General features: G+C 70.3%; 66 protein-coding genes and 3 pseudogenes (1 of these 69 running past the window's edge). 36 read left to right on the forward strand and 33 right to left on the reverse strand.

All coding sequences use genetic code 11. The features are described from left to right. Positions 1-370: 370 nt before the first annotated feature. Both E0504_RS50765 and E0504_RS37610 read right to left on the reverse strand, forming a co-directional pair. Positions 371-511, reverse strand: coding sequence for a hypothetical protein (locus E0504_RS50765; protein ID WP_165938735.1), 141 nt, complete (start codon positions 509-511; stop codon positions 371-373). A 54-nt stretch (positions 512-565) separates the two neighbouring features. Then, positions 566-1,429 carry an NAD(P)H-binding protein gene (locus E0504_RS37610; protein WP_112106516.1) on the reverse strand — a complete coding sequence of 288 codons (864 nt, stop codon included), beginning with the start codon at positions 1,427-1,429 and terminating at the stop codon, positions 566-568. Between the two features lie 81 nt (positions 1,430-1,510). On the opposite strand from E0504_RS37610, the gene E0504_RS37615 reads away from it, so the two are divergent. Then, positions 1,511-2,341: a helix-turn-helix domain-containing protein gene (locus E0504_RS37615; RefSeq protein ID WP_165938736.1), complete on the forward strand. Its 831-nt coding sequence runs from the start codon at positions 1,511-1,513 to the stop codon at positions 2,339-2,341. A gap of 112 nt (positions 2,342-2,453) precedes the next feature. Here E0504_RS37615 and E0504_RS53665 read toward each other — a convergent pair. From E0504_RS53665 to E0504_RS50770, 4 genes and pseudogenes are all read right to left on the reverse strand, one after another. Continuing rightward, positions 2,454-2,549 (reverse strand): annotated as a pseudogene (locus E0504_RS53665) (Fe-S cluster assembly protein HesB); the annotation flags it as partial. A gap of 218 nt (positions 2,550-2,767) precedes the next feature. Next, positions 2,768-3,421: an NAD(P)-binding domain-containing protein gene (locus E0504_RS37620; protein ID WP_255565701.1), complete on the reverse strand. Its 654-nt coding sequence runs from the start codon at positions 3,419-3,421 to the stop codon at positions 2,768-2,770. A gap of 27 nt (positions 3,422-3,448) precedes the next feature. Next, on the reverse strand, positions 3,449-3,793 hold the full coding sequence (locus tag E0504_RS37625) for a helix-turn-helix domain-containing protein (protein WP_112106454.1): 345 nt from the start codon (positions 3,791-3,793) through the stop codon (positions 3,449-3,451). 27 nt (positions 3,794-3,820) lie between these two features. Beyond that, entirely contained in the window at positions 3,821-3,982 is a 162-nt protein-coding gene (locus E0504_RS50770) for a hypothetical protein (protein ID WP_165938737.1), read from the reverse strand. A 303-nt stretch (positions 3,983-4,285) separates the two neighbouring features. Between E0504_RS50770 and E0504_RS37630 the strand changes: the two genes are divergently transcribed. The 4 genes from E0504_RS37630 to E0504_RS51515 all read left to right on the forward strand — a co-directional run bounded on the left by E0504_RS37630 (position 4,286) and on the right by E0504_RS51515 (position 7,100). Next, positions 4,286-5,962, forward strand: a complete 1,677-nt coding sequence (locus E0504_RS37630; protein WP_131626802.1) for a plasmid pRiA4b ORF-3 family protein — start codon at positions 4,286-4,288, stop codon at positions 5,960-5,962. A gap of 102 nt (positions 5,963-6,064) precedes the next feature. Continuing rightward, on the forward strand, positions 6,065-6,388 hold the full coding sequence (locus tag E0504_RS37635; RefSeq protein WP_112106456.1) for a PadR family transcriptional regulator: 324 nt from the start codon (positions 6,065-6,067) through the stop codon (positions 6,386-6,388). Further along, a complete protein-coding gene (locus tag E0504_RS37640; RefSeq protein WP_131626803.1) occupies positions 6,385-6,744 on the forward strand; it encodes a hypothetical protein in 360 nt (119 codons plus the stop codon). The genes E0504_RS37635 and E0504_RS37640 overlap by 4 nt, the downstream gene beginning before the upstream one ends. Beyond that, complete coding sequence (locus E0504_RS51515; protein ID WP_200835290.1) at positions 6,741-7,100, forward strand: hypothetical protein; 360 nt, start codon at positions 6,741-6,743, stop codon at positions 7,098-7,100. Before E0504_RS37640 ends, E0504_RS51515 begins: the two co-directional genes overlap by 4 nt. Positions 7,101-7,120: 20 nt before the next feature. Here E0504_RS51515 and E0504_RS50775 read toward each other — a convergent pair whose 3' ends face one another. Continuing rightward, positions 7,121-7,258 (reverse strand): hypothetical protein, encoded by a 138-nt coding sequence (locus E0504_RS50775; protein ID WP_165938734.1) that lies wholly within the window; start codon positions 7,256-7,258, stop codon positions 7,121-7,123. A gap of 505 nt (positions 7,259-7,763) precedes the next feature. Between E0504_RS50775 and E0504_RS37650 the strand changes: the two genes are divergently transcribed. Then, positions 7,764-8,372, forward strand: a complete 609-nt coding sequence (locus E0504_RS37650; RefSeq protein ID WP_112106458.1) for a helix-turn-helix domain-containing protein — start codon at positions 7,764-7,766, stop codon at positions 8,370-8,372. Next, positions 8,369-9,601, forward strand: a complete 1,233-nt coding sequence (locus E0504_RS37655) for a retropepsin-like aspartic protease (RefSeq protein ID WP_131626804.1) — start codon at positions 8,369-8,371, stop codon at positions 9,599-9,601. The genes E0504_RS37650 and E0504_RS37655 overlap by 4 nt, the downstream gene beginning before the upstream one ends. Positions 9,602-10,167: 566 nt before the next feature. Here E0504_RS37655 and E0504_RS37660 read toward each other — a convergent pair. The 3 genes from E0504_RS37660 to E0504_RS37665 form a co-directional block, all read right to left on the reverse strand. Next, a complete protein-coding gene (locus E0504_RS37660) occupies positions 10,168-10,626 on the reverse strand; it encodes an NYN domain-containing protein (protein WP_235014006.1) in 459 nt (152 codons plus the stop codon). 295 nt (positions 10,627-10,921) lie between these two features. Continuing rightward, positions 10,922-11,059 (reverse strand): hypothetical protein, encoded by a 138-nt coding sequence (locus E0504_RS50780; protein WP_165938738.1) that lies wholly within the window; start codon positions 11,057-11,059, stop codon positions 10,922-10,924. A 188-nt stretch (positions 11,060-11,247) separates the two neighbouring features. Further along, a complete protein-coding gene (locus E0504_RS37665) occupies positions 11,248-12,282 on the reverse strand; it encodes an aldo/keto reductase (protein ID WP_112106461.1) in 1,035 nt (344 codons plus the stop codon). A gap of 88 nt (positions 12,283-12,370) precedes the next feature. Between E0504_RS37665 and E0504_RS37670 the strand changes: the two genes are divergently transcribed. Then, entirely contained in the window at positions 12,371-12,979 is a 609-nt protein-coding gene (locus E0504_RS37670) for a TetR/AcrR family transcriptional regulator (RefSeq protein WP_112106462.1), read from the forward strand. 143 nt (positions 12,980-13,122) lie between these two features. On the opposite strand, the gene E0504_RS53670 is transcribed toward E0504_RS37670, so the two are convergent. Both E0504_RS53670 and E0504_RS37675 read right to left on the reverse strand, forming a co-directional pair. Beyond that, on the reverse strand, positions 13,123-13,251 hold the full coding sequence (locus E0504_RS53670; protein WP_306769295.1) for a hypothetical protein: 129 nt from the start codon (positions 13,249-13,251) through the stop codon (positions 13,123-13,125). A 283-nt stretch (positions 13,252-13,534) separates the two neighbouring features. Further along, on the reverse strand, positions 13,535-14,179 hold the full coding sequence (locus E0504_RS37675) for a dihydrofolate reductase family protein (RefSeq protein WP_131626805.1): 645 nt from the start codon (positions 14,177-14,179) through the stop codon (positions 13,535-13,537). A 204-nt stretch (positions 14,180-14,383) separates the two neighbouring features. Here E0504_RS37675 and E0504_RS37680 point away from each other — a divergent pair, with 204 nt between their 5' ends. The 3 genes from E0504_RS37680 to E0504_RS52630 all read left to right on the forward strand — a co-directional run bounded on the left by E0504_RS37680 (position 14,384) and on the right by E0504_RS52630 (position 16,474). Further along, complete coding sequence (locus E0504_RS37680; protein WP_112106519.1) at positions 14,384-14,752, forward strand: YciI family protein; 369 nt, start codon at positions 14,384-14,386, stop codon at positions 14,750-14,752. Then, positions 14,749-15,978 (forward strand): RNA polymerase sigma factor, encoded by a 1,230-nt coding sequence (locus tag E0504_RS37685; RefSeq protein WP_112106464.1) that lies wholly within the window; start codon positions 14,749-14,751, stop codon positions 15,976-15,978. Before E0504_RS37680 ends, E0504_RS37685 begins: the two co-directional genes overlap by 4 nt. Positions 15,979-16,309: 331 nt before the next feature. Next, positions 16,310-16,474, forward strand: coding sequence for a hypothetical protein (locus E0504_RS52630; protein ID WP_235014008.1), 165 nt, complete (start codon positions 16,310-16,312; stop codon positions 16,472-16,474). Positions 16,475-16,703: 229 nt separating this feature from the next. Here the strand turns inward: E0504_RS52630 and E0504_RS37695 are convergent, their stop codons facing one another. Then, on the reverse strand, positions 16,704-17,327 hold the full coding sequence (locus tag E0504_RS37695) for a CGNR zinc finger domain-containing protein (protein ID WP_112106465.1): 624 nt from the start codon (positions 17,325-17,327) through the stop codon (positions 16,704-16,706). A 115-nt stretch (positions 17,328-17,442) separates the two neighbouring features. Between E0504_RS37695 and E0504_RS54545 the strand changes: the two are divergent. The 5 genes and pseudogenes from E0504_RS54545 to E0504_RS37715 all read left to right on the forward strand — a co-directional run. After that, positions 17,443-17,799, forward strand: a pseudogene (locus E0504_RS54545) (epoxide hydrolase N-terminal domain-containing protein); the annotation flags it as partial. Continuing rightward, positions 17,717-18,556, forward strand: a complete 840-nt coding sequence (locus tag E0504_RS52635; RefSeq protein WP_373693978.1) for an alpha/beta fold hydrolase — start codon at positions 17,717-17,719, stop codon at positions 18,554-18,556. The pseudogene E0504_RS54545 and the gene E0504_RS52635, both read left to right, overlap by 83 nt. 231 nt (positions 18,557-18,787) lie before the next feature. Then, complete coding sequence (locus E0504_RS37705) at positions 18,788-19,048, forward strand: toxin-antitoxin system HicB family antitoxin (RefSeq protein ID WP_071059735.1); 261 nt, start codon at positions 18,788-18,790, stop codon at positions 19,046-19,048. Then, entirely contained in the window at positions 19,045-19,356 is a 312-nt protein-coding gene (locus E0504_RS37710; protein WP_112106466.1) for a MazF family transcriptional regulator, read from the forward strand. The genes E0504_RS37705 and E0504_RS37710 overlap by 4 nt, the downstream gene beginning before the upstream one ends. A gap of 129 nt (positions 19,357-19,485) precedes the next feature. Beyond that, on the forward strand, positions 19,486-20,376 hold the full coding sequence (locus E0504_RS37715) for a MerR family transcriptional regulator (RefSeq protein WP_071059737.1): 891 nt from the start codon (positions 19,486-19,488) through the stop codon (positions 20,374-20,376). 60 nt (positions 20,377-20,436) lie between these two features. Here E0504_RS37715 and E0504_RS37720 read toward each other — a convergent pair whose 3' ends face one another. Beyond that, the gene (locus tag E0504_RS37720) at positions 20,437-21,204 is read right to left on the reverse strand and encodes an SDR family oxidoreductase (protein WP_112106467.1); all 768 of its coding nucleotides are present in this window, start codon (positions 21,202-21,204) and stop codon (positions 20,437-20,439) included. Between the two features lie 88 nt (positions 21,205-21,292). On the opposite strand from E0504_RS37720, the gene E0504_RS37725 reads away from it, so the two are divergent. Next, a complete protein-coding gene (locus E0504_RS37725) occupies positions 21,293-21,916 on the forward strand; it encodes a TetR/AcrR family transcriptional regulator (RefSeq protein WP_112106468.1) in 624 nt (207 codons plus the stop codon). A 139-nt stretch (positions 21,917-22,055) separates the two neighbouring features. Here the strand turns inward: E0504_RS37725 and E0504_RS37730 are convergent, their stop codons facing one another. Beyond that, positions 22,056-22,397, reverse strand: coding sequence for a dienelactone hydrolase family protein (locus E0504_RS37730; protein ID WP_306769296.1), 342 nt, complete (start codon positions 22,395-22,397; stop codon positions 22,056-22,058). Here E0504_RS37730 and E0504_RS37735 point away from each other — a divergent pair. From E0504_RS37735 to E0504_RS37750, 4 genes and pseudogenes are all read left to right on the forward strand, one after another. Continuing rightward, a complete protein-coding gene (locus tag E0504_RS37735) occupies positions 22,316-24,220 on the forward strand; it encodes a recombinase family protein (RefSeq protein WP_243657798.1) in 1,905 nt (634 codons plus the stop codon). The two genes, E0504_RS37730 and E0504_RS37735, sit on opposite strands and share 82 nt — an antisense overlap. An 18-nt stretch (positions 24,221-24,238) precedes the next feature. After that, a pseudogene (locus E0504_RS53675) lies at positions 24,239-24,619 on the forward strand (transposase); the annotation flags it as partial. A 153-nt stretch (positions 24,620-24,772) separates the two neighbouring features. Next, positions 24,773-24,988, forward strand: a complete 216-nt coding sequence (locus E0504_RS50785; protein ID WP_160144279.1) for a hypothetical protein — start codon at positions 24,773-24,775, stop codon at positions 24,986-24,988. A gap of 10 nt (positions 24,989-24,998) precedes the next feature. Beyond that, positions 24,999-26,399, forward strand: a complete 1,401-nt coding sequence (locus E0504_RS37750; protein ID WP_165938740.1) for a phenylacetate--CoA ligase family protein — start codon at positions 24,999-25,001, stop codon at positions 26,397-26,399. 197 nt (positions 26,400-26,596) lie between these two features. On the opposite strand, the gene E0504_RS37755 is transcribed toward E0504_RS37750, so the two are convergent. Beyond that, the gene (locus E0504_RS37755; protein ID WP_112106469.1) at positions 26,597-27,184 is read right to left on the reverse strand and encodes a DJ-1/PfpI family protein; all 588 of its coding nucleotides are present in this window, start codon (positions 27,182-27,184) and stop codon (positions 26,597-26,599) included. A gap of 831 nt (positions 27,185-28,015) precedes the next feature. Continuing rightward, positions 28,016-28,690 carry a hypothetical protein gene (locus E0504_RS37760; RefSeq protein WP_146776707.1) on the reverse strand — a complete coding sequence of 225 codons (675 nt, stop codon included), beginning with the start codon at positions 28,688-28,690 and terminating at the stop codon, positions 28,016-28,018. Positions 28,691-28,994: 304 nt separating this feature from the next. Between E0504_RS37760 and E0504_RS37765 the strand changes: the two genes are divergently transcribed. Continuing rightward, positions 28,995-29,732: a GNAT family N-acetyltransferase gene (locus E0504_RS37765; protein WP_243657799.1), complete on the forward strand. Its 738-nt coding sequence runs from the start codon at positions 28,995-28,997 to the stop codon at positions 29,730-29,732. A gap of 161 nt (positions 29,733-29,893) precedes the next feature. Here E0504_RS37765 and E0504_RS37775 read toward each other — a convergent pair whose 3' ends face one another. Further along, positions 29,894-30,118 carry a hypothetical protein gene (locus E0504_RS37775; RefSeq protein WP_131626808.1) on the reverse strand — a complete coding sequence of 75 codons (225 nt, stop codon included), beginning with the start codon at positions 30,116-30,118 and terminating at the stop codon, positions 29,894-29,896. Between the two features lie 17 nt (positions 30,119-30,135). Next, positions 30,136-31,074 (reverse strand): LysR family transcriptional regulator, encoded by a 939-nt coding sequence (locus E0504_RS37780; RefSeq protein WP_112106472.1) that lies wholly within the window; start codon positions 31,072-31,074, stop codon positions 30,136-30,138. Positions 31,075-31,135: 61 nt separating this feature from the next. Between E0504_RS37780 and E0504_RS37785 the strand changes: the two genes are divergently transcribed. From E0504_RS37785 to E0504_RS37795, 3 genes are all read left to right on the forward strand, one after another. Beyond that, a complete protein-coding gene (locus tag E0504_RS37785; RefSeq protein WP_112106473.1) occupies positions 31,136-31,999 on the forward strand; it encodes an SDR family NAD(P)-dependent oxidoreductase in 864 nt (287 codons plus the stop codon). A 412-nt stretch (positions 32,000-32,411) separates the two neighbouring features. Continuing rightward, positions 32,412-33,431 (forward strand): nuclease-related domain-containing protein, encoded by a 1,020-nt coding sequence (locus tag E0504_RS37790; RefSeq protein WP_112106474.1) that lies wholly within the window; start codon positions 32,412-32,414, stop codon positions 33,429-33,431. 72 nt (positions 33,432-33,503) lie between these two features. Beyond that, a complete protein-coding gene (locus E0504_RS37795; protein WP_112106475.1) occupies positions 33,504-34,847 on the forward strand; it encodes an effector-associated domain EAD1-containing protein in 1,344 nt (447 codons plus the stop codon). Between the two features lie 17 nt (positions 34,848-34,864). On the opposite strand, the gene E0504_RS37800 is transcribed toward E0504_RS37795, so the two are convergent. Then, positions 34,865-35,797 (reverse strand): LysR family transcriptional regulator, encoded by a 933-nt coding sequence (locus E0504_RS37800; protein WP_112106476.1) that lies wholly within the window; start codon positions 35,795-35,797, stop codon positions 34,865-34,867. A gap of 57 nt (positions 35,798-35,854) precedes the next feature. Between E0504_RS37800 and E0504_RS37805 the strand changes: the two genes are divergently transcribed. After that, a complete protein-coding gene (locus E0504_RS37805) occupies positions 35,855-36,706 on the forward strand; it encodes a siderophore-interacting protein (protein ID WP_112106477.1) in 852 nt (283 codons plus the stop codon). 189 nt (positions 36,707-36,895) lie between these two features. Here the strand turns inward: E0504_RS37805 and E0504_RS37810 are convergent, their stop codons facing one another. After that, positions 36,896-37,540, reverse strand: coding sequence for a TetR/AcrR family transcriptional regulator (locus tag E0504_RS37810; RefSeq protein WP_112106478.1), 645 nt, complete (start codon positions 37,538-37,540; stop codon positions 36,896-36,898). Between the two features lie 94 nt (positions 37,541-37,634). Between E0504_RS37810 and E0504_RS37815 the strand changes: the two genes are divergently transcribed. Beyond that, positions 37,635-38,528 (forward strand): NmrA/HSCARG family protein, encoded by an 894-nt coding sequence (locus E0504_RS37815; protein WP_112106479.1) that lies wholly within the window; start codon positions 37,635-37,637, stop codon positions 38,526-38,528. Positions 38,529-38,571: 43 nt separating this feature from the next. Here E0504_RS37815 and E0504_RS37820 read toward each other — a convergent pair whose 3' ends face one another. Beyond that, complete coding sequence (locus E0504_RS37820) at positions 38,572-38,964, reverse strand: helix-turn-helix domain-containing protein (protein ID WP_071059750.1); 393 nt, start codon at positions 38,962-38,964, stop codon at positions 38,572-38,574. Between the two features lie 130 nt (positions 38,965-39,094). Here E0504_RS37820 and E0504_RS37825 point away from each other — a divergent pair, with 130 nt between their 5' ends. Beyond that, positions 39,095-39,760 (forward strand): NADPH-dependent F420 reductase, encoded by a 666-nt coding sequence (locus tag E0504_RS37825; RefSeq protein WP_112106480.1) that lies wholly within the window; start codon positions 39,095-39,097, stop codon positions 39,758-39,760. A gap of 16 nt (positions 39,761-39,776) precedes the next feature. On the opposite strand, the gene E0504_RS37830 is transcribed toward E0504_RS37825, so the two are convergent. Then, positions 39,777-40,103 (reverse strand): antibiotic biosynthesis monooxygenase, encoded by a 327-nt coding sequence (locus E0504_RS37830; RefSeq protein ID WP_112106523.1) that lies wholly within the window; start codon positions 40,101-40,103, stop codon positions 39,777-39,779. A gap of 58 nt (positions 40,104-40,161) precedes the next feature. Further along, a complete protein-coding gene (locus E0504_RS37835) occupies positions 40,162-41,259 on the reverse strand; it encodes an epoxide hydrolase family protein (RefSeq protein ID WP_112106481.1) in 1,098 nt (365 codons plus the stop codon). A gap of 76 nt (positions 41,260-41,335) precedes the next feature. On the opposite strand from E0504_RS37835, the gene E0504_RS37840 reads away from it, so the two are divergent. Next, positions 41,336-41,809, forward strand: coding sequence for a MarR family winged helix-turn-helix transcriptional regulator (locus E0504_RS37840; RefSeq protein WP_368672074.1), 474 nt, complete (start codon positions 41,336-41,338; stop codon positions 41,807-41,809). Between the two features lie 63 nt (positions 41,810-41,872). On the opposite strand, the gene E0504_RS53680 is transcribed toward E0504_RS37840, so the two are convergent. Continuing rightward, positions 41,873-42,496, reverse strand: a complete 624-nt coding sequence (locus E0504_RS53680) for an alpha/beta fold hydrolase (RefSeq protein WP_112106483.1) — start codon at positions 42,494-42,496, stop codon at positions 41,873-41,875. A gap of 210 nt (positions 42,497-42,706) precedes the next feature. Here E0504_RS53680 and E0504_RS37850 point away from each other — a divergent pair, with 210 nt between their 5' ends. Together E0504_RS37850 and E0504_RS37855 are read left to right on the forward strand one after the other, a co-directional pair. After that, a complete protein-coding gene (locus tag E0504_RS37850; RefSeq protein ID WP_071059755.1) occupies positions 42,707-43,144 on the forward strand; it encodes a PPOX class F420-dependent oxidoreductase in 438 nt (145 codons plus the stop codon). 76 nt (positions 43,145-43,220) lie between these two features. Beyond that, the gene (locus E0504_RS37855; RefSeq protein ID WP_112106484.1) at positions 43,221-43,874 is read left to right on the forward strand and encodes a dihydrofolate reductase family protein; all 654 of its coding nucleotides are present in this window, start codon (positions 43,221-43,223) and stop codon (positions 43,872-43,874) included. 25 nt (positions 43,875-43,899) lie between these two features. Here the strand turns inward: E0504_RS37855 and E0504_RS37860 are convergent, their stop codons facing one another. Then, the gene (locus E0504_RS37860) at positions 43,900-44,685 is read right to left on the reverse strand and encodes a class I SAM-dependent methyltransferase (protein WP_373693979.1); all 786 of its coding nucleotides are present in this window, start codon (positions 44,683-44,685) and stop codon (positions 43,900-43,902) included. A gap of 155 nt (positions 44,686-44,840) precedes the next feature. On the opposite strand from E0504_RS37860, the gene E0504_RS37865 reads away from it, so the two are divergent. Then, the gene (locus tag E0504_RS37865) at positions 44,841-45,698 is read left to right on the forward strand and encodes a phytanoyl-CoA dioxygenase family protein (RefSeq protein ID WP_235014013.1); all 858 of its coding nucleotides are present in this window, start codon (positions 44,841-44,843) and stop codon (positions 45,696-45,698) included. Between the two features lie 50 nt (positions 45,699-45,748). Here the strand turns inward: E0504_RS37865 and E0504_RS37870 are convergent, their stop codons facing one another. Both E0504_RS37870 and E0504_RS37875 read right to left on the reverse strand, forming a co-directional pair. Beyond that, positions 45,749-46,090 carry a hypothetical protein gene (locus E0504_RS37870; protein ID WP_112106486.1) on the reverse strand — a complete coding sequence of 114 codons (342 nt, stop codon included), beginning with the start codon at positions 46,088-46,090 and terminating at the stop codon, positions 45,749-45,751. A gap of 118 nt (positions 46,091-46,208) precedes the next feature. After that, positions 46,209-46,475, reverse strand: coding sequence for a hypothetical protein (locus tag E0504_RS37875; protein ID WP_243657800.1), 267 nt, complete (start codon positions 46,473-46,475; stop codon positions 46,209-46,211). A gap of 586 nt (positions 46,476-47,061) precedes the next feature. Here E0504_RS37875 and E0504_RS37880 point away from each other — a divergent pair. The 3 genes from E0504_RS37880 to E0504_RS50790 all read left to right on the forward strand — a co-directional run bounded on the left by E0504_RS37880 (position 47,062) and on the right by E0504_RS50790 (position 48,834). After that, entirely contained in the window at positions 47,062-47,925 is an 864-nt protein-coding gene (locus tag E0504_RS37880) for a helix-turn-helix transcriptional regulator (protein WP_112106487.1), read from the forward strand. Then, complete coding sequence (locus E0504_RS37885) at positions 47,922-48,161, forward strand: DUF397 domain-containing protein (RefSeq protein ID WP_071059760.1); 240 nt, start codon at positions 47,922-47,924, stop codon at positions 48,159-48,161. Before E0504_RS37880 ends, E0504_RS37885 begins: the two co-directional genes overlap by 4 nt. A gap of 514 nt (positions 48,162-48,675) precedes the next feature. Further along, on the forward strand, positions 48,676-48,834 hold the full coding sequence (locus tag E0504_RS50790; protein ID WP_018500571.1) for a hypothetical protein: 159 nt from the start codon (positions 48,676-48,678) through the stop codon (positions 48,832-48,834). 33 nt (positions 48,835-48,867) lie between these two features. Here the strand turns inward: E0504_RS50790 and E0504_RS37890 are convergent, their stop codons facing one another. Together E0504_RS37890 and E0504_RS37895 are read right to left on the reverse strand one after the other, a co-directional pair. After that, on the reverse strand, positions 48,868-49,794 hold the full coding sequence (locus tag E0504_RS37890; protein WP_112106488.1) for an NAD(+)/NADH kinase: 927 nt from the start codon (positions 49,792-49,794) through the stop codon (positions 48,868-48,870). Continuing rightward, positions 49,791-50,855 carry an SPFH domain-containing protein gene (locus tag E0504_RS37895; RefSeq protein ID WP_071059762.1) on the reverse strand — a complete coding sequence of 355 codons (1,065 nt, stop codon included), beginning with the start codon at positions 50,853-50,855 and terminating at the stop codon, positions 49,791-49,793. Before E0504_RS37895 ends, E0504_RS37890 begins: the two co-directional genes overlap by 4 nt. Before the next feature lie 99 nt (positions 50,856-50,954). Here E0504_RS37895 and E0504_RS37905 point away from each other — a divergent pair, with 99 nt between their 5' ends. Continuing rightward, positions 50,955-51,890 carry an NUDIX domain-containing protein gene (locus tag E0504_RS37905; RefSeq protein ID WP_235014014.1) on the forward strand — a complete coding sequence of 312 codons (936 nt, stop codon included), beginning with the start codon at positions 50,955-50,957 and terminating at the stop codon, positions 51,888-51,890. A 306-nt stretch (positions 51,891-52,196) separates the two neighbouring features. Here the strand turns inward: E0504_RS37905 and E0504_RS37910 are convergent, their stop codons facing one another. The 3 genes from E0504_RS37910 to E0504_RS37920 form a co-directional block, all read right to left on the reverse strand. Beyond that, complete coding sequence (locus tag E0504_RS37910; protein ID WP_020572301.1) at positions 52,197-52,466, reverse strand: hypothetical protein; 270 nt, start codon at positions 52,464-52,466, stop codon at positions 52,197-52,199. A gap of 108 nt (positions 52,467-52,574) precedes the next feature. Further along, positions 52,575-53,687 (reverse strand): EamA/RhaT family transporter, encoded by a 1,113-nt coding sequence (locus E0504_RS37915; RefSeq protein WP_112106489.1) that lies wholly within the window; start codon positions 53,685-53,687, stop codon positions 52,575-52,577. 172 nt (positions 53,688-53,859) lie between these two features. Then, positions 53,860-54,179: the 3' portion of a glycosyl hydrolase gene (locus E0504_RS37920; RefSeq protein WP_071059765.1), read on the reverse strand. It continues 853 nt past the right edge of the window; only the last 320 of its 1,173 coding nucleotides appear in the window; its start codon lies off the right edge, out of view; its stop codon occupies positions 53,860-53,862.

Genomic DNA, 54,179 nt, shown 5'->3' on the forward strand with positions numbered 1-54,179 from the left:
GGACCGGACTTCCACCGGCAAGCGACGACGAGCTTACGAAAGGTAGATCGGCCGCTTACACGGCGTCACCTCCAGTCTGCTGGGCGCACGAAAATGTCCTCAGTCATCCTGGGAGCCGTCGCCGCCCAACGACCGGCCGATGCGATCGAGCCAATCATCGCGCTCGTTGCCGACCCGCCCACCGGCCGCGCAGCCTACCGTGGCGCCGCCCGGGTCCCACTCGTCCACGGTCCACACGACGCAGACGATGCATACCGACTCGCAACCGCGATCAAAGAATATTAGGTCGGTGTCGCGCGCCGACCCGAACTCGCCACCACGAGCCGCAGATGAGCCGTGGACCGCGGCCAGTGCCCTTGCCAAAGATGTGTTACCAGGAAGACGTGGATCGCCCGATCCCACTCCATGGTTCCGATACCGGCTGGTCGAGCACCATCCCGATCAGCAGCGCCAACGGGTCGTTCGTCAGCAGCTCGTCCGCTTCGGCGATCTGGCTCAGGTGCAGTCCCACGGCACAACAGTAGCGCCGGTCCGTCCGCCCACAGCACGGCACAGCTGAACGGGGTCATGACGCGCCGAAGGCATGGCGGTGCTGGTAGGCCCAGGCCTGGAAGCTGGTCGGGGGGCGGCCCAGGACAGTGGCCAGGTCGTTGGTCAGGATGGCGTTACGGCCGGCACGAACCCAGGCGGAGCCAATGATGATCACCTCGACGGCGGACCTGTCCATCCCCGCGGCGAGCATCTGGTCGGCCGCCTGCTCCAGGCTCATGGGGACGGTGCCGATCCGGCGTCCGGTCACCCGCGATAGGGAGGCGGCCTGTTCGGCGACGGTCAGCAGTTCCGGTCCCGTCAGTGTGTAGATCTTACCGACGTGCGCTGAAGACAGGAGGACCTCCACTGCGGCGGCGGCGACGTCGTAGGGGTTGATCACTCCCTGCCGACCCGGTCCGGTGAGATCGGGCACGGGCTGCCCCTTGTCGATCGCATCGACCCACTGCAGGGTGTTCGACGCAAAGCTGGACGGGCGCAGCACCGTCCACCCCAACCCGCTGTCGCGCACCGCCTGCTCGGCCGTCACATGCCAGGCCCCGACCGTATCCGGTCCGATCTTCTCGCCCGTGCCGATGGCGGACAGTTTCACCACCCTGCGCACGCCGGCCCTTCGTGCCTCGTCGAGCAAGGCCAGATCGTGGCGCGCAGTAGGTACGACCGGTGCGGTTATCAGGAACATTGTCCGCACCGCGGCCATGGCCGGCCGGAGCGACGCGGGTTCGTCGAAATCTGCCCGGACAGTCTCCACGCCCGGACGCACCGGTACATTTCTCGGATCGCGGCTCACAGCTCGGACCTGCAGGCCGCGGGCCGCCAGGATGTCGAGCACCTTGCTGCCGATGGTGCCGGTGGCACCGGTTACCAGGATCACGGGCATCACGATGTCCGGGCAGACGCGACCGCCGCTAGGAAGTTTCGGCAGACCCGTTCCCGCATGCGGCTGCCTACGGTGGGAAGCATGCGCATCGACGAGCGTCGCATTCCGCTATCGGATGCCCTGCGACCGTGGATCTCCGAGATCAGCGTCACGACGATTGCCGTGCACGACGGAGCGCGCACGATCGTCGAGCCGCCGGATCACTCGGCCGCCCTGGCCCTGCGTGTCTTCCCGGGAGAGCACACCGACCTGGTCGTCATGGGACCGCGCACCCGGGCGCTCTATCATCTCGGTGAGCCGGGACCGTTCTGCGTCAGTGCCAGGATTCGACCCGGTCACGCCGCCTCGTTGCTGGGCCGCTCCGTGGCGGGCCTGCGCGATCGCGCCGTGCTGCTGAGCGAGCTGTGGGGCACGCCGGGCGCCCAACTCGCGAGGGAACTCACCGACGTCGGTTCCGATCCTGCCGGAATCGACGAACGGTTGCTGCTCGGACGGGTGGAGCAGGCGTTCACGAGCAGGCTCGCGGGCCTGCCGCCTCGGCAGCAGGCCCGCAGCGACCTGACGCACCGCGCGAGCCAACTACTGACCGGACGCGGCACGACCCACAGCGAACCGGAGCAGGTGTCCGCAACGGCTACTCGGCTCCACGTGAGCGAACGCAGCCTGCGCGAGGTGTTCACTAGCACGGTCGGCCTCGGGCCCAAACAGTTCGCCCGGATCGACCGCCTGCGAGAAGTACTCGCATACGCGGGCGAGGCACCCTGGACGCGCGTGGCGACCGAACTCGGCTACCACGACCAGTCGCATCTGAACGCCGACTTCCGCACCATGATGGGCGTTACCCCCACCGCCTACCTCACCGGTCGGCTACCCACGGCTCTCCGATGCGATACACACCGCCCTGCCCGCTGAGCCTGAGCATCTCGATAAGGCAGGCGAAAACCAGTCGCTCCGAATGGCACGCACCGGCGATGCGACACAGTCAGGTGAGTGCGGATTGCCCCGCCCCGCTCTATCTTTCCGATACTGGCTGGTCCAGCACCATGCCTATGAGTAGCGCCAAAGGGTCACTCGTCAGCAGCTCGTCCGCTTCGTCGATCTGGCTCAGATGCAGTCCCACCCCCTCACCGTAGCGAGGCCGGCCGGGCGGGTCAGCCGCGCCTGCTCGTATCGCGTCGAACAGGCCACGTCGATGGTGAGCGTCCGGTCGAAATCGGCTGGGTCGGGACTCAGGGCGACCCACACGATCAGGGGCCACCCCGGGCTGGCGCCCGGCCGCGCGGGGTGGGACGAGCGAGAGCTGGGTCATGGCTCCCGTCGCCGGCCGATCGTGGCCTCCTAGACAGAGGGGATTGCGTCGACCAGGTTGAACACCGTGCTCGTGTCCCGGCCGCCGAACAACAACGAGATCACAATCGCGGCCATCGCCTCCAGATGATGAGCGTGGCGAAGGTCGCCGACTGACACGGGTTCGCCTCCGACGTGGTCGATGAGCTGACGAGCGACCGCCGCCGCGGCGGGGTGGTTCGTGCAGTACGGCACGGACAGACGACGACCGTCGAAGAGCGGCGGGGCCATCTCCCACACTCGTGCGTGGCACAAGTTGAACGCTTTTACCACCTGCCCGCCGGTCGCATCCTGGATCTCCCTCGCCATGGCTCGGCCCGGGTCGGTGACCAGGGTGAAGTGATCAACCTCGACCGGGTTGTTGCAGTCGATGACCGGCTTGCCATACAGGCCGCCGCCGATCGCCGCCAACGTTGCGGGCATGCCCTGATAGAGGACCGCGATCAACGCCACGTCGGCGAACTCGGCCGTCTCCCGAAATCCGCCGGCGCGGCCGCCCCACTTCTCCGCCAGCGCGCGTGCCTTCTCCGTCGTTCGGCCCGCGACCATGAGCTCGTGACCGGCGGCGGCCCACCGGGTTCCGAGCGCGTCGGCCATCACACCGGCACCGAGAATTCCGATTCGCATAGCGGCGACGCTAGGCAGCCGTGGGGAACCATCCGGTGCCCCACGTCAGGTGGACGAGTCGCCGGCGAGTTCCTCCGCGTGCTCCTCGGCCCACCGGGCGAGCACGGAGACTGGTGCCAGGAGGCTCCGGCCCAAGTCGGTCAGCCGATACTCGACGCCCTTGGGCACCGTAGCCAGGTTTCGCCGCTCGACGATGCCTCGCCGCTCAAGCTTTCGGAGAGTCTGGGTCAGCATCTTCTTGCTGATCCCACCAATCCGATCACGAAGGTCGCTGTAGCGTCGCGGGCCGTCTCCGAGGGCATACACCACCACGACAGACCAGGTGTCGGCGATGACCTCCAGGGTCGAGCGGGCCGGGCAGTCGGCTACGAAGACGTCATAGTCAGCCATCGAACACTCGCCACGGCGCCGTGGCCGTCAGGCCAAGCACACGACGCGGCTGCCGCGCCGGCCACCCTCGCGGGGATCACTCCATGGTTCCGACATCCGCTGGTCCAGCACCATCCCGATCAGCAGAGCCAACGGGTCGTTCGTCAGCAACTCGTCGGCCTCAGCGATCTGGCTCAGGTGCAGTCCCACACCATCACAGTAGCCGGCGTCGCCGGGAGGCTCGGGTGACGGCCAGCCGAGATGTCCGGCGGCGGTCCCGCGGGGCCGCCGGCGGCACGTCGGCGTGCGACCGCGATCCGAGGCTTTACAACTGTTGTTCCGGAATCAGGCCGTTTTCAACAGCCGGTCCAGGTGGAAGTCGAACCAACGGTCTATCGCGGCATCGGGTCGGCAGGCGCCTGAGCGAGCCGAGCTGCCAGGCCGATCAGACACGTGCGCGGGCGGGCCACGCCGGGTGCATGATGACGTCGCACCTGCTGCAGACTTGAATGCATGAGCCCCGCGAGCCGTGGTCGCAAGAACGGGAAGAAGCCCTCCGCGAAGGAGCCAGCGCCGGCGAGGCGCACCTCGCGGCCCGCGCTGTCCGCTGTGCCGGACATCGGTGATCAGTCTCCGCGGCCTCCTGACGACAGCGAGCTGGACCCGCGCGCACTCACCGCCGACATGCTTGAGATCGGCGGGGTACTCCGCGAGAACGACGACCCGCTGATGGCGGAGGTGGCCGGTGCGACGTTCGCCGTGCTTGACGACCTCACCGACGGCTCCATCGGGGTGGCGTTCCTTCAGGAGATCGTGCCGCGGCTGGAGGCAGCGGCGACCGAGGGCGCCCTTGCGGTGCTGCTGGCAGTAGGTTCCGTCGCGTCGGGGCCGGTCGGTGTCGCCGCAGATACCGCCGCCGGCCGGCTCGCCGCGGCCGGGGTCTCCCGGCCGCGGTGGGCGGACGAGTTGACTGCGCCACTGGTGGCCAGCGACTTCCAGCGCCGGTATGACGACGAAGGTGACACCGTCCTTCTGAGCTGCACCGTCGAACGGGCTGGCCGGCCGCACGCGTTCTTGGTAATTGTCGACCCATCGGCCTGTGGTGAGGCCGCAGACCTCCTCGTCCTCCCGGCCGAGGACCTTCCCAAGGTTCTGGAGGAGATCACCGCCGCGGCTCGCAGGGACAAGGTCGGACTACGAACCGAGACGCTGGACGCCGAGGAGTTTCGCTGGCAGGTCGAGAACGCCCTGAGCGCGCGTGCGGTGCACGACGACGAGCTCTCGTTCGAGGACGACGAGGAAGCCGCCCCCTTTCTCCGGTTCGGCGAGGAGGTCGAGATCCCCTTCCATGAGGAGGAGGACGGCGAGGATGGGCCGCCGTACGAGGCCCTGGTGCTCGTGCTGCGGTCGCGCCTCGCGACGCTCCCGACCCCCCGGAAGCCCCCCGCTCCGCATGCGGATGACGACGAGGACGAGGGGATCGACGCGCTCGGTGACTTGGCCGACCTCGTCAGGATGCTGGACGAGCGGGGGGTGAACCCGGCCGAGCTTGCCGCAGGCATGCTGGCGAACCTGACTGGGCGGCCCGGTCTGCCGCCGACGCTCCCGAAGAAGCCGAAGCGGGCCAAGGGGCAGCGCGCCCCGGTCTACCAGGTCAAGGTAGGGCTGCGCGACGCGAAGCCACCGATCTGGCGACGGTTGGAGGTGCCAGCCGACACCAGCCTGGCGCGCCTGCACACGATCCTTCAGACAGCGTTCGGCTGGGACGACAGCCATCTGCACGTCTTCGAAACGCCCTACGGCAGGTTCGGCAGGCCGGACGCGGACCTTGGCCAACGCGCCGAGGCGGCGGTGTCGCTGGAGCAGGTGCTTCCCGACGTCAAAGCAAAGATCAGCTATACCTACGATTTCGGCGACGACTGGGAGCACCAGATCGTCCTCGAGAAGATCCTCGATCCCGACCCGTCCGTCCGGTATCCGCGCTGCACCGGCGGGCGTCGCGCGGCCCCGCCGGACGACTGCGGCGGTATCTGGGGCTACGAGGCGCTCCTGGAGACCCTGGGCAACCCCAGTCATCCCGAGCACGAAGAGCGGCTGGAATGGCTGGGCCTCGACAACCCCGCCGACCTCGACCCCGCCAGGTTCGACGCTGAGGAAGTGACAGCCGCGCTGTCCCGGCTCCTCCGCTGATGGTGGCGCGACGTCGATCCGACAGCCGCCGAGCGGAGCCTGACGAATGACGAACGCCGACGGCCTTGCCGCTCCCAACTACTACGCCATACGATGCATCGCATGGCGAGGTTCGGACGGGACGAGGGCCTGGCCCGCTTCGGCGAGCCGGGAGTACTCGTCCTGCTGTCACTGAGCGACGGCGCCAAACACGGTTACGCGATCACCGCCGATGTGCTGGAACAGACCGGGGTCCGGCTCGGCCCCGGCACCCTGTACGGCTCGCTGACCAAGCTGGTGGAACGCGGCCTGATAGCCGCACTGCCCAGCAACGACCGCCGCCGCCCCTACGAGATCACGCCGGCGGGAAGAGCGGCGTTGGCCGCTCAGTTGGCTACCTGGTCCCGGGTCGTCCAGACCGGGCAGTCACGGCTGGCCCAGGCATGAGGCGCTTCCTTCTCGCCCTGTGCCCCAGGCAGTGGCGGGCGCGCTACGGCGACGAGTTCGCCGCGCTCCTCCGGGACACCCCTCTGACCTTGGCCGCCGTCGTCGACGTCCTGCGCCTCGCCATGAGGCTCCATCTGCGGGCCAGGCCGTGGCTCGCCCAGATCGCCGGAGCGGTACTCGCCACGGCCGCCATGGAAGCCGCTGCCGTACGGGCAGAGCTGACCGACAACATCCTGTGGGCTCCGAGCACGCCGCTGCGGGCGCTGGCCCTGGTAGCGGTCCTGACGCCGACCGCGATGGTGGTCGACTCCGCGGCCATGCGCCGTGCCCGGCTCCGCGGAGACGAGCTGGCGTGACGGGACTGGCCGTAGCCGCCGTGGTCGCAGCGAGCCTGATCACGGTGGGCCTGATCACGGCACGCCGACCCGCGCCACCGCCAGCCGCTGGCTGGGCCGCACAACTACGGCGCGCGGCGGTCTGTCTTCTCCTTCTGGCGGCCGGCGCCGTTCTTGTCGCAAGGGCCGGATACATCCTCGCCACCGAGCATCCCGGCGATCCGGAGACCTATCAACACGCCTGGGGCGGCCCTCATTACATTGGTTTCATCATCGTGCACGTCGGCCCCGCCGTCCTCGTCCTGTTCCTGACCGGCCTGGCGCTGTGCCGCAGGTTGAGGGGACGCCGGCGAGCGGTCAGCCAGCAGCGCGGGTGACAGGAAACCCGGGCCAACCGTTATTCGTTCTTTCCGAAACCCGCATGGTCAAGGACCATGTCGATGAGCAGCGCCAACGGATCGTTGGTCAGCAGTTCGTCTGCTTCGGTGATCTGGCTCAGGTGCAGTCCCACGCCATCACCGTAGCCGACCGTCACGTGGCGCCCGTGGCACCGTCGGCGCGAGCAAGAAGGTGACGCAATGGACATCCGTGCCGACAGTCCGGTCTCGACGCGGATCACGTCCCGACGGAACTGGTGCGAGCGCCCCATAGTTCCGCGATCCGTCCGCCGGGGCGCCTACCTCTCCGGCCGACTGCCCGCGGCGATCCGATGCGGTCCTCACCGTCCTGACCGATGACGACACCACACAGTCAGGCAGGGACGGACTGTCAGATTCCGCTCCATCTTTCCGATACCCGCTGGTCCAGCACCATCCCGATCAGCAACGCCAACGGGTCGTTCGTCAGCAGCTCGTCGGCCTCGGCGATCTGGCTCAGGTGAAGTCCCACGTCACCACGGTAGCGGTCGGCCCGCGGCTGATGGCCTAGCCGCGGCACACCCCGGCAGTAGTCGTCGTGGAACGGCTGTTGCCGTCGTCGCGTGACACCTTGTATGTTATTACGTAATTTCGAAATTACGGATAAATGTTGCGGGGTCTGGGATGACATCGGACGGACTGGAACAGCGGGTCGCCTCGCTGGAGCGGCGGGTCGAGCGGTTGGAGGCGGCAACGGTCACGAGGGCAGAGCGACAAGGCCATGACCGGTCGGCCGAAGGGTCGTCCCTGCAGTTGCTGAGCCGGCTCCGCGAACGCGCTGGCGTCGAGGATCATGACAGGCCACGAACCGGCGTTGGTGGCCCGAGCGGCGCCGTGGCCTACGCGGGGGCTGTCACCGTGGACGACCGCGAGTACCTGTGGGCCAAGGAACACCAGGTTCGCGACATCGTCGGGGCAGACTGGGCCGCCGGGGCAACAACGCTCGAGTGCCTCGGCAGCCCGGCACGGCTGGCGTTGCTCGCCGCGCTGATCGGGGCGCCGCGCAGTCGCGCGCAGCTGCAGGAGGCGCTCGGCGAAACCTCGTCCGGGCACCTGTACCACCACCTGCGAGAGCTGCAGGCCGCTCGGCTACTCGTCCAGCGCCGGCGCGGCGAGTACGAACTGGCCACGCACGCGCTGGTCCCGCTGCTCGCCATCGTCGCAGCCGCAATGGATCTGGGGGCCGACGACCGTCCGGCACCGGCAACGGCCGGGGCGGAGGCAGAGCGATGACATGGACTTATCGCCAGCGGCTGGCGCCGGACGCGCCCGCTCGCGCCGCGTGGCGGGCGTGGACGCGCGGCGACATCGGTGAGGCCGAGCGCCTGGCTCAGCGGACCTCCCCGCTGCAGCGCGCGCACCTGTTGTTCCTGACGAGTTACGTCCAGGGGCGCTACGGGGAAGCGCTCGGGCACCACGCGGTCGTCCACGCCCGGAGCCCTGGACGCACCGCCCTGGACGAGCCGGCGGCACTCGCCTGGCTGCACGTCGGCCAGCCGGACGAAGCCCATGCACACGTACTGCGGCAACGAGGGAAGCAGCCGGTGCCACCGGACCTCCAGCTACGGGTGGACAACCCGCTGCAGGCCGAACTGGACCAGACGACCCAGTTACCCTTTACCGACCACGCGTTGGCGCCGTTCCTGCCAGGGGTCGACGTGACGCTCGACGGCCACCGCCTGTGCGCCCATATCGATACTGGCGGCACGTTCGTCGTCATGGGAACCCAGCGCGCCGAGGCGCTCGGCATCCGGCTCGCCGCGAACGGACGCGATTACCACGGCACCACCAGCACCGACGTCTACGTCGGTGTGGCCAGGGAGCTGACGCTCGGCGGAGCCACCCTGGCCAACGTGCCGGTCGAGGCGATGCCCACGCTGCACGACGGCCAGGACGTCGTACTCATAGGCACCAACATCCTGCAACAATTCCTCGCCACGATCGACTACCCGGGCCAGCGCCTACTTCTGTCGCCACGCCGCGACCCGCAGCAGGCGACCGACCACCTCGCCCAACTCCGCGACCTGAAGGAGGTCGCGCGGTTCCCCTTCTACCTGTGGGGAGATCATTACATGTTCGCGCGGGGCGGCTTCGGCACCCGACAGGACCTCAACTTCTTCATCGACTCGGGACTGGCCTACGTCATCCAGGAGGAGGACTCGCAGCCCCGCCAGGCATGCCTGTACACGACGGCCCGGCACTACCGCTCCTGGGGAATACCCCGGGCCCGCGCCGCTGGCCCGCACTTCGAAGCCGACCAACCGATTTGGCTGGGGCCGCTCCGCCAGGACAAGCAGTTCGTGGCCACGTCGCCCGCGCGTCGCCCGCCCTGGCATTCGTTCGGCGGCGTACGCATCGACGGTCTGCTGTCCCACGCCTTCCTGAGTGCCTACGCCTGGACCCTCGACTTCGACCGGCACGAGTACACGTTCCGGCAGCCGGCACGCCTTCAGGGGCCGTGATTCGACGACACTCGCGCCCGGCATTGGGCGGCTCGGTTCGTGTGTAGCGCCTCCTCGGTCTCGATGGTCACTGAAGGGCGGGTTGATCCACACCTTAGGGGCGGCACGGGCGGTGTGGGGCGGCGACGGATCCGTTCGGGGTGGACGGCGTCAGGGACCGGGGCGTGCCGGGAACCGCGCCATTGCGCGACACGCGCCACCGCGCCGCTCGTGGGCTCGCCCCACCCGCGTGCCCGATCATCGGACAGCGACGGCAGGCACGAGTGGGCATGACCCCACGGAAGATCCGATCCTGATCACGAGATCAGCCGCCGGGCCGACCGGGATTCGTGACGGCCCGGCGGATCCGCGGTCCAAGCTGGTCCGGCAGGCAGAAAGATTGACCAGCCGCCGCGCGATTCGCGCCGCGCGTGGACCCAGACGTCAGCCACGCACAACAGCACCCACGTGAGCCATGATCGCCGGCCCAAGTAGACAAAGGCACCGACGGTGTAATGGTGCAGGAGCAGATAGAACACGAAGACCGCAGGCAAGCCAAGCCGCCGCCGACCGTCAGGCCGCAGCGATCAGATCGCCGTGTAGTCGGTGTAGTCCCGGCAGGCCTCGTAGTCGTCGGCGTCCAGGTAGTGGCACCACGGAAGCTGCGAGTCAGGAAAGCGGAGTCGGCTCGTGCCCTTCCAGCTCGCGACCTCCACATGGATACCAAGATCGCGGACGGCCTCCAGCGCGGGCACGAGGTCCGTGTCGCGGCTGAACAGGACGCCGATGTCGTAGGCGTCCTCGCAGGCGAGACGCACGAAGTCCACGGCGAGTGCGACGTCGATGCCCTTCTCCTGCGCGGGCTCGGCCGGCCATGCCTTCGGGTAGCGGGGCTGCCGGCGGGCAACGACCACACGAGGATCACGGGCCCAGCGGTCGGCCTGCCGGTCGCTGGCCCTCGCCGCCTCCGGCTGGTGATCGGGGCTTGGACGGCTGGCCGCGGTAGACACGGACAGCCGCAAGCTCACCGCCAAGTCGTCGTCCATCGACGATCCGCCGCGCCACACGCACGGGATCGACGTGTCCATGCTGGCCAGGCGTGCCGGCGGGGAGGAACCTGCCGCGTGCCGAGAGGTGGACGTTCTGGTAGTCGATGAAAACAGCGACTCGCGGGGGCATGACCTAGCCGATCTAGAAAAAAGCCCCGCCAGTCCCGGAGGACGGCGGGGAGAAAGTGACTACCACGTCACTGGCGCAGGCTCCGGACCGTCAAACGCAGACACGGTCGCTCACTGTGGTCCTTCACTCCGGTAGCCCCGAGCCGGGAGTGGCACTGCACGGTCAGGCATGCGCAGAATGTCGCATCCCGCTCCATCCTTCCGAAACCCGCTGGTCCAGAACCACGCCAATAAGGAGTGCAAGCGGATCGTTGGTCAGCAGCTCGTCCGCCTCGGCGACCTGGCTCAGATGCAGTCCCACGAGGACACCGTAGCCAACCTCGGGGCAGAGGCCGTCATACCGGTGGTCGGACCGCGATGAAGTCAGCGGCCTGGGCGTCTGCCGACGGGCGACAGCGATCTTCTGCGAACAAGGCCGAACCGGCAGGTCCGGCTCCTCGCCGCCGAGCACCGTCCGGGCACGCCACCGGCCGGATATTGGCCGCCGCCCTAGACCGGCGACGGGTTCAGCCGGGCGAAGCCCTCCTGCCGTTGGTACGGGAAGTACGGGTAGGGAGCGGTGCGGGCGCTGGCCGCGTCCAACCGTGCCATCTGTCCCGCGGTCAGCGACCAGCCGACCGCCCCGAGGTTCTGCCGTAGCTGTGTCTCGTCCCGTGCGCCGATGATGACGGAGGACACCGTGGGCCGCTGGAGCAGCCAGTTGAGGGCGATCTGCGGCACGGCCTGACCGGTCTCCGCAGCAATCTCGTCGAGCGCGTCGACCACGGTGAACAGGTACTCGTCGTCCACCGGCGGGCCGTAGTCCGCGGTGGCGGGTAGCCGGCTGCGCGCGGGCAGTGGCTGGCCGCGACGAATTCGGCCGGTCAGCCGACCCCAACCCAGCGGGCTCCAGACGATCGCGCCGACGCCCTGATCCAGGCCCAGTGGCAGTAGACCCCACTCGTAGTCGCGGCCGACCAGCGAGTAGTAGACCTGGTGCGCCACATAGCGCGGGTATCGGTACTTCTCGGCGATGCCGAGGGACTTCATCAGCTGCCAGCCCGCGAAGTTGGACACGCCTAGATATCGAATCTTGCCGGCCCGCACCAGATCGTCCAGGGTGGCCAGAACTTCCTCGATCGGGGTGCCTGCGTCGAATGCGTGCAGCTGGAAAAGATCGATGTAGTCGGTGTTCAGTCGGCGCAGGGCGGCGTCGCACGCGGCGAGCAGCCGGGCACGGGACGAGCCGGCGTCGTTGGGCCCATCGCCGAGGGGCAGGCTTGCCTTGGTGGACACGAGCACCTGGTCGCGCCTGCCCCTGATGGCCGCGCCGAGCACCTCCTCGGAGGCGCCATCGGAATAGACGTCGGCGGTGTCGAACATGGTCACACCCGCCTCCAGGCAGATGTCCACCAGGCGCCGTGCCTGGTCAGCGTCGGTGTTGCCCCAAGCCCCGAACAGCGGACCACGGCCGCCGAAGGTGCCGGCACCGAAGCTCAGTGCGGGAACCAGCAGCCCGGATGCGCCCAGGCGCCGATACTCCATAGCAACCGCCTAACGATTCTCCAGTTCCGTTAAGATGACTCGACCGTACCACACGGAAAGGCACTAGCGGAACTGGAGACCCGTTACCGTGAATGAGGACCGCGAGCCGGGGACTGTTCGGCCCGGCGGGCGCACCGCACGGGTGCGGGCCAGCGTGCTGCGGGCGGCCGGGGATGTGCTGGCCGAGCGGGGTTTCGCCCACCTGGACCTGGCCGACGTGGCGCGCCGGGCCGGCGTCGGTAAGACCACTGTCTACCGGCGGTGGGGGGCGGTTGCCGGCCTGGTGGCCGACCTGCTGGCCGAGATGGTCGAGGAGTCCGTGCCGCGTGCCGAGACCGGCTCCCTGCTCAACGACCTGAAGGCCAACGCCAACCTGGTACGGCGCACCCTGTGCGACCCCCGCCAGGGCGCGTTGTTCAAAGCGGTGATCGCTGCCGCGACCTATGACGAGCGCACCGCGCAGGCACTGCGCCGCTTCTACGACGCCCGAGTCACCGAGTGGGCGCCGTGTGTGACACAGGCGATCGACCGTGGCGAGGTACCCGCTGGAACCGATCCGTGCGAGGTAATCCGCGCCGTCTCCGCCCCGCTGTACTATCGCCTGCTGACCATCGGGGAACCGCCGGACGAGACCGCGGCCGAGCGCGCCGCCAGGGCGGCCGCAGCCGGCGCCCGCGCCGGGGTGTACGTGCGGTGAGATCGCACGCACCACGGTCGCCGATCCCGGATGCGATCGAAGCGACCCCGACCCCGACCCCCAGCCACGTCCGTCGCCGCCGGGCAGGAGGACGAAGCTGTTGACGCGTCCGGCCCGGCGGCCGTGTCACCCGGCGCCGGGCGCTAGCTCGTTCGAGCGGCGACTGGCAACGCGTTCGTTCTTTCCGAAACCCGCTGGTCCAGCACCATCCCGATCAGCAAGGCCAACGGGTCGCTGGTCAGCAGTTCGTCCGCCTCGGCGATCTGGCTCAAGGGAGCTGTGCCGCTACTCGGGCGGTCACGGCTGGTCATGGGGCGACTCTGGCCGGCTACGAAGACCGACCCGGTACCCGGATGACGGCCATGTCTCGCGCATTGTCCGCCGGCATGGTCGTCACCCGGGGAAACGGCCGTTGACCGCGGGCCGGTTCGCCGCGCGGTCGGCCACGTCGCGCCACGTGACGGCTGCCCGGCGCCGACCTGGTCCGAGACAAGGCGACCCGAGCTGCGTCACTCATGACGGTCAACTCCTCAGTCGGTGTCTGTTGCCGCGTACCTATCGCCGCCAGAAGAAGTGGTGCACGACACCGCTCGGGCTTGGCACGCGTTCCAGGTGGTAGCGGTCGGTCAGCTCGTCCGGGTTGTCCCAGAGACGGAGACCACTGCCGAGTTCATGCGGGCCGACGGCGATGTGCATCTCGTCGATCAGGTCCGCGTCGAGGAACTCGCGGATGGTCGTGACGCCACCGCCGATGCGCACGTCCCGGCCGTCGGCGGCGGCCTTCGCCTGCTTCAGTGCTTCGTGCGGCGTCGCGTCGAGGAAGTGGAAGGTCGTGTCGCTCAGGGTGAACGACGGCCGAACGTGATGCGTGAGCACGAAGACCGGCGTGTGGAAGGGGGGCTCGTCTCCCCACCAGCCCTGCCACTCGTGGCCCGGCCAGGGGCCACGGATCGGACCGAACTTGTTGCGCCCCATGATCTCGGCGCCGACGTTACGGGTGAAGTCACGTACGACGTAGTCGTCGAGCCCTCGGGTGCCGCCGGGATCGGTGCGGTGAACCCAGCTGTCCGTGGCACCGGCCCAGGCGAACAGGTCACCAGGGTCCACCTGGCCGAACGGGCGTTCGAGGCTTTGCTCCTCGCCCGCTCCGATCCCGTCCTGGCTGACGCTGAAGCAGTGGACCCGGACCCGCTGTGTCATGGCCTACCTCCTGAACGTGGGCGGCTCGCCTGTCGCGGCGGCTCACCAGGTGGTCGTCGCCGACACGCCCCGCGCGACAACGACGGCGGAGATTCCTGGCTGCCGTGGTGGAGATTCCTGGCTGCGTAGTGTCGCGGGAGCACTGTCGGCGACGACCACCTGGTGAGCCGCCGCGCGGGTGGCTGCTTCGCCAAGGAGGAGACCGTGAAGTATCTGATCATCATGCAGATCGACCCGGCTGTGCTGGAACAGCTCACCGACGACCAGCAGCGGCAGATCCAGGAGGGACACGGCGCGTTCATCGCCGCCACCAAGGAGCGCGGTGAGTTCATCGCGGCTCAGGCCCTCGCCGACCCCAGCCAGTCGAAGGTCGTTCGCAGCTCCGGGGGCCAGCCCGAGGTGACGGACGGACCATTCGTCGAGAGCAAGGAGTTCATGGGCGGCTTCTATCTCCTCGACGTCGAGGACGAGGCCCGGGCGGTGGAGCTGGCCCGGCAGATACCCGATGCCAACATCCCCGGCCTCGCCCTCGAGCTTCGGCCGGTGATGTTCGCCGACCTCGGAGCGGGATGATCCCAGCTGAACCCCTCGGCGAGGGCCGGTGGCGCGAGCTCGCGCGACAGGCCCTCGCCCGGTTGCTGCGCAGCTATGGCAGCGCCCAGTTCGACCTGTGCGAGGACGCCGTCCAGGATGCGCTCCTGCAGGCGTACCAACAGTGGCCGGCGCGGTTCCCCGACGACCCGCTGGGCTGGCTGATCGCGACCGCCCGCCGCCGGTATGCCGACCGCGCCCGCAGTGATGCCCGGCGCCGACACCGCGAGACCCGCGCCGCGTTGTTGCAGCCCCCGGTGGCGCCGGAGGCCGTCCAGCGGGACGACTCGCTGCTGGTGCTGCAGCTGTGCTGCCACCCCGACCTGCCACGCTCCGGACAGGTCGCACTGACCCTCCGGGCGGTCGCCGGGCTGACCACCGCCCAGATCGCCAACGTCTACCAGGTCCCCGAACGCACCATCGCCCAACGGATCACCCGGGCCAAGCGTCGCCTCTGCGAGCTCGGCCGGCCGCTACCGCCACCCGGGCAGGCAGGCGAGTGCGTCACCGCCGTCCTCGACGTGCTCTACGTGATGTTCGCTGAGGCGCACCACACAACCGCCGGCGCGCCTCCCCGCGACGCGGATCTCGCCGTCGAAGCGATTCACCTGACCCGGCTCCTTCGTCGCAGCGTCCCCGAGTCCACCGAGGTCACCGGGCTTCTCGCGCTGATGCTGCTCACCGAGGCCCGCCACCCGGCCCGGGTGGGGCCGGACGGGCGCCTCACGTCGCTCGACGAGCAGGACCGCGCGTTGTGGGACCGGGATCTGATCGACGAAGGGATCAGGCTCGTCGAACAGGCCACCCCGGGCGCCGAACCCGGCCCTTACCTGCTCCAGGCCTGCATCGCGGCTCTGCACGCCGAAGCCCCCGACATCGCGACAACCGACTGGGACGAGATCCTCGCGCTCTACCGGCTCCTCGAGATCGTGACCGGTCATCGGAACCCCACGATCACCCTCAACCGGATCGTCGCCCAGGCCATGGTCGACGGCATCGACGTCGCCCTCGCCCGGATCGACGCGCTGGAAGCCGACCACCCTGGCCTTCCCCGTCTCAACGCCGTACGCGCCCACCTCCTGGAGCAGGCCGGCAGACCGGACGACGCGGCCAGGGCCTACCGGCGAGCCATCGCCGCCACGGTCAATCTCGCGGAGCAACACCACCTCAGGCACCGCCTACGCCGCCTGTCTGGCGCACACGCGTGACGCATGGACCACCCAGGGACTCCGCAGGTGTCTGTGCGGCCGCGTTGGTGTTCGGGTCCATCCTGCCCAACCTGGATTTCAGCGACGACACATGACCGACGGTCGACACCTCTCTGGCAGCAGGCCAGACCCCGTCGATCGTGCACATGGTGGGCTGCCTCAGCGCCGACCACGGACGGGCACAGGCGAACCGGCTCCGGCATCCCGAGCCGGTGTACGTGCAGTCCGGCAGTCACGCGGAGAAGACCGCCGAACGCAATCCCGCCAAGCAGGTGCGCTACCTCGACTTCAAGCCCGACGTCTCCACCGTCACCAGGTTCGCCCTCGGGCTGTGGCACATGTTCACATCGGCCGGGCCCCGGGCGGGGGGCTTCGGATCTCGTTCCGTTTCCACGACGGCACCCTGCTCGCCACCGTCCAGAACGGACGGCTCACGACGGGACCAGTCGACGGCGACGTGTCCGCATTCCAGAGCCTGCTGGCCTGCCTGAGCTGAGCCGCGGAAAATCACCCGCCCCGCGATGATCAGCCGCGGTATTCCTGTCCATCCTCGCCACCGACATCCTGACGATCACCAATGGTCGGATCAGCTCCGTCTGGTGTTCTTCGACGAGCGGAGCGCGTTGCTCGGCCTCGGGGTGCTCGTCCCGGGGAAACACTGGATCCGGCCAGGTAGCCCGGCCCGCCAGGGCCTCGGTGTCCGTCGGCTGACGTGACCGTGGGGGTCAGCCCGGTCGAGCAGCGGAGTCGGTGTCGGTGTCGGTGGGGGCTCCGCTGACGCGCTGCCGGTAGCGGCGGGTCTTGACCCGGTTGCCGCAGACGGCGGTCGCGCACCAGCGCCCGGTCCGGGGCTTCGAGCCGTCATAGAAGACAACCCGGCAGTCCGGCGCCGCGCACATCTTCACGCGCTGCCAGGTGCCGTCCGCCGTTGCCAGGACCGCGACAGCCGCGAGCCGCGCCAGCGCCCGGGCGACCTCGCTGCCTCCTGCGGGCTCGAGTTCGACGCCACCCGGGCCCACCCGGACCCGCAGCGTGAGGCGATTGGCCACGTCGCCCAGATCGACAGTCTCCGGCGACGGTCGCTCAGTCCGCTGGTTGGCCGCCGCGGCTTCGCGCAGCGTTGCGCGCAGGCGCAGTGCGTCCGCGAACTCGGCCTGACCCGCGGACGTCCCTTCCCTCGCCAGGCCGTGAGCGGTGAGCCAGCGGCTCAGTGCCTCAGGAGCCGTGAACTGCTCGTGTGGATGGTGGGCACCGAAGGTCCGCTCGTCCACGGAGTTGAGGAACGCCCCCAGTACACGCAGCGATGGCGGCGCATCGTAGTGCGCCGACCAGGCGTCCGCGGGGTCCATGTCCTCACCAGTGAACCACCCACCAGCAAGCGACACCATTAAACTGTATAACTAGTGTCACCGTGACAGGGCGGCGATCTGAGGGTCGCCACGTGAAAGGGATCGGGCAGGGCAGATGCAGACTGGAGAGCGGGCCGGACGGACATCGGGCGTGGAGGCCGGACGGGTGACGCCGTTTCGGATCAACACGCCGGACGACACACTGGAGCAGATCCGCCAGCGACTCACCGCATTCGATCCAGTGGCCCTGCCGAGGCGGCCTGGCTGGCGGTGCGGCACCGACCCGACGGCGCTCGAGGAACTCACGCGGTACTGGCTCACCGACTACGACTGGCGCCGCCACGAGCGCGAGCTCAACGCCTTCGAGCAGTTCACCGCCGCCGTCGACGGTGTCGAGGTGCACCTTCTACGCGAGCCCGGTTCCGGAACCGCGCCCCCGACGGTGCTGCTGCTGCACGGATGGCCGACCTCGTTCGCAACGTTCCGCGGTCATCAGCAGGCTCGCGCATCCGGAAACCGCCGGCGGCGATCCGGAGGACGGGCTGACCGTCGTTGTCCCGTCGTTGCCCGGCTACGGCTTCTCCCCGCCCGCCTCGGCCCCGATCGGCGTCCGGTCTGCCGGGCACCTCTTTCACAGGCTGCTGACCGAGGTCCTCGGGGAGGCCAGGTACTACGTCCACGGCGGGGACCAGGGTGCGCCGATCGCCGAGTGGATGGCTTTCGACCACCCGGACCACTGCTCTGGGCTACACACCACTCTCCTCGGCGTCCGCCACGAGGGAGCGCCGCTGGGAAGCGGCCTGACCGGCGTCGAGGATCCAACGGCGGACGAGATCCTGTTCGTTCAGCGGGAACACAACCTGAACACCGGCCCGCTGGGCGCCTACTTCCTCCTGCAGGCGACAGCGCCGCTCACACTGGCACCAGCCCTGGCGGACAGCCCGGCCGGCTTCGCCGCGTGGGTGCTGGAGAAGTTCCACCTGTGGAGCGATCAGAACGGCACCAGCGACGGCCCCGCGCTGACCCTGGACGACATCATTACCGAGATCATGATCTATCTCGTCTCGGACAGTGTCGCCAGTTCGCTGGTGGCCTACGCGGAGTTCCTCTCCGACCCGATCACGCTTCCGCCCGCCGCGTCATCGAGGTGGCCTCCGCGTTCGCGGCCTTCCCCGACCCGCGGGTCGCGACTCCGCCGGCCAGCTTCGTCGCACGTTCACGCAACCTGACGCACTTCACCGAACCGCCCCGCGGTGGGCACTTCCCGAGTCTGGAGGCTCCCGACGTCTTCGCGGCAGACCTCGCCGGGTTCATCCGGGCGACGGAAAGCAGCAGCACATGATCCGCTGACCGCCCCGCCCCGCGAGTTTCAGTGGCCGATGTCCACTCGTCGCGGCACTGCGGCCACGCGTTCCAGCCTGCCACAGGTTCTGCTATCAGATCTTGCTAGCATCTTGTGCATGACGCGGACGATCACGCTTCGGCTTTCGGACGAGGCCTACGAAGCGGTCAAGCGGTATGCCGAGGCCGAGGACACTTCGATGAACGCCTGGGTCGAGGGCGTGCTCGACGCCGAGGACATGCGCCGACGCTGTGCCGCCCACGCCACCTGGGTGCGGGCGAGCCCGACAGTCGCCCGCGCGGCCCTCGCCTTCGGTGAGGCCAACCAGCAGGCACTCAGGACGGCCGGGCTGCCCAACCTGGCGGGCACCGCCGAATGAGATCGCCGCGGCGCGGCGAGATCTGGACCACCCGCACCGGGCCGACCCCCCAGGCGGTGCTGGTCATCAGCTCCACGGTCTACAACGAGATCGTCGATGAGCCGACCGTGCTGGTCGCACTGGTGGTGGAACATGCCACCGACGAGGGATTCTGCGTCAGGCTCGGCGAGGGCCAGTGGGCTGTGATGGGCCTGGTCACGTTTGTGGCCAAGGCCGCTCTGGATGAGTGCCTGCGCCGGGTCGACGTCCAGACGCTCACCAACGCCAACACCATGCTTTTCAAGATCCTGGCCACGCCCGAACGCTGACGTCTCACTCGCTCTTTCCGAAGGATGCGGAGTCCGGCGACCGCGCGTGGACGCTCGCCGTCGCCCGGGGGCCGCGGCCGGGTGGAGGCGGTTGACTCTCCAGTAGGTGGAGACCCGAGGATCGGCTCCATGATGATCGGCCAGCTCGCGGCGAGCACCGGACTGCCGGTACGGACGTTGCGGTTCTACGCCGATGCCGGGGTGTTGCCCGCGCGGGAACGCACGGCGTCGGGCTACCGGCTGTTCGGGCCCGACGCCGTGGCCCGGGCGCGACTCATCCGCACCCTGCGCGAGCTCGGCGTCGGCCTGGACGACATCAAGCGGGTGCTCAGCGCCGAGACATCGCTGGATGAGGTGGCCGCCGAGCACGTACGCGCCCTCGACGCCCAGATCCGCGTGCTGCGGCTGCAGCGCGCGGTGCTGCGCGCCTTCATCGGATCCACCGACCCCGAGGAGCTGCGACGGATGACCGACCTGACGAAGCTGACAGCCGAGCAACGCCGCCGGATCGTCGACGACTATCTCGACGCCGTCTTCGGCGACAACCCCAGCACTGTCGCCGACAGGCTGGCCATGGGCGCGCCCGAGCTCCCCGAGGACCCGACCCCGGAACAGGTCGCGGCCTGGGTGGAGATCGCCGAGCTGCTGCGCGACCCCGACTTCGTCGCCACCAGCCGCCGGATGGCCGAGCGCGCCCGCGCCGAAGGGCCGGAGCCGGATGTGGCGCAGTTCGAGGTCGGCAAGGCTGTCGGCGAACTCGCCGGACCCGCCGCCCGGGCCGGGGTCGACCCCGCTTCCGCTGACGCCCTGGCTGTGATCGAGCGCCTCGACGCCCTCAGCCCGGGCCCCGCGGAGGACCGCGCGCGCAGGGCCGAGCGCATAGAGGCCTTCACCGACCGCCGGGTCGGCCGTTACTGGACCCTCGTCGGCATCATCAACGGCTGGGCTCCCAGCCAGGCGCCCGAGGACATCGTCGACACCTGGGAGTGGTACGCCCGGGCGCTGCGCGCCCACGCCTGACATCCCGCGTTCCCAGCTCCCGCGCCCGAGCGTCCGTCCGAAGCGGGGGTGGCGTGGGCGTCAGAGCTTCGCCCCGCCGGTGGCGTCGATGACCTGGCCGGTGATCCAGCGGGCATCGTCGGAAGCGATGAACGCCACCACGTCGGCGATGTCGGCGGGCTGCCCGATCCGGTCGAGGGCGGAGAACGAGCTCCACAGCGCGACCTGCTCGGGATCGTTCCGCAGCCACATCGCATTGCTGTCCACGTCGACGATGCCGGGCGAAACCGCGTTGACCGTGATCCCACGCGCGCCGAGTCCCTTCGCCAGACTGTGGCTCAGCGTGTTCAGTGCGCCCTTGCTCATCGCGTACGTCAGCATCTCCGGGGCGGCGATCCGGGTGACTCCCGAGGAGATGTTGATGATCCGCCCGCCGGTACGCAGCCGCGGCAGCGCTTCCTGGATGACGAAGAAGGGCGCCCGGACGTTGACCGCGAAGACACGGTCGAACTCCGCCACGTCGGTGCCGACGAGGTCGCTGGAGGACGAGATACCGGCGTTGTTGACCAGTATGTCCACCCCGGGCTCCACGTGGATCTCGGCCAGCCCGGCGTCGAAAGCCGCCCAGAGGGCGCACGCGGCGTCGGGCGCCTCGAGGTCGGCCCTGACGGTGAAGGCCCGGCCGCCCGCCCCGACGATGCGCAGGACCGTCTCCTTCGCCGCGGCCTCGTCCCTGCCGTAGTGCACGGCGACCAGGGCACCGTCGGCCGCCAGGCGTTGCGCGATCGTCCGTCCGATACCCCGGCTGGCCCCCGTGACCAGCGCGGTCCTGCCGTCGAGACGTGCCATCGCGTTCCCCTCTTCCGTCGCAGGTTAGATCTTTAACGATCATTACAGATCTCGGGGTGAACTTTAGCGATCGCTATAGAATGCGTCAATGGCGACGGCAGACTCCCCCCGCCCCGGCAGACGCCGCACGTTCGACCGGGCGCGGGCGCTCGAGCTGGCGATGTTCGAGTTCTGGCAGCGCGGGTTCGACGCCGTCTCCATGGCGGAGCTCACCGCGCGGATGGGCATCGCCGCGCCGAGCCTGTACGCGGCCTTCGGGGACAAACGCGCCCTGTTCCGCGAGGTGGTCGACACGTACACCGGCTCCTACGGCGCCTTCTTCGACCGGGCGCTGGCGGCGGAGGAGACGGTGGGCCGCGGGGTCCACCGCGCGCTGCGGGCCGCGGCGATCGAGTACACCCGGCCCGATCGCCCGCGCGGATGTCTCATCCTGAGCGCCGCGGTGAACTGCGGCACCGCGTCGGCCGACGTCGAGGCGCTGCTGCGGGAGCGTCGGGAGGCAAACACCGCGGCATTGCGCGAGCAGATCGCGGCCGACATCGCCGCCGGGGTGCTGCCCGTCGCGACCCGCGCCGACGCGCTCGCCCGGTACGTGGGCGCCGTGCTACAGGGCATGTCGCAACAGGCACGCGACGGCGCCGACGCGACGGACCTGCTCGCCGTCGTCGACGTGGCGCGGGCCGCGTGGCCGGCGGAGACGGCCACGCCCTGACGCCGAGCTCACCGCCCCCGGTCCGGCCGCCTCAGGCTCGGCGAGGGTCAGTGGGCGGTGATGGGCCTGGCCATGCCCGAACACTGACGTCCCACTCGCTCTTTCCGACAAGTGGACTCAGGGTTCGCGCGGCTCCCGGCTACCGGGAGAGCAGCGCGAGGACTCTTTTCATGGCATCGTCCCGGGCCGCCTGGTCGAAGGCCGGGGTGTCGGGCCAGAAGAAGGCGTGCTGAACCTCCGGATAGACCACGACCTCGTGCCGGACCCCGGCGGTGCGCAGTGCCGAGGAAATCTTTTCGACCTGATCCGAGTCGATCAGAAAATCCTTTTCTCCGATGACGAACAGCAACTCTCCGCTGATTCCCCGGGTCAGCTCCAGCGTGGGTTCCGGCTGACTGAGTGGAATATCGCATCGAGATGTCCCGGCTGGCCCGCTCGGGCCGTGAATGGCATCAGTTGCTCGAATTGTGTGCTCTGTCAGACGCGCTGCTGGGGGATGTGGACGGTGTCTACGACCCGGCCGAGTACAACGACCGCATGCTGCTGGGCCTCAAGGGCACGATCAGCGAGGCTGAACTGCACCTGATCAGGCAGCGGATGTGGAACGGACGGATCTCCAAGGCTCGGCGCGGAGCGCTGGTGGTGCCACTGCCGATCGGGTTCGTGCGCCGCGCGTCCGGCGAGGTGGCCCTGGACCCCGACGAGCAGGTCCGCGCCACGGTCGGTCTGGTCTTCGACCTGTTCGAGCGGCTCGGGACGATCGGCGCGGTGCTGGCTTTCCTGGTCGACAACGGTGTTCTGCTGGGGGTGCGGATACGCGAGGGCCCCGAGCGCGGGGAGCTGGCCTGGCGGCGACCGAGCCGGGTCACGCTGACCAACATGCTCCACAACCCCGCCTACGCTGGCATCTACGCGTATGGCCGCAGCACACTGGACCCCAGGCGGCGGCGCGCGGACCGGCCGTTCACCGGGCGGGTGCGCTGCAACCGCGGGGAATGGCTCGTGTTCCTGCCCGGGGTCTGGCCGTCCTACATCAGTGTCGAGCAGTACGAGCGAAACCTTGAGCGGATGGACGCCAACCGGGCCCGTGCCGACAGCCTCGGTGCGGTGCGCAACAGCCCGGCCCTGCTGGCCGGGCTGATGGTCTGCGGCCGATGCGGCAAAAAGATGACAGTGCGTTATCAGCGCGGGCCGGGCGGCAGGCTGCACCCGACCTACGTCTGCAATCGGGACAAGGTCGACTACGCGGCCGAGGCGTGCCAGCAGCTCGCCGGGCCGTGCGTGGACGCCTGTGTCTGCGCGCTGCTGCTGGCGGCGATGGCCCCGGCCGCACTCGAGGTTTCCCTGGCCGCGGCCGACCAGGTCGCCGCCCAGCGCGCGCAGGTGGACCGGATCTGGCGTCAGCGCCTGGAACGCGCCGAGTTCGCCGCGGACCGGGCCCGGCGCTGCTACCGGCTCGCCGAGCCGGAGAACCGGCTGGTAGTGCGCCAGCTGGAGGCCGACTGGGAAGCCGCCCTGGCCGAACGTAAGCGGCTGGGCGAGGAATACGACCGATTCACCGCCGCCCGCCCGCGCACCCTGACCGCCACCGAACGCGACCAGATCCGCTCTCTGGCCGCCGACATCCCCGGCATCTGGCATGCACCCAGCACCACCGACGCCGACCGCAAGCAGCTGATCCGGCATCTGATCGAACAGGTCCGCGTCACGGTGGTCGGCACCACCGAGCAGGTGGAGGTAGAGATCGTCTGGGCGGGCGGGCATCGCACCCACACGCGCACCGTCCGCCCGGTCGCCTGTCTGACCCAACTCAGCTACTACCCCCAGCTCGCCGCCAGGGCCCGCGAGCTGGTCGAGGCCGGGCACACGACCAGGCAGATCGCCGAACGCCTCAACGCCGAGGGCTTTCGCCCGCCCAAACGCAGCGCGGCCTTCACCCCCAACGCGGTCAACGATCTGCTGCGGGCACTGGGTATCCAGCGCACCCGCGCCCGAGCCCGCCGCGCCCGCCCGGACCTGGGCGAACATGAATGGTGGCTGCGGGACCTGGCCGAGCAGCTGGGCATGCCCGCGATCACCCTCGACGCCTGGGTCCGCCGCGGCTGGGCCACCGGATACCTCCACCCCCGAGCCCGGCTGATGGTCGTGCGTGCCGACGCCACAGAGGTCGAACGCCTGCGCTCCCTGCACCAAGTGCCCCGCGGCCAGCACAACCGGCGCCCCTGGCTGACCAATCAAGCAGCCAGCATCGACAACATCGACAAGGAAGGAACCGACGGCGATGCCGAACAGTCGCAGCTATGACAGCACTGCGGCTTGCTCGTCGAACACACCTTCCGCCTGTTCAAACAGACCCTCGGCTGGACCCGCCCGAAGATCCGCACCCCGCAGGCCGCCGACCGCTGGACCTGGCTAATCATCGCCGCCCACACCCAGCTCCGCCTCGCCCGACCCCTGACCCGCGACCTACGCCGCCCCTGGGAGAAACCCGCGCCAGCCGGCCGGCTCACGCCCGCCCGAGTCCGGCACGGGTTTCGCCACCTCCGCCCGAACACCCCACTACCGGCCCGCGCACCGAAACCCAGCCGACCAGGACCCGGCAGGCCCCGCGGCTCAACCAACCGCCACCGCCCGCCTCATCCCACCATCGGAAAAATCAGAACAGACCCAACGGATGCGGTGGTCGGGAAGCAAGCAGGTTAAACGGCAGGCCTAGCGCGATTCCCGACAGGTACTCCGATCCGGATCCCAGAGTCGCCACTGACTCGGAAGCGGGTACCGGGTCGCCGATCGCGGTCGCGTCACGGCAGTACGCCGCCGGTTGGCTGGCAGGTCCAGCAAGCCGGCGGCGCGCTCGTGTTCGCGGTCAGGGCATCACGGCGCTGGCGGCATCTCGGCGAGGACGTCCGCCGCGGCGGACAGACCGAGACGGGTAGCGCCGGCCTGGACGAAGGCCTGGGCCTGGGCCGTGTGCTGGGGCTGGGGCTGTGGCTGGCGGGCTGGGCGATCCGTCACCATTGCCCTGACGGTGTCGGCCGTCGGCTCACTGCCGCCGCCGCGCGGCTGGCGTGACCGCTGGGCCGTGGCCGACACTGTGTGCGTGCCCCGGGAGGACCCCAAGGCGGCCTACCAGCGTCTGCGCGCAGCGCACCTGAGCGCTGTGCAGGCCGCGATCGAGGACCATGTGGCGCGGCTGGCGTGGCCGCGCCAGCGAATCGCGCGTTACCGCACCGAACGACTCCGGTCGTTGCTGGGGTTCGCGCGCGAACGCTCGCCGTTCCACGCGGCCCGGATGGCCGACATCGACCCGGCCACGGCGACGGTCGACGACCTCGCACGGCTGCCAGCCATGGTCAAGCAGGATATTCAGAATGAATGGGACAGGATCGTCACCACGCCCGATATCGACCGTGCGGGCGCCGAGCGGGTGCTGGCCCGGCAGGGCTGGTTCTCCTACACACCCGCGGGACTCCAGGTATTCAGCTCGGGCGGCTCAAGCGGTGTGCGCGGCGTTTACGTATGGGACTGGGAGCAGTTCGTCACGCTCGCCTGTCTCGCCTGGCGATGGCAGGCGCGTGGCGAGCGCGCTTCCGGCTCGGCCGGCCGCCCGGTGCGACTGGCCGTGGTGGAGGCCGGCGAGCCGCCACACGCCAGCACGCCGTTGTTCGACGTCGCGACCGGGCCGTCGACGCAGACCGTCGTGATCCCGGCGGCGGCGCCGTTCGATCAGGTGCTGCGCGCCCTGGCGGACGCGCGGCCGACCCATCTCGTGGGCTACGCCTCGGTGATCGGCCGCCTCGCCCGGGCCGCGATCATGGGAGAGCTCGATATCCGGCCGGTTCGGGTGAGCACCAACTCCGAGCCGCTCAGCGCACAGGACCGCCACGCGATCGACACCGCCTGGGGCGCCCCCGTCCACAACCTGTGGGGCTCGACCGAGATCGGCGTCCAGGCAGTCGGCTGCGGCCACGGCGACGGCCTTCACATCTGCGAGGACGAGGTGATCCTCGAGCGGGTCGATGCGGCCGGGCGCTCGGTCGCTCCCGATGAGCCGGCGGCACGCACGCTCGCGACCGGGCTCGCGGGGCGCACGTTTCCGTTTGTTCGCTATGACCTCGGTGACGAGATCACGCTGCTGCCCGGCCGCTGCGCATGTGGCAGTTCGATGCCGCGCGTCGCCGACATCGTCGGTCGGCGTGACGACGACTTCCGCTACGGGCGGCGAATGGTCCCGGCGAGCGCATTCCGGTACGTGCTGGGTACCGACCCGCTGATCTCGGAGTATCAGGTGCGTCAGACCGCGGGCGGGGCGGACGTGCTCGTGGTCGGGTCACCCGACGCCGCCGTGGTAGCCGCGGCGCTGGCCTTCTCGCTGCGGCCGTATGGACTTACGAATCCCGACATCAGCGTAAGCGTCGTCGAGCAGATCCCCCGGCACGCCTCGACAGGCAAGCTCAAGCGGTTCATCGCGCTGAGTGGCTAACCGCTTACATCCCGACGTCAAGATCGGTATCAGGGTGAATCCTGCGGATATGCGCACAGCGGCACCGGCATGCCCGGGGTGGCCAACGGGTCGTCGGTCAGCAGCTCGTCCGCTTCGGTGCGTGCGTATCCACCGACTCTCGTTCCCTGCCTGCCCCAGCATCGTGAACGTCCAGCCCGACAGCACGACGGGCCGGATCAGATCGGCGGTCGCGGGTCGTACTGGATGCCGCGCCGAACCTGTCGTGCGCGCTCGACGTCCTGGAGACGCGCCACGAGGTGCAGTGCCATGTCGATGCCCGCGCTGACACCTGCCGAAGTGACCATGTCGCCGTCGTCGACGAAACGGTCGTCGGGACGGGCCGTGAGCGTCGGGTCGAGCTCGCGCAGCAGATCGAGCGATCCCCAGTGGGTCGTCGCCGGTCGCCCCGCCAGCAACCCGGCTCGCGCGTACACCAGCGAGCCGGTACACACGCTGGCCATGAGCGGCACCTGCGCACGTTGCCGGCGCACCCAGTCGAGCTGCCCCTCGTCGTCCAGGTGGGCGCGGGTGCCCTGCCCACCGGGATAGATCAGCACGTCGAGCGGCGGAGACGTCTCGTACGAGTACTCGGGGTGGACGACGAGTCCCTTGGCGGCCCTGACCGGCGTGCCGTCTCGGGAGAGCGCGGTGACCCGCCAGCCGTCGTCAGGAAACCGGCGGGCCCAGAACGAGAGCACTTCCCACGGCCCGACCGCGTCGAGTTCCTCAAAGCCGTCGAACAGCAGAATCCCGATGGTTTTCACACGCCCACCTTCACAGGTCCGGGCCCTGACTCCGACCCCGTTCACCTCGGCTATCGCGGCGGGACCGCTCCAGAGTCCGGCAGAGGCAGCACGAGGGCCGCCCGCGTCAGCCCGGTGGCTGATACCCGCACTGCCCGTGCTGCAGTGGGGGAAACCCCACCGAGAAGGCTCCTTAAACCCCACCACTAAGACACCAGGAGACCGGCGGTCACAAAGCGTCGACGACGCCTAACTTCATGCACCGCAACGTCTAACAACAGTCGACATGCGCAGTTCCGGTGGTCGAACCGTCCGAGGGCTGGCTTCTTGGCCGTGTCCGGAATAATGACCGCCGCACTCATGGTTGCTGGGACCTCCGTGGCCCCGGCACTCGCCGCCGACCGGCACGATTACATCAGTACACCAGACCACGGTGACGAATCCGGACGCGGCGCCGGGTGGCGTGGCGAGCTGGTGTCGTGGGCGCCCCTCGCCACGCTGACTGATCGGGCCGACGTCGATGCCTTTCTTCGCGAGGAGAGTTTCGATGCGGGAACCGACCGGTACGGGGTCAGCACCTATCAACTGGTGTACCGGACGGTCGACCCCGGCGGGGCGCCGACCACGGCGAGTGGCCTGCTGGCCGTCCCCCTGAATGACCGGAAATGGCTACAGCCGGTTTCCTTCGCGCACGGCACGCAGATGTTCAGGGACGACGCGCCCTCCACGTCGTCCGACGGATTTCTCACCGCCCCACCTGTGACCTTCGCGTCCGCCGGTTTCGCCGCGGTGGCCCCCGACTACCTCGGTCTCGGCGAAGGGCCGGGACCGCACCCGTGGATGGATGTCCCGTCAGAGACCACGGCCTCCCTCGACCTGCTGCGGGCCGCCCGTGCCTTCCTGGCCGACAGGGGCAAGCAGCTCCGACGTGACGTGCTGGCCACCGGCTTCTCGCAGGGCGCGTCCGCTGCGCTGGGACTGGGCCGGGCCCTGCAGGGCGGTGCGGACCCATGGTTCCAGCTGGGCGGCCTCGCGCCGATCAGCGGCGCCTACGCCTTCCAGAATGCGGAGATCCCCGCCGCGCTCAACGGGGAGCTGCACCCGAAGTTCACCGTTGCCTACATGACGTACCTGCTTGTCGCGTTCAACCGGCTTCACCACATCTATGATGCGCCGAACGAGATCTTCCAACCCCGCTACGTCGACGTCTCCGAACTGTTCGACGGCACGCACCCAGGAATTGAGGTTCTCAACGACCTGCCCGACACCTTGTCCGAGCTGCTGACACCGCAGGGCTTCGCCATGCTGGCCCATCCCACCGGCGCGTTCGCGACCGCGCTGGCGGAACTCGACAGCGTCTGTTCCGACTGGACTCCGACCGCTCCCACACGGCTGTATCTCAGCCCCGGCGACGAACAGGCCGCCAACGCCAATTCCACGCACTGTCGCGACCGTTTCGCCGCACGAGGAATTCAGGTCCCCATCGTGAACGTGGGCGTCGACCGCGACTACAGCGGCTTCGTCCATGAGGGATCCGGACTGCTCGGCACGGCCGCGGTGGCCCGCTGGTTTCTAACACTGCGCTGGCCTTGGAGCGCAGGGGCCGACGTCGGCAGCGGCCGTCGCGACAGGACCCAGGACCGCCGGGAGGCAAGGTGGTTCAGGCGGCGCCCAGACCATGGGGCGCCGCCAATCGTTACGGTCCGCGGAACAGACCCGCCGAACCGCGCCGGACGGGTGCGGCGCAGGCATAGTCGACACCGGCGGCGGGTGCGGCCTCGACGTCCGCGCAAGGACCTGCCACGCATGGAATCCGAGGGAGAACGGGCACGTGCCGAACACAGACGTAGGGCTACCGGGTCAGGAGACCCTGCTCGCGAGCTGGGAAGCGCTGGCACGGACGTCGTCCGGAGCTCGACTGATCCGGTCGTCAGAAGTAGCCGCCGCCATGTTCCCCGCGTGGGCGCCGCTGAACAACGCGATCGTGTCAACCGGCGACGCCGACCTTCCCACGGCTTCCGTCATCTCCGGGCTACGCGGCATGTACAGGAAGGCTGGCGTCGCCACCTGGGCGTTGTGGATGCCCAGCCGGACGACGGACCTGAACGCGCCCGACCACCCGCGCACGCTCGACGGATTCCAACGCGACACGACGACGCTCGTCATGCGGGCGGATCTCCGGCCCGGGCTGGGCCGGCACGACAGCGTCATGCGGGCCTCGCTCGCCGCCGCCACCCGGGCCGGTGACGAGCCGGTCCCGGTTGCCGAACTGGGCGAGCCGGAGAGCGTCCCGGGCCTGACGGCCTGGGTGCTGGTGCGGGATGACTTCGCTGTCGCCAGCGCCTGGAGCTTCCTACACGGCACCGACTGCGGGATCTACGCTGTCGGCACGGTGCCGGCCTGGCGACGGCGCGGCCTGGCGACCACGTTGCTGCGGCACATACTCGCCGTCGCCGAACAGGATGGCGCGCGGACCGCGACCTTGCAGTCCACGCGCATGGCCCGGAGTCTCTACGAGTCGCTGGGCTTCACCGCCGAGGGCCGCTACGAAGAGTGGATCTCGCAGTAGGCCGTCGAAGGCGGAACCCGCGTGCGCGTCACGGTATCTGCGGCGGCCCTGCTACGGGGGGTCGAGCGCGAGCGCCTGCCGGATGGTGTCGCGCGCGCAGCCGCGAAGCCACCGATGCGGCCCGTCGGCCTCGTGGCGGGGATGCCACGCCTGCGCGATCGTCAGGGTGGGCAGGTCGAATTGCGGCGGGGCGATCGCCGAGAAGCCGCGGTCTGGGCCTCTTCGGGTGTCACCTGGCCGAGCAGGCCGGTGAAGACCGTGAACAGCCGCTGTTCGTCGCGGGTGTGGCCGACGAGCAGTTCGACGTCCCGGCTGGCGCCGGCCGCCGCGGCCTGCCGCGGCCTGCCGCGGCCTGCCGCGGCCTGCCGCGGCAAGATCCTGGCCACGCTCGAACGCTGACATCTCACTCGTTCTTTCCGATATCCGTGGCAAGCGCGGACCGTTCCGTCCCACTCGTCGCCGTGATCACGTCCTGGCAGGCGTCGACGAAGTCGGTGACGATCTGGCGCCGATCGTCGCGGCGCCAGATCAGCGCAAGCTGGCTGCGGGGGGCGTCGATGAGCGGACGGGTGACGACCCCGGCGCGGTGGAGCAGCGGCGCGTTGCCCGCGGCGAGCAGGACGATGCCGATGCCTCCCACCAGGGCCTCGTAGGTCTCTTCCGCGCTGCGCACGACCGCGCCGATCCGTGGTGGCGCCGGGAGCAGGGCGGTGAGCAGCCAGAAGTCCCGCAGGTCGCCGGCGTCCTCCGGCAGCGCGAGGAACGGCTGGTCGGCGAGGTCAGCGAGGCGCAGTTCCGGGTGCGCAGCGAGCGGATGGTCCTCGGGTATCGCCACCAGCAGCGGCTCCTGGGCAATCACCATGGTTGCGAAGTCCCGCGCCGACGACAGTGGCAGCCAGGCGAAGGCGAGGTCACAGGAGCCGTCGGCGAGCCCGGCCGTCGGATCGTCCCACTGGACCTGCCGCAGCTCGAAGTCCGCCGCCGGCTGCCGAGACCGGAACCGCGACCGCAGGGCCGGGAGCAGCCCGCGCCCGGGGCTGGTGCTCATCCCCACCACCAGGCTCGATGCCAGCGCGGCGCGGTGCCGCGCGACCGCACTGTCGGCGTCGTCCCAGGCCGCGAGGACGCGCCGCGCGTAAGGCAGGAGCACCGCCGCGGCGTCGGTCAGCCGGACGACGCGCCGGTCCCGCTCGAACAGGGTGACGCCGAGCTGTCGTTCCAGCTGCCTGACCTGCCTGCTCAGCGCCGGCTGCGAGACGAAGAGCCGCTCGGCGGCGCGGGTGAAGTGCAGCTCCTCGGCGACCGCGACGAAGTACCGGAGCTCCCGGACGTGGATGTCCATAACCAACGGCTATCACAGCGGGTCTTGGACGCACCACGCCCCGGCGCCGCAGGCTTGGGTCATGGACAAGGTATGGATCATCACAGGTGCGAACAGCGGCTTCGGCCTTGCCTTCGCCCGCGCGGCCATCGAGGCCGGCGACGTCGTTGTCGCCGCGGTCCGCCGTCCCGAAACGATGGACGCGCTCGCGGCCCAGTTCCCGGACCGGCTCGACGTCGTCCCGTTCGACGTCACCGCCACGACACGCGCGCAGGCGGTCGTGGACGACATCGTCGCCCGGCACGGCCACGTCGACGTGCTGGTCAACAACGCGGGCCGTACGCATGTCGGCGCCGCCGAGGAAACAACCGAGGACGAGCTGCGTAGCCTGTTCGAGCTGCACTTCTTCGGCGTGGTGGCGCTCACCCGAGCGGTGTTGCCGCAGATGCGCCAGCAGCGCCGGGGCGCGATCGTGCAGCTGAGCAGTATGGGCGGCCAGATGTCGTTCGCCGGGTTCTCGGCCTACAGCGCGACGAAGTTCGCCCTGGAGGGCTGGTCGGAGGGTCTGGCCCACGAGGTCCGCCCGTTCGGCATCGACCTGCTGATCGTCGAGCCGGGGGCGTTCCGCACCGGCCTGTTCGATCCGACGCGCCGGACGTTCAGCACCGACCAGGGCGACTACGCCGACACCGTCGGCGGCACCCGGGCGATGGTCGAGGGTGGCGACGGCGACCAGGCGGGCGACCCGGCGAAGCTGGCCCGGCTGGTCGTCGAGGTGCTGGGCTCCGGCCGGGTCCCGCTGCGGCTGCCGGTCGGCGCCGACGGGGTCGACGCCGTGCTCAGCCATCTCGACGCGGTGCGCGCCGACATCGATGCCTGGGAGAAGGCGGCACGGAACACCGCGTTCGACCCCGCCTCCGACCCCGCGTCCGCGCCGACGCCCTGACAATCAACGGCCGCGCCCGCGTCGAGAAGTGGTTGAGGCGGGCCGGCCGGCGAGGAACCCTGCCGGTCGGCGAGAGTTCGTGGCCCCGAACGGTTGCTCCGCATACCACGCTCCCGTACGCGGTGTGACGACGCACGAATTTCGCTATACGAAGGGTAGCGACCGCCGCAGATCCCGGAAATCGGTTCCGACCAGTAGTCGCGCTGGTCAGCGGCCTAATACTGATTCGCTTTCGGGGCGCGGGCTTGCCGGCCGTCGCAGAACCGCTGGATGGGCTCCTCACCTCGGGATAGTGTGGCGCGGTCGCATCGTACGGGGGTCGTCTGTCAGAAAGACGGCGACTCGGCGCGCGACAAAGGCGATTGATCGACCCTGATCCGTCATCTTCGTCGACAGGAATGGGCGCGCAGGCATGGGCGAGCTACATGTGATGCGGTGGAACCGGTATGGGCACGCTCGGCTTTACGTGAACCTTCCGGACGGGCAGAGCGTGGCCTGGTTCGACCTGCGGACCGATCAGCTCAACATCCTGCTCGACGTAGATCGGGATGCGGTGCTCGCCGCACTCGCCCCCTACCTGGGACAACGGCCGGAGCCCTCGGCCCACCCACCGCCGTCGCACGTCGTGCCGCCGCCGCCGGCGCCCGTATCGCCGCCGGCACCGCTGGCGGGATGGACGCCGGAAGTGCCTGGGCGCACCGGGTCCCAGACCGTGCCGCTGCCGGCCGTGCCCCTACCGGCCGTGCCCCTGCCCGGATCGCCGCCCATGCAGCCGCCGGGCGCCCCCGGGCTGACTGGTGGCGCACCCGCGGACGACCTCGCCGGCAATCCGCCCGGAGCCGCGATCCGGGCGAAGATCGAGGAGCTGACGCCGGGTTTCTGGCGTGCCCTGCTCAACCGTCTGTTCCGCCGGCCGTCGGAGACCGACGGGTGGCGCAAAGGGCTGGTCGGCGAAGAGACGGTGGGCGCGGAACTGGAGCTGCTCGCCGGCCGGGGATGGCGGGTGCTGCATTCGATACCGCTACCCCGAGGCGTCGACATCGACCATCTGCTGATCGGACCGGGCGGCGTGTTCACCTTCAACACGAAATACCACGTCGGCGCCAGGATCTGGGTGGGTGACCAGGCCGTGAAGCTGGGAGGTCAGCCCTATCCGTACGTCCGAAAGGCCCGGGCGGAGGCCAGCCGGGCATCGGCGGCGCTGAGTGGGGCCTGCGGATTCGCCGTGCAGGTCGACGCGGTGCTGGCATTTGTCGCGCCGGCGAAGCTGACCGTGGCGCCCTCCCGTGATGTAGTCCATGCCATCCGAGTCCACGCCATCCGGCACGACCAGATCGCGACCTTCAGTGATCTTTCGGCGGTGTGGCAGCCAGCCCATGTCGAGCAGATCTATGCCGCGGCGCGAGACCGGCGTAACTGGCTGAACGCCTGACGGCAGGCTGGGCAGCCTCCCGCCCCGCCCGCCTTCGATTCCCCTGCGGCACGTGAGTGGGTGCCGCGTAGGGTGATTCCTGGGGCCTCGCCAAGGGAGGGGAAGATCGTCGAGCTTCTCGCCGGTTTCCAGGCCGAGGTCACCGGAGTGACCTTGGTCTTCTTAGGTAAATCGACCCTGCAGCTGGCCATCATTCTTCTCGGCCTCAGCCTGGCGTTCGTCCCGTTCGCCTCCTCGCGGCCTCGGAGCACCCGGCGGCGGCAGCAGCACAAAGCCCGCGTCCGGGTCGCGGCGGTCGCGTCTGCCATGGGTACGACAGGTCTGCCGTCCGCCGATCAGATCGTCGACCACGTCGCCAAACGCAATAAAATCGTTGCTCGCACACAGGTGTTGCTCCTCCCCCCGATTATCGTCATGCTGCTGGGGATTTCCGTATCCCTCTGCGGGATAATCCTGCGCGACCATGCCAGATCACCTGACGGAATACCGCTCAGTACATTAGGCAGCGTGTTCGGCCTCACGGCTGCCTTCCTTATTTTCTTCGGCGCCTCCGAAGGAGTGCGACGATGGATATGGAATCAGAATCCCGAATTCTTCGCGACACATCACCTGCTGCACGCCATCGAGCTGATGTTGAAGTTACGACCCGATGCGTCAGCTGACGGCGGCACCATGGACATCAGTCAGGTTCGCCGGGACATCGTAGCGGAGCTCGGGCAGGCCGCCAGATACGTGCGGAGGCTGATCGGACGGCGCCGCCCCTTCGTCGGCCCTGAGGAGCTGGACAATGCCCGCGAAAGGGCTGCGCAGCTGGCACGGGCGATCAGCAGTCAGCAGGAGACAGTCATCTATGGCTCGCTCGCGGAGATCTTCCCGCTGGTCCCGGCGGTCTCGCGGAGTCTGGCAGCGCTTGTCGAGCAGCGCTTCGGGGACCTTCCCCTCAGCGGTGGAGTCAGGCTGCCCGCGGATGCCGACGAACGCACGCGCGGAGCGCACGGGGGAACCGATGACAACCGGACCGACGGTTCCGGTGAGCTACCACACCAGTCATCCTCCGGCCGCTTTCGCCCCGAAGATGTGGACACGTTTCGGCGGGAGATCGCACAGGTCTACACCACCACCGCCAGCGCGGAGCCGATGCTCACCCGGGCTGGATACCCCCGCGAACGACGACCGAACATCGACTACCATCACCCCGAGGCCGCCTGGGAGGAGATCTTCCGCGACCTCGGAAACGGAATCATCGAGGATCCGTTCAGGACGCTGCTCGCCAGCGCCCTCGAATCCTACCCAGCCAATCCGATCTTCACGGAGCTGGCCCACCGCTACGACGTACCAGTGCCGCCATCTCGGCGGCAGGAGATTCCGCAGCGGGCACGACGGGCGAAGCAGCGGATCAAGCGACTGCGTTTCTAGGGTTAGCGGGCGGCCTGTTACGGGGGATCGAGCGCGAGCGCGTGCCGGATGGTGTCGCGCACGTGGCCGCGAAGCCAGCGATGCGGCGCGTCGGCCTCATTGCGGGGATGCCACGCCTGCGCGATCGTCAGGGTGGGCAGGTCGAGGCCGATATCGAGAGCCACCAGGCCGAGGCTGGTGAGCAGACCGCGGCCGAGCCGGGCGGGCACCAGGCCGACCAGGTCGCTGCCGGCGACGAGCAGCAGCGCGGCGGAGTGGGACGGAACTGAGACCGCGACCGTCCGGCGCAGACCGCGCGCGGCGAGGGCCTCGTCCAGCGGGCCCGCGAAGCGTCCCCGGCGGGACGCCGTGACGTGCCGGGCGGCGGCGAGGCGTTCCGGCGTCAGGCGACCCCGGGCCAGCGGATGCCCGGAACGGACGACGGCGAGAGCCTGCTCCTCGGCCAGGACCTCGATGTGGATTTCCGGTGGGGTCGAATCGATCTCACCGATCTCCAGGTCGGCGGTCCCGTCGCGGAGGGGGTCGTCGGTCGCGGACGGCTCGGGGAGGAACCGCACCCGCGCACCCGGGGCGTCCCGAGTCAGCCGGTCGAGCAGATCGACGCCGATCGCGGTGGTCAGCGCGTCGCTGGCCAGGATGGTGAACGTCCTGGTCAGGGTGGCCAGGTCGGGTTCCCGAACCGGGGCGAACACGGCGTGGGCCCGTTCGACCAGGGCATGCACCTCGGCCTGGACGGCCAGCGCCCGCGGGGTGGGCACCATCCGATGGCCGGCGCGCACGAGGACCGGGTCGTCCATCGCCCGCCGTATGCGCCCCAGCGCACGGCTGACCGCGGACTCGGTCAGCAGCAGCCGCCGCGCGGCGCCGCTGACGCTCCGCTCCTCCAGCAGGGCATCGAGAGCCACCAGGAGGTTGAGGTCCAGCGAGAACGTCGATTGCATGGCATGCATCTTGCCATTGAGTAAGTTTCATTTGAGTGCTGATCGTCTGCTGCCTACGCTCGCCTCGTGACCGACGACTCCCCGACCGACTCCCCGGCCCATCCCCGGCGGGGGCCACTCGCGCTGCTGGACCGGGTGCTGCTGCGCGCACGGGTCGACAGCGTCGACCCGCTGGCCCGGCGCACCCGCCGGATCGTGCTGGCCGGCCCCGCGCTCGCCGGCCTCACCTGGACACCGGGCCAGAACGTGACCCTGTTCCCCCGGGACCCGACCCGGCTGGACAGCTGGCGGCAGGGGCCCCGTGACATCAAGCGCAGCTACTCGGTCTGGGAGTACCACCCGGCCGGACGGCTGGCGTTGGCCGTGTACGACCACGGCGGCGACTCCCCCGGCGCGGCGTGGGCCCGCGGCGTCGCGCCGGGAGACGAAGCGATCATCACGAAGCCGGACGGACGCCTCGTCGCGCGGGCCGACGCGAGCTTCCACCTGTTCGTCGGTGACGACACCGCGGCGGTTCCCTTCGGCGCGATCCTGCGCGGCCTGCCCGCTTCCGCCCAGGTCCGCGGTGTGTTCGAGTGCGACGACCCGGCGGACGCACTGCCCTTGCCCCGGGCCGGGGACCTCGCCTGGAGCTACCGCCACGGTGCCCCGGCCGCCGGCTCCCCGCTGCTGCCGGCGGCGCTCGCCGACCTCGACCTGCCCGATCCGCGGGACCCCGCCACCAGCACCAGCACCAGCATCGACATCGGGTCCGGGTCCGGGTCCGATGGCCGCACGGGCCGGCCCGTCGCCTACGTCGCCGGGGAGGCCCGGACCTGCCAGGCCGTCCGCCGCCACCTGGTGAGTGAGCGGGGCTGGGAGCGCCGCCAGGTTATCGTCCAGCCGTTCTGGACCCCGGGCAAACGCGGCATGGACTGACCCGGCCACTCACGATCCGGCGTCCACGGCCGAGGGTGTCGCCAGCGGTGACCTTGACGAGCATCGACCAGTTCGGCAGGTCGATACGACGGCCCTCGTCGCGACCGCGCGCGAAGCCTTGAACCGGTTGTGGCCCGGCTGAAGGCGATTCGTCTGGCGTATGGGCGTTGGGCGTATGGGCGTTGAATGTCACGGCGCCGTCACCTCAGGAGACGGCTGGCCGTGGCCGTGGCCGTCGCGATCAGAAGCCGAGGTCGGTGCCATCTGTGGATCCCGCGCTCCGGCCAGCCCGCAGATCATCATTGAGAGCAGTCGTTCCGCCCGGCCCGACGGGTCGGACGACTGCTCGCTCGCCCACGCGATCGCGGCGACGAACGCGAGCAGGTCGTCGATGGTGATGTCGCCGCGCACGGCCCCGGTCCGCGCCGCACGTTCGAGCAGCCCGGCGCCGGCGGCACGCATGGCCGCGCACGAGCCGTGCAACGCCGAGCTCTCATCCTCGAGGGCCGCCAGGATCGAGGCGGGCAGGCCCTGGTAGACGGCGGAGCCGGTGGCGACCTCCCCCAGCCACGTGAGCAGCGCGTCACGGGGACGCGGCGCGGCGAGCAGGCTCTCGGCCCGCGCGCGCAGCCCGTCGAAGCCCCGGCCCAGCAACGCCTCCAGCAACGCCTCTCGGGTCGGGAAGTGGCGGTAGAGCGTGCCGATGCCGACACCGGCGCGGCGCGCGATGTCCCGTAGCGAGGCGTCGATGCCGTGCTCGGCGAACACGTCCCGGGCGACATCAAGGATCAGTTCGTAGTTACGGCGAGCGTCCGCGCGCGGCGACTCGGCCAACCGGCTCCTCCATCATTGACATCCGGAGCACCGCTCCGTATGTTTCGGAGCACCGCTCCGGAAGATGACCCGAACCTAACAGAAGGGGCTCCGCATGCCGACGCCCGATCGGACCATCCTCGTCACCGGGGCCACCGGCCAGCAGGGCGGGGCCACCGCGCGACGTCTCCTGGCCGACGGGTGGCGGGTAAGGGCGCTGGTCCGCGACCCCGCCGGGCCGGCGGCGCGGCGGCTCGCCCTCGACGGCGCCGAACTGGTGACCGGTGACCTGGACGACCGGGACACGCTGGCCGCCGCCACCGAGGGCGTGTACGGGGTGTTCAGTGTTCAGCCGGCAAGCCACGCCCCCCATTTCGTCGAGGGGGAGGAAAGGTACGGCGTCAACGTCGCCGACGCGGCCAGGAACGCCGGGGTCCGGCATCTCGTCTACACCTCCGCGGCCGGTACCGATCGAAACCCGGACGGCCCCGCGGCCTCGAAGGCGCGGATCGAGCGCCACATCCGGGAGCTCGGCCTTCCCGCCACCGTGCTGCGTCCCGTCATGTTCGCGGAGAACCACACCGACCCGGTCTTCGGCGTCACCGGCCAGGCCTCGCTGGTCCGGATGATCCCGGCGGGGGTGACGGTTCAGCTCATCGCCGTCACCGACATCGGAGCGTTCGCCGCCCTCGCCTTCGCGGATCCGGCCCGCTATGTGGGTGCGGCGCTGGAGCTGGCTGGCGACGAGTTGACCCGCGAACACCTGATCACCGCGATCAGCCGCGCGACCGGGCACGACCTTCAGCTGGATCCGCTCCCCCGGGAGACTCTCGTCCAGCTCGGGGTCGACGTCGACGGCCTCGAGCGGGAGAAGTCCTTCAACGGCTGGCAGGCCGACATTCCCGCACTGCGGCGACTGCACCCGGGGCTGATGGACTTCGAGACGTGGCTGGCGAGGGAAGGCGCGGCCAGATTCGCCGCGCTGTTCGCCGAACCGGCGAGCCGCTGACACCCCCGGTTCCCGGGGCGTACCCGCATCCGCCACTCCGGTTTCAGTCAGCGCCGGTACGCCCCTGGAGCTCCGCCGATCCGTCCTGCGCGTCCTGTAGTTCCTCGCCATGCTCGGTGATCCAGTTTCCGAGCGCTTCCATCGGACCGTCCACCAGGCTCTGCCCGAGTGGAGTCAGCGCGTATTCGACCCGCGGCGGGGCCTGCGCGAACGCACGGCGGGCCACCAGACCGTAGGCGCCGAGCCGGCGTAGCGATTCGGTGAGGACCTTGTCGCTCATACCGCCGATCGCGACGCGCAGCTCGCGGCGCCGGCACGGCCCCGCGCGAAGAGCCACCAGCACGACCGGGTCCCAGATGTGGATGAACAGGTCGGTCACCGCCCGGATACGGCAGTCTGCCACCAGGTCCTCGCAGTGACGTCCCTGATCGCTCATCCCGGCCATCGTCGCAGGTCTCGCGTGCACCGATTGGTGCGTAACGGCCGCCTTACGGTCTCGGTCCGAGGCGATCGCGTCGAACGCGGTCGACGCGATCGACGCGCACAAGCACGCACGAGGAGGAACCATGCGGATCGGGATTCTGGGCACCGGGGCGCTGGCCGAGGGGTTGGGGCGGGCCTGGGTCCAGGCCGGGCACGAGGTGGTGATCGGCGGTCGATCGCGCGCCAAGGCGGATGCGCTCGCGGAACGCCTGGGCGCGACGGCGCGGGCGGCCGCACCACGCGCGGCTGTCGCCGAGCGCGACGCGGTACTGCTGGCCGTGCTGTGGACCGGTGTCGAGGATGTCCTGCGCAGCGCGGGCGCGAACGAGGGAACGCTGGCGGGGGTTCCGTTGATCGACCCGACGAACGCGGTCGAGCACGGCGTCGGCGTCCTGCTCACCGAGCAGGGCGACTCGGCCGCGGCCCGGATCGCCGCGGCGGCTCCTGGAGCGCACGTCGTGAAGGCGTTCCACCTTTATCCCGCGGCCCAGTGGGCACGACCGCCGGCCGGCGGCGCCGGTGCGGACACATCAGCGCCCACAGTGGCGATCTGCGGCGACGACGAGGCGGCGCTGCGGGTCGTGAGCGATCTCGTCCGGGACGTCGGCGGCGTACCGGCCACGCTGGGAGCGCTGGTCCGCGCACGTCAGCTCGAGGAGGTCGCGGGCTTCGTCATCGGGCTGGCGTTCGCGGGCTTTGATCCGGCTTCGGCCATCCCCCGTGTACCGACGGGAACAGTGTCCGCCTAGCCGAAGACGGAAACGGTCAGCCGGCCGAGCCGCCGGCGATCGTGTAGCTCCACAGCTCGCTGTGCACGCCAACCGGCCTGGGCGCCTCGCCGCCGGCGCGTTCCGCCTCCGAGCGGTGCCCGTGGGCGAAGGCCGGCGAGCTGACCCACGCCTGGAACGACTCCTCGTCGCGCCAGCGGGTCACCACCAGCCACGTGGTGCGGTCGTCGGTCGGCTTGAGCAGCTCGAAACCCTCGAAGCCGTCCCGGTCGTCGACCGCGCCGGCCCGCGCGGCGAAACGATGGGCCAGCTCGTCGCCGCTGTCCGGATCGACGGAGATGGCGTTGATCTTGATGACGGTCACGGTGCCCCGGCTTCCCCACTCGGTGGTCACAACTCGGTGGTCGCACGTTTCGCCGATGTTATCGGCCGCCCAGGTTCAGGAAAAACGCGCGGATGTCGGCGGCGAGCAGCTCGGGCGCCTCAAGCCCCGCGAAGTGGCCGCCGCGGTCGGCCTCCGTCCACCGGGCGATCGGCAGCCGCCGCTCGGCGTACGACCGGACCGGGCGGGTGATGTCCTCGGGCAGGACGAGGACGCCCACCGGCTGGACGGTGCGCCACGACCGCGGGCCGCCGGTCTCCCGGTGCAGACGGGGCGCCGTCCCGGCGGTGCCGGTCAACCAGAACAGCGTCACGTTCGTGAGCACCCGGTCGGGACTGATCGGGAAGTCCCGGGCCGCCCACATCGTCATCGGGTCGAGCAGCCAGGCGAGCAGCCCGACCGGCGAGTCGTTGAGGGCGTACGCCGGGGTCTGCGGCCGGGTGCCGTTGACCAGCCGAACCGCCGGCTGGTCGCGCAGGTAGGCCTCGGTCTGGGCGAGCCGCTCCTGGTCCCCCGGTGTCAGCCGGGTGCGGTCCGGGTCGCCCGGCAGCCGCGGTGTCGGAAGATAGTTGAGGTGTATTCCGACGACGTGGTCGGCGTCGTGCTGTGACAGGGCCCGGGACACCGACGCCCCCCAGTCACCGCCCTGCGCGCCGTAACGGTGGTATCCCAGGCCGCGCATCAGCTCCGCCCAGGCACGTGCCACCCGATCGACGTCCCAGCCGCGCTCGCGCGTCGGGCCGGAGAAGCCCCACCCCGGAATCGACGGGACGACCAGGTGGAAGTCCGCCGAGAGCGGCCCGATCACGTCGAGGAACTCCACGACCGACCCCGGCCAGCCGTGGGTCAGCACCAACGGGAGCGCGTCCGGCCGGGGGCTGCGCAGGTGGAGGAAGTGGATCCGCTGGCCGTCGATCTCGGTGACGAACTGTGGATGACTGTTCAGCTCGGCCTCCGCGGCCCGCCAGTCGTAACGGTGGCGCCAGTGGTCGGCCAGTTCCCTGACCCTGGCCAGCGGCACGCCGAACTCGTCGCCGACACCCGGCAGTTCGTCGGGCCAGCGGGTGCGGTCGAGGCGTGCGTGCAGGTCGTCGAGGTCGGCCTGCGGTATGGCGACGCGGAAGGGTTCAATCTTCATCGTTAGTCTCCCTAACGTTAGTAACACTAACGTTAGGTCGTTGGTGTCACTAACGCAAGCCCCTAGGATGCGGTCCATGCCGGAACGCGACCGCCACGGGCCGACCAACCCGTCCGCCGTCCCCGCGCGCCTGCGGTCACTGGCCAGCCGGCTCCTCGGCCGCGGCACGGTGCACGCGGAACGGATCTCGAACGCCCGTCTCGCCACGGCGGGGGCGACGCGGTGGCAGTACGCGACGCTGGTCACGCTCCGCGACAGCGGCCCGGCAAGTCAGGCCGCGCTCAGCGAGCGCACCGGCATCCACCGCAGTGACATGGTGGCCGTGCTGAGCGGCCTGGCCGAGACGGCGTACGTGCAACGCGCCCCCGACCCCGCCGACCGACGCCGCAACATCGTCACGCTGACCCCGGCCGGACGGTCCTGGCTGCACACTCTGGACCAGCTCGTCGACGAGACCCAGGACGAACTGCTCGCCCCGCTCGCCCCGGCCGAACGCGCGGAGCTGGTCCGCCTCCTGCAGCGCATAGACGATCACCACTCGGCACATTGAACACACCGCGCGCCCAGGTCACCGGACGCGACCTCGAGGTGGATCCGCTTCCCCGCCAGGCTCTCAGTTTGGCAGTACCGCGGGCTCCGGCCGGCGAGCGAGAAATCCTCCGCCGGAGGGTACGACCGGCGGCGGGGCGGCGGCATCTCCGGACGACGGCACCAGGAACCGGCGGAAGGTGGCCGGGATGTCGCGCTCCAGCTCCGCCTCGGGCGCGCCCTGCTCCTGGAAGTAGACGACGTAGTAGCCCTCGCCGAAGGTCTCGCGCATGAGCTCCACCGGTGGACGGGTGGTGCGCTCGAGGTACGGCACACTGAGGCCGACCACACCACGGACGAGATCCGGGCGCAGCAGCGCGGTATGCCAGGCGACGACCGCACCCCAATCCTGGCCGACGACGGCGGCGGGCCCGTCGCCGAGGCTGGTGACGAGGCCGACCACGTCCCCGACCAGGTGCAGGATCGTGTACGCCGAGACATCGGCCGGACCACCCGTACGCCCGTAGCCGCGTTGGTCCGGGGCGACGGCGTGGAAGCCCGCGTCGGCGAGCGCGGTGAGCTGGTGCCGCCACGAGTACGACGACTCGGGAAAGCCGTGTAAAAGAATGACCAGCGGCCCGGAACCGGCCTCGGCGATGTGCATGCGCAGGTGGCCCACGGTGATTGAGCGGCGCGTGATGTCAGCCATGACAGCATTATTCGCAGATTGATCAATAATGCCACAGGCGGCCACTGGTATGGCAGGCCGCGAGCGGGCAGGCTCGAACAGGACGACCACAAACGGCGCGGACGACCAGCCCAGACAGCCTGGGCCGCTGAACGGACGGGATAGGTTGGACGGGTTGGACGGCCGCCGGCACGGCGCCCGACGCCGGTGCGCAAGAGAGGAAATCGACCCGTGAGCATTCTGCCGCAGGAACTGAGGGACCTCATCGAGTCCGGCCCGATGGCCCACCTGACCACCATCAACGCCGACGGCAGCCCGCAGGTGACGGTCATCTGGATCGGCCTGGACGGCGACGCGATCGTCACCGGGCACATGTCGAAACAGGTGAAGCTACGCAACATCGAGCGTGACCCGCGGGTCGTGTTGTCCTTCGACGCCCCGCGGGTGCCGGGCGCCTTCCTGAACCAGTACGCCGTGGTGCGGGCACGGGCGACGGTCACGCCGAGCGATGACACCTGGGACCTGCTCAACCGCCTGGCGAAGGTCTACATCTCGCCGGACGCCGAGTTCCCGGCGCCGCGGGGCCCGGGATTCATCGTGCGCTACGCCGTGGAGCGCGTCAGTGGTGTCGGCCCATGGGTACCGGCGGCCGGCTCGGCCACCCACTGATCAGCCATCCGAACGCCGCGCTGACGACCGTCGCGTCGTCGCGACCGCGCATTTTACGAGAGCAGGAGGTCGGCCCGTGTCTCGTGTACGAGTCCACAACTTCTCCGTCTCTCTCGACGGTTATGGCACCGGCGAGGGGCAGAGCCTCGAAAGGCCGTTCGGTCACGCCGAGGGGCGGTTGCACGACTGGTTCTTCCACACCAGGTCGTTCCGCGCGATGCACGGCGAGGACGGCGGAGACACCGGGGTGGACGACGCGCTTGCCGGAGCATGGGAGCCGGGCATCGGCGCCGAGATCATGGGGCGGAACAAGTTCGGGCCGCAGCGCGGCCCCTGGGAGGACCACGAATGGACGGGGTGGTGGGGCGAGGATCCCCCGTTCCACACGCCGGTCTTCGTCCTGACCCACCACCCCCGCCCGCCGTTGGTGATGAAAGGGGGCACGACGTTCCACTTCATCGACGCCACCCCGCAGGAGGCGCTCCGCCAGGCACGGGAGGCCGCCGGCGGCCTCGACGTCCGGATCGGTGGCGGGCCGACCATGGTCCGCGACTTCCTGGCAGTGGATCTGATCGACCACCTGCACGTGGCCGTCGTCCCGATCCTCCTCGGCCGCGGGGTGCGGCTGTGGGAGGGCCTCGAGGAGATGGAGAAGCGCTTCACCGTCGAATCCACGACGACCCCCAGCGGCATCACCCACGTGACCTTTACCCGACCCGCCGATCAATGATGAAACGCGGCCCAGGGTAATTGACTTATCTTGCGCGAGCCGGCGTCCCGGGAGACTGGCTCTCGAAGATCAGGCAAGGCGTACGGATTCTGGCTGGCCGGGCCTCGGCCGGGTTCGGGAGACCGCGAAGAGCGTCCAGCGCGGGTTCGACGATCGTGGACCATTTCGACGCGGGGACGTCCCAGAAGGTCGACCATGTCCGGAGCTCGATCTGCCGGGCGGCTTCCAGCGGGGTCGAGGGACGTCCCGCGCCGGTGAGGGTGAGGTCGGCGACCAGGCGCAGGCCGGCCTGCTCTGCGAGCCGGGTGACGGTGTCGGGCGCGTCGCGACGGGACGCGCCGTCGGCAAGCGTGGCCTGCATTGCTTGGATGATCTCGGAGATGTCCGATCCGTCGGGCGCCCCGGCCCCGACGAAACCGAACCGGCCGCCCGGGCGCAGCACCCGGACGACCTCGGCCAGCACTGCGGGCTGATCGCCGACGAGGTGCAGCACGTGCACCGCGGCGCAGGCGTCCACGGTGCCTGAGCGGAGTGGGATCGCTGTCGCGTCAGCGCGCAGGATCCGGCCGGACAGCCGTCCCGCGGCGCGGGCGAGCATCCGCTCGGAGAGATCCACTCCGGCCACGGACCAGCCGAGTTCGACGAAGGCGGCGGAGACCAGACCGGTACCGACGCCGATCTCCAGCAGCCGCGCGCGTTCCGGGGGCGTCTCGCCGAGCAGGTGCGGAGCGAGCGCGGCGGCGACGGTCCGGCCACGTTCCGCCCCGCCCCGCGTCTCGTCGTAGCGGTCCGCCATACGGTCAAAGTTCACGGACTCCGGCACAGTCCAAGGCTAATCCCGCACCACGACACCCCGCCGTCGCAGGCCGCCGCCCAGCGCGGACGCGCCGAGGTGAGCGGCGAAAAATGCGTGGCGGGCGGCTGCCGGTCGCGGGCAGACTCGTTCACCGGAGGTGGTCGCGGCCCATGACGTCCGGATTCACGGCCGAGTCGTCCCGTCCCATGCTTACCGGCGAGGAGATCGAGAGGTTCGTCGCGGACGGATTCGTGCGGGTGGCTGGGGCGTTCAGCCGCGCGGTCGCCGACGCGGGCCGGGCGATTCTCTGGGAGACGATCGACGCCGATCCCGCGGACAGCGCGACCTGGACGCACCCTGTCGTCCGCGTGGGCGGGCGCGCCGACGAGCCGTTCCGCGCCGCCGCGTCCTCGCCGCGGCTGAGTGCCGCGTTCGACCAGCTCGTAGGCCCCGGGCGCTGGCTGCCCCGGGTCGGGCTGGGCACTTTCCCGATTCGTTTCCCGCACCCCGACGACCCGGGCGACACAGGCTGGCACATGGATGGCAGCTACGCCGCGGACGACCCGGCGCAGGCCGCGGCGACAGCGCCCTGGCCGTGGCTCAATGTGGCCTCACGCGGCCGTGCCCTGCTGATGCTCTTCCTGTTCTCCGACGTCGGCCCGGCCGATGCCCCGACCAGGATCAAGGTCGGTTCGCATCTGGACGTCCCGCGGTTCCTCGAGCCGCTCGGTGGGCGCGGGACGGACGTCCTGAGCCTGTGCCGGACGATGGACGCGGCCGGCCGGCTCGACGCCGCGGACCGTCCGACCGCGCTGGCCACCGGGCAGGCCGGGGACGTCTACCTCTGCCACCCGTTCCTGATCCACGCCGCGCAGGTGCACCGGGGGTCGACTCCCCGGTTCCTCGCCCAGCCGCCGCTCGAGCCCGACGGCCCGCCGCTCCTCGGCGACACGGATCTCCCCCGCTCTCCGGTGGAGCAGGCGATCCACCGCGGGCTGGGAGGCGACGACCCGGCGGCCTCCGGCTGAGCCGGCCGAGGCGGTTGCGGCGGTTGCGGGCCGGCTCTGACAGCCTGCGCTCAGGAGGCTTTGACCTGGCGGCGGAGCCTGTTCCGCGGGCGCGGGCTCACCGTTCCCGGCGGCGGCGCCGACGGAGCGACGAAGGCGGACGGGACGGGGAGCGGCACCGGCGGCGGCGGTGCGCAGTAGCCGTACTCGACCTGGCGCCGCCAGACGGTGAGTCGGCACTGCTCGCCGCTCACCGTCCAGGTGCGGCGCTCGGCGCGGTCCTCCACCTGTACGGGGCCGGTATTCGCGGGTTCGGCTGATCGTAGGTGCGCCCAGGAATGCGCGTCCTCCCACTCCGCGAACGTGCCCACGAGCTCACCGTCGCCGTCGAACACAAGAAATCGCCGGGTCATCGTCGTCCCGCCTCTCTTCTCACCGGCCGGCCGGGTCTTTTCGGCGGTCGGGTTGTCTCGCCGGTCGGAAGGTCTCGCCGGTCGGTGGGTCTCGCCAGCTGGTGGGTCTCGCCGCGCTTCACCGGACCCGGCGGATACCCGCCGGCGACAGGAAGGACAGCGGCGCGACCAGGTAGTCGACATAATGGTTCTCGACCGCGTACGCATCGGCGTCGGACGCGGAGTCGAAGGCGAGGACGATCCGGCGCGCCCGACGCGGACCGGCCGCGAAGAGGATCACGCCGAACATCGAGGAGGAGTCGGGGTCGTCAGCCTCCCCCAACCGCATCGTGGCCGGCCGGACGCGCCTGCCGCAATGACCCCTGCTGCGTGAGTAACGATTCATCGGGACTCCAGTTCCCAGTTCTGGCGGGGCGGCCGCGCGGGCGCGGCACCCGCCCCCGCGAAGGCGCTCCGGACGGATGTCGGTCACGAACCGGCCGGCGGCTGGGGCTGTCACCGGACACGGCATGGCCGAGACCATCGCCGGCCGACGGGCGGCACGGCGCACGGCAGCCTGACGGGCGGCACGGCGGGCAGCGGCCTGACGGGCGGCGGGCACGGTCACCGGGCCGACCGCACGGATCGACGGAGAGACCATGCCGACGTGGCAGGCCGACCCGATGGCGCAGCCCAACCTGATGTGGGCGGCCGACCCGCCGTGGCAGGGCGGGCGGCACCGGCTCACGGCCATCCATCCCGTCCCGACCAGCACCGACGCTCCCCCGGTAGGCCCCATCGTCGACAACATCTCACCCAGGGGCTCGATTTCGCCACTCAAGGTGAGCACCGCTTCTGCAGCATGGAGCTTGCACCACGCATATGCAAGCCCTTGTGTGTTGGTTTCACTACAGATTGCGCACTATCTATGTGATCAGATTGTGGATGCGTAACGGAATGCTCCACAACGGTTCCGGTGACCGGGAGGACGGGTGACGGCGAGGAACAGCGGTCCCACGGTGCGGCGCCGGCGGCTCGGCGCCGAGCTCCGCCGCCTGCGCGAGGCCGCGGGTGTGGACGTCGAGCAGGTCCGCGAGGTGCTGCGCTGCTCGGCGTCGAAGGTGAGCAGGTTGGAGAACGGGCGGATCCCGGTGCGCACGAGGGATGTGGCGGACCTGCTCCGGCTGTACGGGGTGACTGACGCCGACCACCGCGAGGCGCTGCTCGGCCTGGCCCGCGAGTCGCGGCGGCACGGTTGGTGGCAGGCCTACCAGGACGTGGTCCCGGCCTGGTTCGAGGTCTACATCGGCCTCGAGGCCGACGCTTCCTCGATCAGCGTGTACGAGCCGCAGCTCGTCCACGGCCTGCTGCAGACCGCGGACTACGCGCGGGCGGTGATGCGCGCGAGCAACCCGGAGGCGCCCGACGACGAGATCGAGCGCCGGGTGGCGCTGCGGCTCGACCGGCAGTCGCGGCTGCGCGGCGACAGCCCGCCCCGACTCTGGGTGATCCTCGACGAGGCGGTCCTACGCCGCCCGGTCGGCGGCGCGGCGGCGATGCGCGCCCAGCTCGAGTGGGTCGCGAAGACATCCGAACTACCGAATGTCACCGTTCAGGTGCTTCCCTTCGCAGCCGGGGCACATGCCGGTATGGGCAGCACATTCTCCGTTCTGGGATTCGCGGACGAGACGGATCACGATGTGGTCTACATAGAAAAAGGCGCCGGAAGCCTCTACCTGGAACGTCCGTCAGAAATTCGCCGCTATAGAGTCAGGTTGGATCACCTGATGGCGTCCGCTCTTGGCCCGGCGGACTCCGTGGCGTTGATTTCCGCTGTTTCGGAGGAGCTTCGATGAGGACATCCAGGAAACCGGCGGTCACCGACCCGGCCGCGCTCCCGTGGCGCAAGAGCAGTCACAGCGGCGGGGAGGGCGGCATGTGCGTCGAGGTGGCCGACGTCGACGGCGGTGTGGCGGTCCGCGACTCCGCCGACCCGCTCGGCCCGGTTCTGGCCTTCAGCAGCGCGGAGTGGGAGGCCTTCCTCGCCGGGGTCCACGACGGCGAGTTCGACCGCCCGCGCGCCCGCCGCTGACCGGCGGATCCGGACAGCCGGCGGGTGTCAAGCCGCTGACCAGCCGTTCTTCGGCTCTTGCGTAACCGGCTCACGTCGCGCACTCTGTAGATGTTCGTGCGGGCCGCGTTGTTCCAACGTCACGGTCGTGTCGATCGTGCGATGCCCGCTGAGGCCGAGCGCGGGCGCACGGTGCCCGTCCCGTCACGGAGGAGCGACGTCGTGATTGCCATCGAGCGGGTACCCGCCCCGGCCTGACCCGGCACGATCTGCCGGGCGGTCACCCCACGCCGGCTCCGTGACCGGGCCGCCTGCCCATCGCACACCGCACTTCCGACCAGCACCGACGGTCGCGTCGAGCCCGATCCAACTGCTCCGCTCGGTCCGCTCGGTCCGCTACAGCCCAGTCCGCTCAACAGTTCAACCCGCTCTACTGCTCAGTCCACTCAACAGCCCAGCCCGCTCGGCCCAGTCCGTTCCTTTGGATTCGCCCGTAGTACTCCACCTGTTCCCCTGGTACCGGGAGGTGATCGCCGTGGCCACCGCCACGACCAACCTGCTGAACACCCCGCTGAGCGATCCGCGTGCGGAGCGGGTCCGCCGCGCCGCGCTCGCCGCGTATGTGGACGGGAAGGTCAGCTTCGCGCAGGCGAACTCCCGGGTCAGCAAGGCGATCGAGCGCTTCGGGCACTGACCGCACGTCAGACCGCAGGTCAGGGACCGTGCGTCAGATGAGGTTCAGCCGCCGGTCCGCCATGCCGATCGTGAGGCGTTGGCCCCAGGTGAGAGCCACCGAGTCGGTCTCGATGCCGTCACCGAAGACGACCAGACGCTCGGATTCGACCAGCAACTCGAGCCGGACCGCTCCGACAAGGAGCCCCTCGGTGCAGGCCGTCCCCGTGGTCGGGGACGGCCACGCCTCACGGGTGAACCAGATCAGGGCGGGCGCCTCGCCGGCCGGCAGGTCCAGGGCACTGTACCGCTCGCGCCAGACGGACCGGCACCACCCGGTGCTGCCCGTGCCGGTGCTGACGATCAGGCCGGACGATGCCTGCCGCTCTGTCGTGACTCCGTCGTACCCGGGCGCGCGCAGGAGGTAACGGGCCGTCTGGTGGCCGGGGTCCCCGATGTAGACCTCGTTCAGGGCACGCACGACCTGTCCGTCGTCGGAGCGTGCCTCGACCATGGTGAGGTGGCGCAACGGGCCGCCGGCGCCGCCCGCGCCGCCCGCGCGCCGGAGCGCTTCGGCGACGGCCAGCAGGCGCCCGGTCTCGCCCGGCTGGTGCCGGACGAGCACGCCGGGGTTGCGCGAGGGATCGGCGTCGATGCCCACGACGGGCTGGTCGTCGACGTACTTGGCGACGTTGGCGACGAGGCCGTCCTGGCCGACACAGATGATCACATCCTCGGGGTCGAACAGGAAGCGGTCGAGGTCGGCGCGCTCCACCTCGCCGCGCCGCCAGCTCGGCGGCACCGCGGCGGCCACCTGGCGCCGCGCCGCCGTCTGGGCGGCGTGCCGGGCCTCCACCTCGGCCATGTCCCGGCCCCGCGACCGCAGGAAGAACTCCGCCTGGCCACGGGTGCCGTGGTGCTCCAGCAGCTCGGTGTACTCGGTGCGCCGGTGGACGATCACCGCGCGCGGGGCGAGGCTCACCGCTCGCCGCCGGCCGGGACGGCGGCCGTCAGGCCGGGCCGGGCGAAGCGGGCGAACGCCTCGGTGAGGACGTCCGGCGTGATGGTGAGGGCACCGATGTCCGGCAGGTGGTCGGCCAGGTCGCGCACGGCGAGGGCGACCAGCGTCGCCGTGTCCATGCCGGCCAGCGCGCCGACCCGGGCGGCCTCGGCGTCGGCCTCGGCCGCGCCGACCAGGCGGACCGCGTCGGCACGGGCGGCGGCCTCCAGCCGCACCCGCTCGGCCTCGGCGCGGGCCGCGGTCTCGGCCCGCTCGGCCTGCGCGGTGGCGCTGATCCGCGCCGCCGCCGCCTGCTCGGTCATCCGGCGTTGCTCGTTGGCGCCTTCCTGGACGACGAGCTGTTCCCCGCGGCGGGCCAGCTCGATTTTGCTCTGCAGCTCGTTCTCGCCGATCCGGCGCTCCTGCTCGACCGCCAGCGCGCGGCGGCTGTAGGTGGCGCGGTCGGCCTCAGTCTGGATCTTTTCCCTGGTAGGGGTGCCCAGTGCCTTCTCCACCTCCGGCACCGGCCGGATGGCGACGACCCGGACACCGACGAGCGCGATCCCGGTCTGGGCGAGACGGGCGTCGCCGCCGAGGCCCTGGCCGACGCGCTGGCGGACCGCCGCGACGCCGTCCACCAGGGCGTCGGTGAGCGGCATGCGGACGAGCTGGTCGGCGGCGTACTGCTGGGCGGTCTCCGTGATCATCTCGGCGAGCCGGGCGAGCGGGTCCTCGCGCCAGCTCCCCAGCTCGGGGTCGATGCCGAAGTCGAGACGGCTCGCGGCGAGCGCCGGGTCGGCGATGCGGAAGGTGACCGTCGACTGGACGGCGACGTCGGCGAAGTCCGCGGTCCGGGCGTGGAAGACGACCGGAAGCTCCCGGTCGTCCACCGGGACCTCGCTGATCACGGCCGTCCGCGGCCGGTACCAGAACACCAGGCCGACGCCCTCGTGGGCGACGGCGGTGCCCCGCTGGTGGCGGATGTACGCCGTCGGGGTGCCACGCAGGTGGCGCAGGAACAGAACACGGCTGATATCGGCCATCGCCGAACCTCCTCACACTCTTATCGTCGAACTGACGATAAGAGGGACTGTAGAGCCCTACCCCCCTTTTCGTCAACCTGACGAGATACCATCGCCGCCATGACCACGCCGCCCGCCGCCGGCTCCCGCACCGCGCCCGGCTCCCGCCCCACGCCCGGCTCCGGCACCCCGTCCGAGTCCGGCGCCACGCTCGACTCCGGCGCCGCGCCTGGTCCGGCCGAGATCCTCCCGGCCGAGATCGTCCCCGTTCCGCTGGCCGTGGATCTCGTGGTGCTCACCGTGCGCGATGACACTCTCTGTGTCCTTCTGGTGCGGCGCGGGATCGAGCCGTTCGCGGGGCGATGGGCTCTGCCCGGCGGGTTCGTCCGGCCCGACGAGGATCTCGACGCGGCCGCCGTCCGCGAGCTACGGGAGGAGACCGGCCTGGCGCGCTCCACCGGCCATCTCGAACAGCTCGCGACCTATGCGGACCTGGACCGCGACCCGCGCGGGCGGGTGGCCACGGTCGCGTACCTGGCGCTCGCGCCTGACCTTCCGGTTCCCGTCGCCGGCACCGACGCGGCGGCCAGCCGGTGGTGGGCGGTCACCGACATCCTGCGAGCCGGCTCGGACGGCGACTCGGGCGCAAACGGTACGGACGGCGGCACAGGCGAAGGCGCGGGGAGCGCGGACGGCGGCGCGGGCGGGGACGGCCGCGCGGTCGGCGGGATGACCGGGCTGGCCTTCGATCACGCCAGGATCCTGGCTGACGGGGTCGAACGTGCCCGTTCAAAGATCGAGTACAGCCCGGTGGCGACGGCGTTCTGCCCGCCAGAGTTCACCGTCGCGCAGCTTCGGCGGATCTACGAGATCGTCTGGGGAACCCGGCTGGACCCTCGCAACTTCCACCGTAAGGTCACCCGCACGGCGGGCTTCCTCGTCCCGACCGGACGGACCACAACGCGGGACGGCGGCCGTCCGGCCGAGCTCTTCACCCGCGGGGACGCCCGCCTGCTGCATCCGGCGATGCTGCGGCCGGAACCCGGAGACCGCTGACCCGCCCAGCACCGTGTGTCGCCCGGGACCAACGCCCCGGAACGGCTCAGGAGCACCGAGACGGAACAGGCAGCGCCAATGCGGTCGTACCTGTGGACTCGCTCACGCGATGCACACTTCAAGAAACCGTTAGTAACGCATCGCGTGCCGAGCGTGAGACAGTCGTTGTGGCCGGCCGCCCGGGTTCACCCCCCGATCGCCCGGGCGCCCGGCCGTCCATCCGAGTGAGGCGCACCAGCAGCCCCGGCCACGAGCCGGCGCCGGCAACAGCGACGTGCACCGGAAGGCCCAGGAACCGCAGCGGGCTCAGTGCAGGGCGGGCGGTTCCGCCGCGCGGGACACGTCCTGGTCGAGCGCCGCGCGACTGAGGGCCGCCGTCCAGCGGTGGAAGTCAATCAGTGATGCGCGCGGCTCCTGGCGCCACAGCGCCTGGGTCACGTAGGCGGACAGGCCGTTCGGGCCGACCCGGCGCAGCACGACCTCCAGGAGATCGCTCGGCAGATTGACCGAGACGACCCGGTACCCCGGATCCTGGTATCCCGCCGCATCGTCGAACCCCGAATCGTCCGCGTACACGCGATCCACCAATCCCGGCCGAGCGGGGCCGCACCTCGAACGCCTGCCGCGATGCCCTCACCGACCCACGGGCCCACGGGACATTTCGCCCATGAGCCCCATCCTGACTCAGCTCTGCGCACTCCGCAATGGGTCCATGACCACGCCGAACCTGTCGGCCGACCCGTGCGCGGGCGCGCCGCCCGGGGCGGTTCCGCCGCCGTCGTAGCCGGCTCCCGTCCCGGGAACAGCCCAGTCATCCTGGTCGGTGGCACCGTCGAGGGGACGATAGCCGTCCTCGTCGGCGGGGTCGTAACCGGCTCGGGGATCGACGACCGGCTCGTCCTCGACCGACCGGTTGGCGGCCATCCGGTCGCGGCCGAGCGCGCCGATGCCGGCGGCGACCATCACCAGCGAGACGACGAAGGCGAGCAGGCGCGGGCCGTCCGGCGCCGGCTCGTCGAACAGGGTCAGCCCCAGGGTCACCGGGAGGAACGCCGAGACCCCGCTGGTGACGGGGAAGGCGATGACCGCGGCCCGGCCCTGCAGGCCGCGCTGCTCCAGCCCGAGGGCCAGCACGGAGAACAGGATGAGGACGTAGGGCGTCGGCGTGGACAGCAGGTCGATGAGCGTCGAGTCGCTGTTGCGGCGTTCGTGCACCGCGAGCCCGATCTGGCGGGTGGCCAGGGTCGCGATGGCATAGCTGACCCCGGCGGCCAGCCCGAACCCCAGCGCGGCCCCGGCGACCTGCCGTTTCGCCGCGGCCAGGTTCGCGCCGAACGCGCACAGCAGCGAGAAGATCAGCCCGAGCACCAGGAAGGCGAGCAGGACGCCGTTGCCCGCCGGGCTGCCGACCTCCGCGTTGCGGTGGAAGGCGTAGGCGAGCAGCCCGACGCCGGCCACCATCAGGCCCACGCCGCTCCAGCCGACCCGGCTGATCTGTTCACCCAGCGCCCGGCGCGCGAGCAGGGTGAACACGATCATGTCGAGGGCCATCACCGGCGCGACGAGCGCGACCGGCGCCACCGACAGGGCGTAGACCTCCAGCAGGAACGAGCCGGCCTCAACCCCCAGGCCGATCAGCCACAACGGCCGGGTGGCCAGCCGGGCCAGCAGGCCGAGCCCGAGGCCGGTACCGGCTTCCTCCCTCCGGGCGGCCATCGCCTGTAGCAGCGGCGCGACCCCGTACAGGGCCGCCGAGACAATGGTCGTGGGCAGCCCGATTACGAGCGCCGTGTTCATGCGCGGCTCACCATCGCAGCGTCCCATCCGCCGACACGGGCGGCCGAGCCAGGGTGCGCCGCCCCAACGGCGGCGACCCCGGCGGCATCATCTCCCACAACGCGACGGCTCCCCCAGCACATCTCATGACGTATTGACTTTCATGGCACCTGGCCCACCCGCGCGCGCGGCATCACCAGTGGACGCCCAGTCCGATCTGGGCCAGCGCCGCACCGAATGCCTGCTCCCAGGCCTGTGGGCTGACGGCGACCCGCTGCGAGGGCGGCTTGACCCGGTCCAGACAGGCCAGGGCCGACCGGGTCAGGGACAGCGAGTCCGTACTGGTCACCTCGGCATGGCCGCGGTCGAGCTCCTTCTGCAGGTTGTCCCGCCCGTGGCCGGGGACGACGTCCATCAACAGCAGGTCGCGCCCGATCACGCGAGCCTCGCTGCACGTGTCCCCCGACGAGGTCACCACCAGGTTACTTGCGGCCATGAGCTCGGGAATCCGGT

It is taken from the genome of Parafrankia sp. BMG5.11, from assembly GCF_004337455.1.

Excerpts from the sequence above, each read along its gene's own strand:
- E0504_RS37895 (WP_071059762.1), bottom strand. The coding sequence starts at position 50,855 with ATGGCCGATATCAGCCGTGTTCTGTTCCTGCGCCACCTGCGTGGCACC.
- E0504_RS37615 (WP_165938736.1), top strand. The coding sequence starts at position 1,511 with ATGCGCATCGACGAGCGTCGCATTCCGCTATCGGATGCCCTGCGACCG.
- E0504_RS37715 (WP_071059737.1), top strand. The coding sequence starts at position 19,486 with ATGATGATCGGCCAGCTCGCGGCGAGCACCGGACTGCCGGTACGGACG.
- E0504_RS37760 (WP_146776707.1), bottom strand. The coding sequence starts at position 28,690 with ATGGACGAAGCCGCTGTAGTCGCGGTCGACGCCCACGTTCACGATGGG.
- E0504_RS37635 (WP_112106456.1), top strand. The coding sequence starts at position 6,065 with ATGGCGAGGTTCGGACGGGACGAGGGCCTGGCCCGCTTCGGCGAGCCG.
- E0504_RS37650 (WP_112106458.1), top strand. The coding sequence starts at position 7,764 with ATGACATCGGACGGACTGGAACAGCGGGTCGCCTCGCTGGAGCGGCGG.
- E0504_RS37790 (WP_112106474.1), top strand. The coding sequence starts at position 32,412 with ATGGGCGAGCTACATGTGATGCGGTGGAACCGGTATGGGCACGCTCGG.
- E0504_RS37720 (WP_112106467.1), bottom strand. The coding sequence starts at position 21,204 with ATGGCACGTCTCGACGGCAGGACCGCGCTGGTCACGGGGGCCAGCCGG.
- E0504_RS37875 (WP_243657800.1), bottom strand. The coding sequence starts at position 46,475 with ATGAATCGTTACTCACGCAGCAGGGGTCATTGCGGCAGGCGCGTCCGG.
- E0504_RS37885 (WP_071059760.1), top strand. The coding sequence starts at position 47,922 with ATGAGGACATCCAGGAAACCGGCGGTCACCGACCCGGCCGCGCTCCCG.
- E0504_RS37625 (WP_112106454.1), bottom strand. The coding sequence starts at position 3,793 with ATGGCTGACTATGACGTCTTCGTAGCCGACTGCCCGGCCCGCTCGACC.
- E0504_RS37865 (WP_235014013.1), top strand. The coding sequence starts at position 44,841 with ATGACGTCCGGATTCACGGCCGAGTCGTCCCGTCCCATGCTTACCGGC.
- E0504_RS37820 (WP_071059750.1), bottom strand. The coding sequence starts at position 38,964 with ATGAGCGATCAGGGACGTCACTGCGAGGACCTGGTGGCAGACTGCCGT.
- E0504_RS37785 (WP_112106473.1), top strand. The coding sequence starts at position 31,136 with ATGGACAAGGTATGGATCATCACAGGTGCGAACAGCGGCTTCGGCCTT.
- E0504_RS37610 (WP_112106516.1), bottom strand. The coding sequence starts at position 1,429 with ATGCCCGTGATCCTGGTAACCGGTGCCACCGGCACCATCGGCAGCAAG.
- E0504_RS37840 (WP_368672074.1), top strand. The coding sequence starts at position 41,336 with ATGCCGGAACGCGACCGCCACGGGCCGACCAACCCGTCCGCCGTCCCC.
- E0504_RS37675 (WP_131626805.1), bottom strand. The coding sequence starts at position 14,179 with ATGACACAGCGGGTCCGGGTCCACTGCTTCAGCGTCAGCCAGGACGGG.
- E0504_RS37800 (WP_112106476.1), bottom strand. The coding sequence starts at position 35,797 with ATGCATGCCATGCAATCGACGTTCTCGCTGGACCTCAACCTCCTGGTG.
- E0504_RS37835 (WP_112106481.1), bottom strand. The coding sequence starts at position 41,259 with ATGAAGATTGAACCCTTCCGCGTCGCCATACCGCAGGCCGACCTCGAC.
- E0504_RS37630 (WP_131626802.1), top strand. The coding sequence starts at position 4,286 with ATGAGCCCCGCGAGCCGTGGTCGCAAGAACGGGAAGAAGCCCTCCGCG.
- E0504_RS37640 (WP_131626803.1), top strand. The coding sequence starts at position 6,385 with ATGAGGCGCTTCCTTCTCGCCCTGTGCCCCAGGCAGTGGCGGGCGCGC.
- E0504_RS37685 (WP_112106464.1), top strand. The coding sequence starts at position 14,749 with ATGATCCCAGCTGAACCCCTCGGCGAGGGCCGGTGGCGCGAGCTCGCG.
- E0504_RS53680 (WP_112106483.1), bottom strand. The coding sequence starts at position 42,496 with ATGGCTGACATCACGCGCCGCTCAATCACCGTGGGCCACCTGCGCATG.
- E0504_RS37870 (WP_112106486.1), bottom strand. The coding sequence starts at position 46,090 with ATGACCCGGCGATTTCTTGTGTTCGACGGCGACGGTGAGCTCGTGGGC.
- E0504_RS37780 (WP_112106472.1), bottom strand. The coding sequence starts at position 31,074 with ATGGACATCCACGTCCGGGAGCTCCGGTACTTCGTCGCGGTCGCCGAG.
- E0504_RS37655 (WP_131626804.1), top strand. The coding sequence starts at position 8,369 with ATGACATGGACTTATCGCCAGCGGCTGGCGCCGGACGCGCCCGCTCGC.
- E0504_RS37825 (WP_112106480.1), top strand. The coding sequence starts at position 39,095 with ATGCGGATCGGGATTCTGGGCACCGGGGCGCTGGCCGAGGGGTTGGGG.
- E0504_RS37705 (WP_071059735.1), top strand. The coding sequence starts at position 18,788 with ATGACGCGGACGATCACGCTTCGGCTTTCGGACGAGGCCTACGAAGCG.
- E0504_RS37660 (WP_235014006.1), bottom strand. The coding sequence starts at position 10,626 with ATGGACGACGACTTGGCGGTGAGCTTGCGGCTGTCCGTGTCTACCGCG.
- E0504_RS37905 (WP_235014014.1), top strand. The coding sequence starts at position 50,955 with ATGACCACGCCGCCCGCCGCCGGCTCCCGCACCGCGCCCGGCTCCCGC.
- E0504_RS37815 (WP_112106479.1), top strand. The coding sequence starts at position 37,635 with ATGCCGACGCCCGATCGGACCATCCTCGTCACCGGGGCCACCGGCCAG.
- E0504_RS37725 (WP_112106468.1), top strand. The coding sequence starts at position 21,293 with ATGGCGACGGCAGACTCCCCCCGCCCCGGCAGACGCCGCACGTTCGAC.
- E0504_RS37665 (WP_112106461.1), bottom strand. The coding sequence starts at position 12,282 with ATGGAGTATCGGCGCCTGGGCGCATCCGGGCTGCTGGTTCCCGCACTG.
- E0504_RS37915 (WP_112106489.1), bottom strand. The coding sequence starts at position 53,687 with ATGAACACGGCGCTCGTAATCGGGCTGCCCACGACCATTGTCTCGGCG.
- E0504_RS37710 (WP_112106466.1), top strand. The coding sequence starts at position 19,045 with ATGAGATCGCCGCGGCGCGGCGAGATCTGGACCACCCGCACCGGGCCG.
- E0504_RS37695 (WP_112106465.1), bottom strand. The coding sequence starts at position 17,327 with ATGGACCCCGCGGACGCCTGGTCGGCGCACTACGATGCGCCGCCATCG.